Source organism: Psychrobacter pulmonis, assembly GCF_904846465.1.
GTDB lineage: Bacteria > Pseudomonadota > Gammaproteobacteria > Pseudomonadales > Moraxellaceae > Psychrobacter > Psychrobacter faecalis.
In genome coordinates this window covers 1-57,671 of sequence record NZ_CAJHAT010000007.1, presented here as the reverse complement: position 1 = coordinate 57,671, position 57,671 = coordinate 1, and the positions used below count along the sequence as shown (strand labels likewise).

The following is a 57,671-nucleotide window of genomic DNA, read 5'->3' as shown; positions in this document are numbered from 1 at the left end:
GGCACCTCAGACATGAATACCTCTTTAATAATGATGTATCTATAAAGGAATATAGAAGACGATTCGGGAAAAGTTAGTTTCTCTCATATTTGCTCTCGTCTCTTACGACGAGTCTAGTGTCTAGATGTGAGGCTCGCGGTCGCAGATTTCAACGTTAGGATGATATAACCACGATATTAATAATATCAATCGACGCCCACAAAAAAACGCCTACCTCATTAAATGAAATAGGCGCTTTATAAGCTTCTATATATGATTACTGATATCCGCAATACTGTAAAGTGCTCTCAATATATTTATATGTTAAAGGAGAATAATGATAAAAAAGCAAAGTAGGAGACGATAGCTACTTTACCGTCTCCTACTTTTTTCTATTGCTTTTTTACATATGGCACAGGCAATTAGCTTGCTTCATCAACCATATAATCCACTGCGCTTTGTACTTCTTCATCAGGGATATCAGCGCCACCTTTAGCAGGCATAGCGTTAAAGCCGTTGATAGCATGGGTATACAAGGTATCTTTACCTTTGGCGATACGAGGACCCCAAGCGCCAGCATCACCTAGCATAGGCGAGCCAAGTAAGCCTGAGGCGTGACACGTTTGGCAGGTAGCGTTATAAACGGCTTTACCATCACGCGGACCATCACCTGCTGCTGGCCCTGCAGAACGTGCAGTGACGTCGCATACTTCGTCGTCCTCAAAGCAGACTTTAGCAACCGGCTGAATACGAGCAATCAAGTTAGGATACAAAGCGATGAGCTTTTGTACTTGTGGCGTATCTTGCGGAATAGGCTCTTCTTCAGCGGCAGGTGCGGCAGCGGCTGTTGCTTCTTCAGCAGGTGCATCTGCATCGGTCGCGTCTGCTTGTGCAGCTTCATCGGTAGCTGCAGCGCCATCGGTAGTATCAGCAGCAGCTTTGGTATCGTCACCCAATTTTTCAGGCAAGTTATCGACAACCTCTTGCCCTTCTGCGACATCAGATACGGTTACAGGCGTGTCTACAACACTTTCGGCTTGGCTCACAGCGATACTAGCGATTCCTAGAATGGCAGCTGCCGATAACATAACTACTTTTCTCATTCGTCACGTTCTCTTATTGCGTATACAAGGGCCGACACGACTTGGACATTCTGTTTGTCCTCCTTTGATAACCAAGCAGTTATCAATAGCAAACAGCCATCCCGCATACGGGCGCGCTTGTAATCGGTGATTATAAATATGAATTCTCCCTGACATTATAAGGGAAAAGACAGGTGGATTGCCATGCCTGTTTGCCGACTATGGTGTTTTTTCTTAAAAAACGCCAATAGCGGCCTTCATTCATTGGCTTTATGACTTTTATTTGTTAGACTAAGCGGTCTTAATTTTTAGACGCCTTTTCGTTCTAACGACAGCCAATTGCACTTATTTATACACGTCATCGGTTTATTGGATTTTAGTCGATCAATTATGCGCTCGTAGCTCAGTTGGATAGAGTATCGGTTTCCGAAGCCGAGGGTCGTGGGTTCGATTCCCGCCGAGCGCACCAATCATTATAATCAGTCGTTTTTTACCCTTTTCTAGTCCTACCTATTACCTCATAACACTTTAACGGCAACGCTTTGCGCTGTTAACTTCGGCCTATCATTTTGCGCTGTTAACTTCGGCCTATCATTTTGCGCTAACAACGTTAAAATGTTGTATATAAAGTTGTTAAATCTATTTAATTTATAAAAACCTACTCTGCATCTTGCAAATTCGCCATTAGCTGAGCACGGCTGGGGATACGGTGATAATTAATCACGGGTACGTCTCCCAAACGGCGCTGACCCGCGGCAAGCTTTTTATCAATGGTAATCATAGCCACTTTTTTATCTTGCTTGCTAATCAGTAAATGATTGGCTTTTCGGTTGACACGGTAGTCAGGAAAATACTGCTTAACCAATTCTGCAGTTTTTTGTAGCGCATCATTGAGTGGTGTTTTTGCGCGCCCCGACTTTAGGTTGTGCTTATCGGCGGCTTTAGGCGCGCGCGATTTTGCCAATACCCATAGTCCGATGACAACCGCGAGCAATATGACAAGCCACCAAATACCATCTATCATAGAAGTCTATATCCAATCTTAAAAAGGGATGGCTCATGTTAACAGAATTATCACCTGCGTTAATAGCCGAAGTCGAGCGCGCTGCCAAATTGCTGGGCTCAAAACAGTGCATCTGTATTTTAACGGGCGCTGGGATTTCAGCAGAAAGTGGCATTCCAACGTTTCGAGATAAGCAAACGGGCCTTTGGGAAAACTATGTGGCTGAGGACTTGGCAACGCCTGAGGCTTTTGCTCGCGACCCAAAACTGGTGTGGTCATGGTATCAGTGGCGCAGGCAATTGGTCGCTGAGAAAAAACCAAACCCTGCCCATGAAGCTTTAGCGCAGTGGCAATATCATAGCCAATCTACCGAGCAGCAATTGACGCTTATTAGCCAAAATGTCGACGATTTGCATGAACAGGCAGGTAGTAGTGTCACCCATTTACATGGCAATCTTTGGCAAAATCGCTGCAGTCAATGCGATGCGCCCTACCAAGAGCAATCTAGAGGCTCATATAATAGTGCTGATACCATAGATTATAGTGACGCTCTGATTACTTGCTCGCACTGTGAAGGCTATATACGTCCCGATATCGTCTGGTTTGGCGAGGCGTTGCCTGTACAAGCATGGCAGACAGCGGAGGACGCGGCGGCCAATTGTGAAGTGTTTATGAGTCTTGGCACCTCAAGTCTCGTTTATCCTGCGGCAGGTCTCGCACAATTGGCAAAAGATAACGGCGCTAAAATCATCGAGATAAACCCACATCCAACGCCAAATACCATCGTTGATATTACTCTAGCAGAAAAGGCTGGGATTATTATGCCGTTATTAATCCAAAAAATTACGGCCATGTAACTGTCGCCTAAAAAGCACTTTGTAAAAAAGGAAAAGGCTTAACGATTTATATAACCGTTAAGCCTTAATCAATGAAGATATCTTTAATCGCCCCTACCGGAGAGCAAAATCCACTTGCGCTAGGTATTTCTCTTTTAATTCATTATTTATAAATGAAGATCTAAAAGAGTTTTTTACCAAAGTAACGATATCATTTTCTGTCAGCGGTAGATGGTTGCATATATTGATAAAGTTTTGATTCATATACCCTTTAAAATAAGCCGGATCATCAGAGTTGACGCTGACATTTAAGCCATAGTCTAGCAGCTCTTTAATATTGTGCTGTTTGTAACTCTCAAATACCTTGAGCTCAATATTAGAATTGGGGCAAACTGTCAGCGGCATTTGCTCATCTTTTAGGCGTTGCATCAACGCTGCACTTTTTATCGATTGTACGCCATGATCAATGCGATTGATTTGCAATAAATCTAACGCTTCATAAATATAAGAAAAATCTGCTTCCTCGCCAGCATGAGCGACCAGCTTAAAGCCTGCTTCTTTGGCCTTTTTAAACACTTCTTTAAACTTGGCGGGAGGGTTGCCCAATTCTGAAGAATCCAGACCGACGCCGATAATATCATCTTTAAACGCCATTGCTTGCTCTAAAGTCTCAAACGCCTCTTCTTGCGATAAGTGGCGTAAAAAGCACATGATAATACAAGAGGTGATGCCGTATTTTTCTTTGGCATCGGCAAGCGCTTCTTTAATACCAGTAATGACTGTCGCAAACTCAACCCCTCTTGCAGTATGAGTTTGCGGATCAAAAAATATTTCCGTATGGACGACATTATCTTCGACACACTTTAGAATATATTCCCACGTTAAATCATAAAAATCGTCTTTGGTAATCAGAACGTTGGCGCCCGCATAATAGATATCTAAGAAAGTTTGTAGATTGGTAAAATTATAGGCACGGCGGACGTCTTCGATATCCTTATAAGGGATAGCGATATTGTTCTTTTTCGCCAGTCTAAACATCAACTCCGGTTCTAATGAGCCTTCGATATGTAAATGCAGCTCTGCTTTTGGCAATTTTTTTATCAGCTCAATCATGGTATTGGCATGGTCCTGTATCTAAACTTACTTGTTATTTCTTTAAGCGTTATTTTAAAAATGCTGTTAGTTTGAAAAATTGTTAATAAAGAAACTATTATTTTAAAAAATTGCTATTTTAAAAACACCACAGTATCGGACAGCTCATTGCCAGCAGGGTCATGTTCAAGATGATAATACTGACGCAATAACTGACCTACCTCGTCCAACAACTCCATCAGACTTTCTTCAGTTTTTTGATTGGCGATACCTGAGACCGCCTTTTCGCACATGGCGCTCCACACGGTTGGACTGACATGCGTGCTGATACCGCGGTCAGCGACGATTTCTAGCTTGTGCTCGCAAATATTGACATAAATCAAAACGCCGGTGTTTTCTTCGGTATCCCACACGCGATATTCGCTAAATAAATCAATCGCTCGATCGCGGCAGTCAAGATGATAAGCATCTTGGATAGGTAAGTGATTTTCGATAATTAAAAACACCTCGCCGCGATGTCCGCGCTCAGCCAGCGTCACCTGCTCTGTCAGCCGAGCTTTGGCCGCGGGCGTGAGCCACTTGCTATGCAACATAGGGACAAACAGTACTTGACGCCACCAACGCGCAAAACTTGCCTGCGACGAATTGCTTTTTACCATTATATTATATCCTCAAGTACGCCATTGCTGGCAATTTTCTAATGTCTGAGCCTAATTTACCCTTCTTACTCTTATAGAAATCGCCTCTACCAAGAGCCGCCCGCGCCGCCGCCGCCAAAGCCGCCGCCACCGCCGCCGAAGCCGCCACCACCAAAACCTCCGCCGCCGAAACCTCCACTACCACCGCCCATACCGGGCAGGAATACTATACCGCCGCCACCGCCGCGTCCTCCACGACCGCCGCCTGAGCCACGCGAAATTAAAAACAGCCATATAAATATCGCCATAATTAACGTCATAAAGAAACCGCCGCCCAAGGCCAGCGAGCCTACAAAGAAACCGCCAGCGGTCAGGATAGAACCAAAGATGCGCCCAAAGATACTGGTAATAAAGCTACCAAATATCATTGCCATGACAAATAAAAACACTGGCGATGGGTTATCACCAATGTCATTTTGATTTTGACCGCGTTCAGCCGCTTGCGCATCGGCACGCGCCAATACTTCAGGATCAGCGGTCAGGCGCGTTTGCAGCGCGCCAACGCCCGCCAATATCCCAGCGCCATAGTCATTTTGCTTAAATAGCGGTGTGATGTCTTCGCGAATAATACGGTTGACCGCCGAATCTGGCAACACCCCTTCTAGTCCGTAACCCGTTAAAATATAGATATTGCGGTCATTAACGGCAACGACCATTAGCAGGCCATCGTCAATATCTTTATTACCCAGCTGCCATTTTTCGGCAACTTGTAGCGCATAATCAAAGATTGGCATGCCATTGGTGGTCGGTACAATGACCACCGCAGCTTGCGCCAAACCTTGCTGATAAATGCCTCTTAGCTGCGCCTCTAAACGCTGCTTTTCTTGCGGGTTTAAGATATTGGCTTGGTCGATAACTGGCGAGTTTAAGATGAGCTTATCGGCATCGACACCCTGAGCGCTTGATTGTACAGGCGGACGATTAGAAGTTGTTGAGGTGGTCGTATTACTATCGGAATTAGCAGCATTAGGATTGATAGCATCATTGCCAAGAACAGCTTCGTTAATTGCTTCGTTACCTAAGACGGCATCGTTGATGGCTTCATTAGTTTCGGCAGCTTTTGCAATCGCTACCAATTCCTCGACACTACGGTTTTGCATATCTGAGGTGCTATCGCTAGCAACCGCCGTATTATTATTAGCATCGGGTGCTGCATGCAGCAGCGAGCCACTTCCAATGCTTAGAGTAAATAATAATGCGGATAAGAGTGCTGTTGAATGCTTCATCTAATCTATACCACCTCAAATAACATCTGTACTAATAAATGACGGCAAAACCAAGGGCTATAAAAAGCCATCTAACAACGCAAAAACCGAGTTACGATTAAGGCGTTCTATCATTTTTGAGCAAATAAACGGACTGTTAAATAAACGCACTGTCATATAAACAGTAGCATTTATACGCCATCATGGTAGATAGAACGCCTAGACTGAAAACTTTGCTTTACTGCGCCGTCTGCGCATTATCGTCGCCGAAGTTGACACTTGGTGCAGTCGATATTTCTTTTTCATTGGCAACGCTAAAGTTTGGTTTGGCGTCCATGCCAAATACTTTGGCCGTAATATTGGTTGGGAACTGACGCACGGTAGTGTTATAACCTTGAACTTCTTGGATATAACGGTTACGCGCCACCGTAATACGGTTTTCTGTACCTTCCAGCTGCGCCTGCAAATCTTGGAACAAAGCATCAGATTTTAGCTCAGGATAGCGCTCAGAAACCGCCATCAAACGCGATAGCGCGCCAGTCATCTGATCTTGGGCAGCCGCATAGCGCTCCATTGCTTCAGGGTCATTGAGCAGCTCTGGCGTGACTGTAATACCGCCCGCTTGTGAACGCGCTGCCGCGACTTGAGTAAATACTTCTTGCTCTTGCTTAGCGTATTGCTGCACGACTTTGACTAAGTTTGGTACTAAGTCCGAACGACGCTGATATTGGTTGACCACTTCTGACCAAGCCGCGGTAACCTGCTCATCTTGCGCCTGCAAATTGTTATAGCCACAACCGCTCAAACCAACAGTAGAGGTCGCTAATACTGCTGATAGCAACATAGGTTTTAAAAAAGATTTACGCGTCATCGTTGACTCTCCTAATGATAAATAACAAACAAAACGTTTTTTAATCGCTTTTTTAATGTTAACCACTTATATGCACTTATACTTTATCGCCTACTGGATTTTATAACCGATAGTTTCGCAGCTAACCGTTTCATGGCGTGAATATCGCAGCAGCAATATATTGTGCTAATAATGGCGCTATACCGTCACTTTTACAATTCATCGTTACCAAAACACAACCGCAAAGCAGCGTTTATCGTAGGGCTGTGACGCATTTTTAGGCATTTAGCACTGCTGTTAGCGCGACTGTCTTTTAAGCCCCCATTAACGGTTAATTAAAAAGTATTGGCCAATACAAGATAAATAGAAGATTTTTTGACCTTGTATAAGCAATCAAGCAAAGAAAACCATTTATAAATGAACGCCCTTATAAAGAAAATTCTAGTAATTGCCTAAAAAATATGGCAAATTGCAGTTACGTAGCCGTACGGTTTGAATACATTTGGTAGTGGACTTATAAGAATTTTGGTACTAGCAGCTCGTCAATGTCGCATCAAAAAGGATTGATAAACGATTAAAGACTGCTCTATTATCCTACTCTACCATGTAAGTGTAGCCAGCTGATATGACTCATAAAAAGTTAAGTACCATCTTCTCGCTTACTGAGATGATGGTTATTTATATTATAACCGCCTGTTTTATCCACTGGTTTATTTTAAGCGCTTTATTCATAAGCAGCCTTAATAAACTATCAACGCTGATAAGCGGTTGCATACGCTCATTATTGTTCATAAACCAGACGGATAACAGCAGACAACTACAGTCCATCCTTGGTGGCTAAGCGCGTATGAAGCTTAATCTGTAAGGAGAATTTCCACCGCAGTTAAGTGCATGCAGATTATTTGAGTGGTTGGTTTTAATAAGGATATTACAGCTGGTCTACTCTTAGCATCATCATATATAGCCACTTTGAGACAGTACTAGGAATATACATATGGAAGGTTTAGTCGATTTAGTAAACGGAATTATCTGGAGCCCAGCATTGGTTTATCTCTGCTTGGGCGCAGGTTTATTTTATTCCATCATGACGCGCTTCGTACAAGTACGTTTATTCGGGGAAATGATTACCTTACTTTTTACTGGTAAATCAAGTGCACAGGGTATTTCATCATTTCAGGCACTCGCCGTATCCCTAGCGGGGCGTGTGGGTATGGGTAACATCGCTGGGGTCGCTGCCGCTATTGGTTTCGGTGGTCCTGGTGCGGTATTTTGGATGTGGGTTGTGGCTTTCTTAGGCGCATCTACTGCTTATGTCGAAGCAACCCTTGCACAGATTTATAAAGAAAAAGACGTCATCACTGGCGAATACCGCGGCGGTCCAGCTTACTATTTTGAGCGCGCCCTTGGTCAACGCTGGTATGGCATTCTTTTTGCCGTCGCGTCTATCTTAGCTTGCGGTATGTTCTTACCGGGCGTACAAGCAAACGGCGTTATTAGCGCGTTTGCTCAAGTCATGGGTGAAGGCACGCCGATGAATATCATGGGCTTAGAAGTTGGCTCTATGCGCTTGGTCGGTCTTGCTATCATTTTGGTCATCTTAGGTACTATTATCTTTGGTGGTATCAAACGTATCGCAACCTTTACCGAGTATGCTGTTCCTTTTATGGCACTCGGTTATATTGGCCTTGCACTCGTCATTATGTTTACCAATTATCAGATGATTCCAGAAGTTTTCGGCTTGATTATCAGTGATGCGTTTACCGCACAAGCAGGCTTTGGTGCCGCTATCGGTTGGGGTGTCAAACGTGGTATTTACTCTAACGAAGCGGGTCAAGGTACAGGTCCTCACGCTGCGGCTGCTGCGGAAGTTGAGCATCCATCACAGCAAGGTTTGGTACAAGCGTTCTCAGTGTATGTTGATACCTTATTAGTCTGTTCTGCGACTGCGTTTATGATCATTACCATGGGTACTTATAATATCCAAGGTACACTACCAGACGGTCAATTCATCGTACAAAACGTCGCAGCTGGTGTTGAGATCAACTCGCCTGCCTTTACGCAGATGGCAATGGAAACCATGTACGGTCAATTTGGTAATATCTTTATTGCCGTTGCAGTCTTCTTCTTTGCCTTTACCACCATCTTGGCGTACTACTATATCGCTGAAGTAAACGTCGCTTACTTGACACGCTTTATCAGTCGCGGCGCTAATAGAACTGGTCTATTCTTAGTTAAAATCTTAATCATGGTGATGGTTGCCTACGGTGGACTTAACTCTGCAGGCTACATTTGGGATATCGGTGATATCGGCGTAGGCCTAATGGCGTGGTTAAATATCGTTGGTATTTTGGTTATCTTTATTGTCGCGCGTCCAACGCTTACTATGCTTAGAGATTATGAAGCACAGCGTAAAGCAGGCGTGAAGCACTATACCTTTGATCCAGCAAAATTCGGTATCAAAAATGCGCCGTATTGGGAAGAGCGTCATCTAAAGCAGCAACAAAGAATGGCAGCGCAAGACCCACTACATAAAGAACGTCTATAGTTTACTGAGCTATAATGTTATCTAAATAGTATTGATGACACTACAAGCATCGATAAAACAAAAAGCCTGAGGCAATGGTCTCAGGCTTTTTTATTGGTCGATTTATTTCAAAATCGTTACAGAATGAGTGAAAAGTAATATCGATACATCACGCACTGCTGATATCAATTTTTCTTGCTTGCTGGGCCTGCGCAGACAGAGGCTACAAAAAATTGATATCAGCAATACCGTAGCGTTTTTAGAATATCTTGACTATACAGGGTGACTGGGATAAATTTTTTATCAGTCAGCAGACATAAAAAAAGCCTAGCTTTATAACTAGGCTTTTTGCATTTTAAAGTAAGATTGGTGTGAATCGCTGAGCCTTATTTAGGCAATAAAACTGTATCAATTACATGGACCACACCGTTGGTTGCCATCATATCGGTACCAACGATGTTTGCAGTGTTGCCACTGGCATCAGTAATCACATTAGCATCACTGATGGAGATGGTTTGACCGTTTGCCGTGTCGATAGCGGTACCATAAGGGATATCAGCAGCTTTAACCACCATTGGTACGACATGATACGTCAATACGCTAGTTAGCAACTCTTTATCACCGAGCAATTCCTCTTTAGTGACGTTCAGTTTGGTCAACAAAGCAGCAAAGGCATCATCGGTTGGGGCGAATACCGTGTACTGACCTTCTGCCATCATCATGTCATCAAGCTCAGCCGCTTGCAGCGCTTCGGTTAGGATGGTTAGATTCTCATTGCCAGCCGCCATTTCACCGATACTTTGTGTCGCTGCCGCATCTACAGGCATCGCATCATTAGACTCAGCCACTGCTTCAGCTGGCATATCTGTGGTGGTTTCTGGCTCAACGGCTACGTCAGTAGTTGCGGCTGGCTCAACTGGCTCAGTAACGGCTTCTTTATCGTTACAGGCCGCCAGTGACATGGCAGCGGTAACGACGGCGATAGATAATAAATTCTTTTTTAACATAGGTCATTCCTTTGAAATAACGGGTTTATGGGTGGTATTTTTTGATTTTAGAACGGTTTTAGTTTTGGAACTTTTAAATTTAGATACTGATATAAACACGGATAAATAAAAGTTTCTAGATGAAAATGTCGGTAAATGAGTGATAAGTTAGGTAATATCACTCAATATCTACTATCTTAGCTGATTATTTTTTGCTTACTGCTGACTTAGGTAGCAACACTGTATCGATCACGTATAGCGTCCCATTGCTAGGCTAAAAAAGAATATTAATTTATAACCTAGCAATAGTTATATAGCATTTGAATCTGCCTACTACCTAAGCAAATAATTTGTCGCTCTTTTACTGCTTATTTAAGCAACAAGATTATTTAGGCAGTGGGTTATTTAGGCAGCAACACTCTATCAATCACATGTATCACGCCATTACTCGCCGCGATATCTGTTTTTAAAATCTTGGTAGTACGACCATTTTCATCCATTAATCTGCCTTGTGGCGTAATCATCAGCGTGTCATTACTGAGCATGGTGTAATTACCCGGTCTGACATGCTTTTGATAAACAGGCGTATTACCTTTGAGCACATGATAGGTCAAGATTTTAGTCAACAACGGCTTGTTGGCAAACAGCTCAGCTTTCGTCATACCGGTCTCTTGTAACGCCTGCACAAAAGCGGCATTGGTCGGAGCCAGTATTGTGTAGCTTGCCCTGGTATCGGTCAGCGCGCCTGCCAAACCTGCCGCTTGCAAGGCTTCTACTAGTAGTGAGAAATCAGCGTTGCTTTGTGCAATCTGTACCACGTTCATATTAGCAGTTGGCTGGCTGTGCATAGGCGCCTTTGTGGCAGGGGTTTTGGTTGGCATCATATTATTACAAGCGCTAAGGCCTGCAATTGAAAGGGCTAAGGTGCCAAGGGTAGCGATTTTGGTCAGTTTCATAACATTGTCCTTAATGATTGAATGACTACATGGTTTAGTAAATGAATAGCTAACTGATTACAATTTATTGATTTTTATTACGGCTTTACGGTCAGATTGTCTTTCCTTAAAACCCTTGCCTATTCCGTTTTTAATTCTTAATTGCTAACCACTCTCAAATAAAAACCATTAACAGTTACTAATAAGCATTGCTTATGAAACGTCAATCCTTCTGAAATTAAATTAACATATCACAAAGGATTATAAACTTGCATTTAGGCTAATTTTTGTAGCTTACGTGTAAACCAAGGCAGTTTAATAAAACCTGGTATAAATAGCTGCTTTATAAATACAAATCAAAGCTTTAGGTAATCCTCTATTAAAATGATATTCATTTGTTCCAAGCGGCGTTATGCAATAGAATTTGTTATAACTGTATTTTTAATTTGGTACTTTTAATAATGTGCTAACTTTTAATACCATGCTCATTTGGTGCAACGATAATTGGTCATAGTAATCAGTTTTTGTTATTTTTAAATACGATGGCGTCAGTGATAGTGCCAAAATGGAATAAGCGGAATAAGCACAATCCCGCGAGTAATAGCCGTTTCGTGCTAGAATAATCCAGATTTGCTTATCGATTTTTAAGCCACCTTTTTATCAATACTATTGTTTTATATAGCCTATTTTATAAGTAGCTAACTTAGTAAGCTCGCCCTAAAAACCTTGAACACTTTATTTTCTTCCTTTTCTTATCTTGACTCTAATAAGCAGCGCTCCTATGACTCAAACCACCACCCCACCGACCTGTTCTCATAATCATACTGGTGTCATCAATACCAATACAGCCAATGCCACCAATGTATCAAGCACGGCTAGTGACTTTATTTTGACGCCGCCTGCTGTATTTCCTTATAAAGCGCAGCAGTTAACCGCGCGCGCTCGTATTACTGAGCAGCTGGCGGCGCGGATTATGATGTTAGATGGCGCGATGGGCACCCATATTCAGACCTTTAAGTTAGAGGAAGCCGATTATCGCGGCGAGCGTTTTGCCGATATTGAGCAAGATGTACGCGGTAATAACGATTTGTTGGTGCTCACGCAGCCGCAGATGATTAAAGAGATTCATAGCGCGCACCTAAAAGCAGGTGCCGATATCATTGAAACCAATAGCTTTAACGGTACGCGCCTATCGATGGCCGACTACGACATGCAGCACCTCGTGCCTGAGCTCAATAAAACCGCTGCGAGAATTGCCCGCGAAGCTGCTGATGAATACACCGCTAAGGCCCCAGAAAAGCCGCGCTTTGTGGCAGGCGTTATTGGGCCGACGTCGCGCACCTGTTCATTATCCCCTGACGTCAATGACCCCGCCTTTCGGAATATCACCTTTGATGAGTTGGTGCTTAATTACCGTGAGGCGACGCTGGCCTTGATAGAAGGCGGCGTCGATATCCTGTTAATCGAGACCATTTTTGATACGCTAAATGCTAAGGCTGCAATCTTTGCCGTCACGGGCGTGTTCGACGATATTGGTTTTGAATTACCGATTATGATTTCTGGGACAATTACCGATGCGTCTGGTCGGACGCTTTCAGGCCAAACGGCTGAGGCATTTTATAACTCGATTCGCCATGCCAAGCCCTTATCTGTTGGCTTTAACTGTGCGCTTGGTGCTGATGCGCTGCGTCCACATATTCAAACGCTGTCAAATATCGCCGATACTTATGTCTCCGCCCATCCAAATGCGGGTTTGCCCAATGAGTTTGGTGAGTATGACGAAACACCGGAGCAAACGGCTGCCCTGCTCGAAGGCTTTGCCAAAGCTGGCATTCTAAATATCGTCGGCGGCTGCTGCGGTACTACGCCTGAACATATTCGCCTGATTGCGGAGATGGTCGCCAATTACCCACCGCGCGTGATTCCTGAAATCCCTCCTGCTTGCCGCTTATCAGGACTTGAGCCATTTACCATTACCCCTGAAAGCTTATTCGTTAACGTCGGTGAGCGTACCAACGTGACGGGCTCAAAGAAATTCCTACGCTTGATTAAAACTGAAGCTTATACTGAAGCACTCGATGTCGCCCGCGACCAAGTCGAGGGCGGCGCGCAAATCGTCGATATCAATATGGACGAGGGTATGCTCGACTCCAAGCAAGCGATGATTCACTTCGTCAATTTGGTCTCTGGTGAGCCGGATATCAGCCGCGTGCCCTTGATGATTGACTCCTCTAAATGGGACATTATCGAAGAAGGACTTAAACGCATTCAAGGTAAATCCGTCGTCAACTCTATCTCGTTAAAAGAAGGCCATGCTGAGTTCGTCGAACGCGCCAAGCTTTGTATGCGCTTTGGCGCAGCGGTCATCGTCATGGCTTTTGATGAGGACGGTCAGGCCGATACCTATGAGCGCAAAATCGAGATTTGTCAGCGCAGTTATGATGTCTTGGTCAATGAAGTCGGCTTCCCTAGCGAGGATATCATCTTTGACCCAAATATCTTTGCGGTTGCAACCGGTATTACCGAGCATAATAATTACGGCGCTGACTTTATCAATGCCACCAAATGGATTACCGATAACTTACCAAACGCCATGGTATCGGGCGGCGTCTCCAACGTGTCGTTTAGTTTCCGTGGCAACCCGATTCGTGAAGCCATCAATTCAGTCTTTCTATACCATGCGATTCAAAACGGCTTAACCATGGGTATCGTCAATCCAGCTATGCTGGAGGTTTATGATGACATTCCGAAGGAAGCTCGCGACGCCATCGAAGATGTGATGCTCAACCGCAATCAAGGCGAAAGCGGTCAAGAGGCGACCGAACGTTTGATGACCATCGCTGAAAGTTATCAAGACGGCGGTAAGAAAAAAGACAGCACCGTCGATATGTCATGGCGCGAAGGCACGGTCGAGGAGCGTATTGCCCATGCACTAGTGAAAGGTATAACCACCTTTATCGACGCCGATACCAAAGAGGCGTGGGAGAAATATCCTAAGCCGCTAGAAGTCATCGAAGGGCCATTAATGGATGGCATGAATATCGTCGGCGACTTATTTGGCGCCGGTAAAATGTTCTTACCGCAAGTGGTAAAATCTGCCCGCGTGATGAAGCAATCCGTTGCTTGGCTGAACCCGTATATCGAAGCGGAAAAAGTTGAGGGCGAAAAGAAAGGTAAAATCCTCATGGCGACAGTTAAAGGTGACGTCCATGATATCGGAAAAAACATCGTCGGCGTGGTGCTTGGCTGTAACGGCTATGAAATCCTTGATTTGGGCGTGATGGTACCGTGTGAAAAAATCCTCGATACTGCCATCAAAGAGGAAGTCGATATCATCGGTTTGTCAGGTCTGATTACCCCAAGTCTTGATGAGATGGTCTACGTCGCCAAGCAAATGCAAGAACGCGGCATGACTTTGCCATTGATGATTGGCGGTGCAACGACTTCTAAAGCGCATACGGCAGTAAAAGTCGAGCCACAATATCAAAACGATGCGGTTATTTATGTATCAGACGCTTCACGCTCAGTAGGTGTCGTCACCAAGCTGCTGTCAAAAGAGCACCGTCAAGGGCTGATTGATGAGACACGTGAAGAGTACATCAAAGTACGTGAACGTCTTGCTAAGCGTCAGCCGAAAGCAGCAAAAATATCTTATGCTGAGTCGATAGAGCTTGGTTTTCAGTACGATTGGGGCAGCTATGTACCACCAGTGCCAAATAAACTTGGTCAAGTTATACTCGATGATTACCCAATTACCAATATATTGCCTTATATCGACTGGACGCCGTTCTTTATCTCTTGGGGACTCGCGGGTAAATATCCAAAAATCTTGCAAGATGAGGTGGTTGGTGAAGCGGCGCGTGATTTGTTTGATAATGCCAATGACTTGATGCAAAAGATGATTGATGAAAAATTAATCGTTGCCAAAGGCGTCTTTAAACTCATGCCAGCTAAGCGCACGGGTGCGGATACCGTTACTGTCTATGATAAAGCACCAACTGATGGCGGCACAGCAGAATATCAATTTGAGCATTTGCGTCAACAGTCAGATAAAGCCAGCGGCAAGCCAAACTTTAGCTTGGCAGACTTTATCTCGCCATCAGATGCGCACACAGACTATCTTGGCGGCTTTACGGTCTCTATCGTGGGCACAGAGGCGCTTGCTGAACAGTACAAAGCAGCGGGCGACGACTATAATGCTATCATGACCCAAGCCTTATCTGACCGCTTAGCCGAAGCCTTTGCCGAGCATTTGCATGAGCTGATTCGTAAAGAATATTGGGGTTATCAGGCTGACGAAAATCTAACCAATGACGAGATGATTAAAGAAAAATACGTCGGTATCCGCCCTGCGCCTGGCTATCCTGCCTGCCCTGAGCATACTGAAAAAGGCAAATTGTTTGAGTGGATTGGTACGGGCGATGCTATCGGTACTAAGCTCACCGAAAGCTATGCGATGTGGCCTGCGTCATCGGTCAGTGGTTTCTACTACTCGCATCCTAATAGTGAGTACTTTAACGTCGGTAAAATCAGCACCGATCAGTTAGAGAGCTATGCTGAGCGTAAAGGTTGGGATATCAAGACTGCTGAGAAGTGGTTAAATCCGAATTTGTAAGAACATACAACTCAGTTAACGCCTAGATCATTTATCGCTATTTTTTGGCTTATTCATTTAACATGATTAAGCCTTTTTATTGTGTCCTCTTCTGTCTGCTCTCAGCAAACTTATCACTGCACGTATCACAAAATACTTTTATCATTTGCTGCCAATAACCATGTTAAATTATTGTCTATTTTATCCCTTTTATCGTTGTGAGACAGGCTATGAATCAGATTGCATTACTCTCTAGTTGGATTGGCAAAACGTTTGCAATCTGGGCATTGGTCAGTGCTATTTTAGGATTTGTTTTTCCTGAATTTTTTGCCTCGTTGGCATTTTTGATTGTCCCAATTCTTGGCATTATTATGTTTGGCATGGGCATGACGCTCAAGATGGAAGATTTCCTAGAGATTGTTAAACGTCCCAAACCCGTGTTGGTAGGACTATTGGCACAGTTCACGCTGATGCCATTGATTGCCTATTTACTGACGGTCATCTTTAACCTTGATCCTTTAATCGCGGTGGGCGTTATCTTAGTTGGCTGCTGTCCGGGCGGTACGTCGAGTAACGTGATTACGTTCTTAGCCAAAGGAGATGTGGCGTTGAGTGTCGCGATTACGTCTATCTCTACCCTACTCGCACCCTTTTTGACGCCTATTTTATTGAATGTGTTTGCCGGACAGCTAATCGATATTGATTTGGCTAGCATGATGATGACTATCACTAAAATCGTCATCCTGCCTATCTTACTGGGTGTTATCTTTCATAAGTTTTTGGGTAAAAAAATCGAGTTCGTTACCGAGGTATTGCCAATGGTGTCAGTCTTGGGTATCTCTATTATCATCGCAGCCGTAGTCGCGGTGTCTAAAGCGACCATCTTAGATAGTGGTGCCATCGTCTTTGTCGTCGTTGCTCTGCACAATATGCTGGGTTATACTTTGGGATATGCAATCGCGCGCTTGTCTGGATTTACGGAGAGACAGCGCCGTGCCATTATGGTAGAAGTAGGCATGCAAAACTCTGGTCTGGGCGCCGCCCTTGCCGCGACTTATTTTAATCCTGTCGCTGCCTTACCGAGTGCAATATTTAGCGTGTGGCATAACTTTAGTGGTGCGCTGGTTGCGAATATTTTTGCGAAGAGGGATGCTAGGTAGGGGTTTTATTGGTTATAGCTTAGTAGTAAGTGATTTAGAGTTGGTGTAGTCCAGATTTTCGATACTTACTAAGAGCGAGAGCCAAAATATTCGGCTCTCGCTCTTAGTAAGTTAAAAAAGCAAGGTTATATTCTGTTGACGTAGTATATATAAGTATCACTACTGTGCTGCGTACTTGCTATAAAAAGGGTAAAACGAGGAGCAATGACAATCAATACAAGCATGGCTATAATAAATAAAAAATCATACATCTTAAAATAGATTACGATACCTATAAATATGATGATAAAAACAGCTGTCAGTATATCTGCATAATGAGCGGTTTCTTTTCGATGCAGCCAATCACCTTTGTTTATCTTTTCAAAACTATCTGGCAATATGGACTCTATCATTACACCGACACTATACAATATGTATATGTTCTCACTAAAATTGGTTGACTGGTACAAAGAAAACTTAGAACCATCTTTCATCTTTATAATAATTTTTACAACTTCAATTTTGGCTCTGTAATTATTAACTTTATAACATTTGAACTTTTTTATATTTAATACTGATAAATGGTGGATTTTATTGTCTATCTTTAGTTCAATCTGCTGCCCTTCCAATTTGATGTTGCTCTGGCTTAGCCAGTTGACACCTCTAAAAATCATACACGGATTTATCAATAAAGCTACTGATACTATAGCCGTAACAAAAATAGAAAACACTATAAATATTTCATATTTTTCAATAGCACCCATAAGATAACTTGCAATAGGTATACTAAAGAACAGTAGAGAAACAGCTATTGCCTGAGTGAGCCTTAGCAGTCCCAATCGAGCACAAGTAAAGCCTTTTTCTACTACCCAGTCCTTTGTAAACGGTTGACTATGAGAAGCGCTACTAAATATCTGTATTTTACTCTTAGCGCTTTTTTTAGCATATTTTGCAGGGCATTTTTGGCTTTTATTGTGTTTAGCTATATATTTTTTCATTACTTTTGTTAATAATTAAGACAATATCTCGCTATTTTAGCATTAGGAAACTGTATTTACTCTACTTTATTCAGCTAATTTAATAAAAGCATACCGACAATTTTCGGAACAATACACCACATTGTCCCAATCCTTCTCCCACTTCTTGCGCCACGTAAACGGACGCTTGCAGACTGGGCAGATTTTTTGTGGTAGGTTTTGTTTTTTATGTGCCATGATGACCCTTACCGATTACTCATAATCATCAAATATTTTATTAAGCCTGTTGAGGCTATTGACGATCAGCTTACCTGATTGATCGGTGCTGCTGTCAATTGCCAACTTCTCGTCCATGCGCATCGTCAGTGGCGTAAGCGCCTCTTTAAGTGCGTTTGCTATCAGTGCAGTCTGTTGATGAATATCAGGAATATCGGTACCTGCTATTTGATTCTCATCACTCTTAGATAGGGTTTCAGATAATCTATCAGCCATTTTTTGCGGCAGTTGTTCAACGGCATTAACCAGCTGTACCATCAGCTGTTTTTGCACGTCTTGGTTTTGCTTGAGATACTCGCTTTCCGCCTTTCCAATATTATGATCATGCTTATAGATTTTTATCAGCTGATTCATACTTTTTTCAAAGCCATTATCGATGCTGTCGCTGACGACCTTGGCATTGCTGATCACGCTATCGGCAAGTATTTTCTGTGCTTCCAACTGGTTATCGAGTTGCACTTGTTGTTCCGCTTCTCGTAAGCGAGCGATTTGCTCTGGATTATTTTGCGTGAGGTACGTTTCAAACTGGCTGCTAATAGCATTAAAGCCACTCGCCAAGTCGACCAACTGAGCGACAATGCGTGCGCCTGTATCACCGTCTTCGCCGCCCATGGCTTTATTGCGTAAGAAGTCAGCCTTGATTTGCACCCAACGTGCAGCCTCTGCCTCAGTCAATTTGCCGCGTATCTCAGCGAGCTTCAGTAGATTGCTTTCTGCGCCTTGGGTTAATAGCTGCGACTCGCCTAGATAATGATCATCGATTAGCTGATTAAGCTCGTTCTCATTCATGACTGCCGAGAATTTTTCAGTCATCTTATTCATATTACGGTAACTGCCTTGCAGCTTAAATATCGGCTCGACGCGATATTTATCATCCTGCGAGGCGGACGCAATATAGGCTTGGTTGACATCGAGAATAACTTTTTGCACGGTAAACATATGGCGCAAGATGGCGATAATCTCATTAATCTCCGAGGTGCTATAGGGATAAGTCAGCTCGCTGCTTTGTGCTTGGGCAAGATTGGCATCGTTTACCTTTGCCATCTTTATAAGACGATGAACATCGCTCAAATCACGGTTGGCAAGGGGCGCTAATACCGCATTAGAGGTCAGCGAATTTTCAATATAGCTGAGGGCAAATATATCTTCCATGCCGCTCATGATATCGCCTAAATTGTAGATATCGGCGCGGTTGGCAAGCATATCAGGCACTTTAAACGCCTCGCCACTTTCGGTATATGGGTTACCCGCCATGACCACGCAGAACTTTTTACCACGCATATCATAGGTCTTGGTCTTGCCTTGCCAGACGCCATCGATGCGGCGTGTACCATCGCCAAGTGAGATAAACTTCTGCAAAAATTCCGCATGGGTATGCTGAATATCATCGAGATAAAGCATGACGTTATTACCCATCTCAAAAGCTAAGTTAATTTTATTCAGCTCTTCGCGGGCGGTAGCATTGGGCGCTTTTTCGGGATCTAAAGACGTCACATCATGACCGAGTGACGGACAGTTAATCTTCATAAAGATAAGGCCAAGACGGTTCGCAACGTATTCCATCAAGGTGGTTTTACCGTAACCTGGTGGCGATATCATCATCAGGATACCCATCAAATCGGTACGCTTATCCTCGCCAACCGTGCCCATCTGCTTGGCGAGATTATCACCGATAAGTGGCAGATAGCTTTCATTAATCAGACGGTTACGTACAAATGAGGATAACGGACGCGGCATAAATTCATCAAGTCGCAACGTTTCTTTTGATGTATTTAAAATCTCTGAGCGCAGGGCTAGGTAGCGCTTATAAGCAGGAATAACTTGGGTGTCGTGATGATGCAAACGACTTAGGAAATCATCGACGGCAAAGGTTAAGGTTTGCTGATGAATGCGCTCATGCTCACCTAGCAAATTATTGACTTGAATTTCAAGCGATACCTTACCCGTGCTACGCTCAAAGCTTTGTACTTGATTGAGCGGGTTATTAATACTGGTCAGCGAAGGCACTGAAAACGAAGTGCTCGTTGCGCCTTTATTAATACTATCAAAGCTTACCCCTGACTCGATAAGATGCTGTACCAAATCTTCTCTTTGACCATCATTTAGCTGAGTAAGTAAAACAGCAATTGCTTCGGGCACGTAATGACGATCACTTGCCCATTGCTGCTGGCGTAAGATGTTTTCTTCATCGATTTTTGCTTGCTGATCTTCGCTAAGTGCATTGTCACCGCTTGCATCGCTCTGACTGTCAGCTATTTTATCATTGCCATAAGTTTGATCGAGCAGCGCATAAAACCATGTGGCTAGTAATTCATAGGCTGATTTTGGCTGTAAACCAAGCTTGCCAATCGAGGACTGTAGTTGCTCAAAACCCATGTTATTTTGCGCATTGGCTGACGCGCTATTTAGCGTTTTGCTCAATAGCTCACCTAACTGCTGCGCTTGTTGGCTGGTCTGCCACTCGATATTACCATTGGGCGTAGTAACTTGCCCCATAACGCTGACCAAGTATTCACAAGCTTGCTGCACGTAGCCTTGCTGAAAGACAGTCGTGTTACTAACCATAGCGGGTTGATTAATTTGGCTAATCTCTGAATCTGAGCTATCTTCTAAAGCAAATTTATCGGCGTTATAAGCGGCAACAAAGCTCTGCATCACATGCGTCATATCTTCAACCAGCAATGCTTTTGCAGTATCACTGCCCAGGCTTCGATGCAATTGTTCAGCGGTAATGGTTCTATCTTGCCAGTTATGTATCCGCGTCAGTACCAGCTCATTTAACCAAGTATCATAACCAAATTGACGTAGCGCTTCTAAGCCGAGCGCTTTGACTAGACTTAATTGCCAGTAAAACAGTTGCGCCAACGCCCGTACTTGCGGGGTATAAATCAGTAGCCCAGCTTCACGTAGGGTGGGTAATATTTGTAGCAATAACAGCGTCGCATCATGGTCATGAATACCTTTGTCATAACCGAGCTGATAACGCGGCGTGCCATAGGCCCTGACGAGTTTAGGTAGCGGACTGTCCTCATCTATCTCACCCTTGCTATCGAAGGTTAACCGCGTCGCATCATAGGCCTGATATAAACGCGCTTCCGTCAAGCCGTCTTGGCTTTTTTTGGCACTTTCGATAATGCTATATGCCAAATACTCAGCGCGATAAACGCTGTCAGACTCGGAGGCGATATTGATATCCCAATAAGGGCGCAAGGCATTTAATTCAGCATTATTGAGCACTTCATAATAATCGGTGCCTGTTAGATGCAAATTGAGCACACGCTTGCCATCTGACTGCTGACGACTGAGCAACGTTAAATCTAAAGGCTGGGTATTAACCGAAAAGCGGTGTTTGCCCAATTTAATAATCTGACCGCCATCTTCGAACAAGTCAGACTTGTCTTTTAGACTCTTATAACTCTCAACTTGTATGGCTTTTAGGCGCGCCTCTATGTCATCGGCTTTGACACTAAAGCCCATCGCTTGCAAGTTCTTAGCGATAGCGCGTACTTTTTGGACTAAGCCATCTGAGGCAAAATAGGTATTGAGCGCCTCTTCTTCCTTAAAGCCAGTGACACCTGTGCTCTGCGTACGCTTTTTGATACTCTCAAGCATCCGCAGCGCACTATCACCTAAGTTCTGGGCTTTACGATTTCGGGTATCAAGCAGCTGCTGTTTATGATTTTCAAAGGTTTCGTAAATCTCTTCACGCTTGGCTATGATATCTGCTAAAAACTGATCACCACTACCGCTCTCTGGATCAGCGAACTGGCTTTCCAATTCTTCTAGCTGTACCAGTAATTTCGCCATTTGCTCGTCTGATTTCTCAGGCGTATTGGCGATCGACAAGGCATTAGCAATGGACTGACCAAATAGCTTAAACTGCGCGCCAAATTGCGCGACTGCTTCGGCAGAACCTAAGTTTTTACGCTTATGATTAAGCTTGGCTTTGCTTTGATTGAGACTCGAATAAATGGTCGATATGTCATCGATAATTTGGGTACGGACCGTGGCATCGGCAACATCTAATGTGCCTAACAGCTCGGTCAACAAATCTAAGCCTTGTGCTGTCTCATCAATTTTATCTAGTACTGGCTTTAACTCGCTATTGGTTTCGGCCGTGTTTAGGCGCTCACTGACCTCTGCTAATATATCTTCGTAGCTTGATAATGCTTTGTCTCCACTTAAAAATAAGACGGTTTTTTCGGCAAGCTCGCTTTCTGCTGCTTCTAACTGAGTCTGCAACGCTTCTAATTTATCTTTATCCAAATAACGCAAATCTTCCAAGCTGACCAAGCGACCCTTTTGCCGTCTTAACGCCGACAGCTGCTCCACATAATCACTGGCAGACTCAAATGTGGTCACACGTATTTGCCGTAATATCTCATTTTGCTGCGTATCGGCATCGGCTAACGCCGTTTGGGTTTGCTTTTGGATGCTTTGTACTTTAGCAAACTCATCAATGACCAATTCAGCAGTCGCCGTTACGTCCTTAATACTACTGGCAACGTCATTAAGCTCAGGGTCAGACAACCAGTAATAGCTATCAAAGAGGCGGCTGGTATTATCCGATAGCTCCTCATAAAGCTTTTGTGACACGCTTTGATTATCAATTAGGCGGGTGATGCTATAAAGGTCGGAGATACCCCGTACCAATTCTTTATTGCCAATTTTGCCATAAAAACTGCTGCTTTCAGGCAACTCACTGACATACTCAGGGGAGGCATAAGGCGTATGCCATATCTGCATCGGGTGAATGCGTGACGGCTCACTTTGATCATTAAATAGTACCAAACGCCCATTGTCTGCCAATGCCATACCATTGCAGTAAATGGGATTTGCCAATTGTTTTTTAATAAGGTTGTAAGGAAATAACCCTGTGATACCTAAAGCGACATCGTAAAATAAAAACAACACGTCTTCACCATTGGGCGATACGATTTTACGTTTAAACTTTAAGTCTTTAGCACCGACACTATTGGTATCGAACAGCTTATACTCACCGGTTTGCAGATAATAACCACCGGGAAATATAATACCGTGATCTTCAGGCAACTGCACACACGACTGCCCAATTGCATCTAAACGCAATACGGCTTCAGTCAAGGTGTTATAAACAAAATAACGATAACTGTCTTCGCGATACGGCAGTATCTTGAGCAGTATTAAACTGCCAACTTTGGCATAAGCAATTTCAGCGTCAGTCAACGACTGGGTGCGATCATTCACAGGCTCGCTATAAATACCCTGCCCTGATTGAGTATTATCCTCAATCTTAATGGTCAAATCGCCACCAATGGTTTCCACAAAGATGGTATCTAAGATATTCATATGCGGATATTTACCATTGACCATCTGCTCACGCGTGGTATCTACCCAATCAAAATCGTAAGCAGGAGGCAACTCGATATCACGCTCGCCTCGATTGTCTACGTAGGCAATTTGGGCTGACTTTGGTGTGCCTTGGCTAAAATCTAGGGCAAAACGAAAGACACGAATATCGGTGATACGCTCGCCAATTTGAAAGGCCAATAGCAGTTTGCTGTCTTTGACTGTCAGCTGAATCAGGCGCGTGTGCTTGTAATAGCGATATAGTTCATTAAAATCTTGGACAAATGCCTCTTGATCTAAAAAGGTATTTTTTAAATCTACTTCTTCCAGCTGATATTCTTGCTCAGCGCTTTCCTTATCCATGCTATCGTTACTATCGAGACCATTCTGCTGACTTTCATCACCACTATTTTTATTAGTAGGCTCTATCAATCGATATAGCGACAACACATCTTTGATATTACTCGCCCGCTTTAGCCCCATAAAGACGTTGTAGCCAAACAACAGGTAGTCGCCAACTTGTACCATATCTTGCGCCACACAGTTGTATTCGGTACGAATACGGGTGCGGGCGATGACTTGCATCTGCGTGCTGCCAAACTCTTGCAGACGCGCATGATTCAGCTTAGCGGTCTGTTGCTCTAGCCGACTACCCTGCTCAATAAGACGCTTTTTAATAAGTTCATAAGCATTACCTGAAGCGACCGCTTGATCCGTTTGTTCGGATTGATTCTGGCTATTGATATTATTTGAATTGGTTGGGTTTTGCGTATCTGCCATCGTTGCTCGTCCATTTTTAGGCAATCAGATAAATCTAAGGTTTTTCGAACTAAAGAAGCACTTGGCTCATCTAAGAAAACGAGTGGTCACCGCTGGTTTTTTTTAGATGAGCCAACTCATGGTTAATAGTAGTCATTAACTACTGCTATGTTAAAGCGTTTAGATTGAGTTGGTTAAAACAATCCGCCACTTAAGTGACAGATTGCTTATTAATGAAAAGTTATGGGTCAAATCTTGCTGATAATAAATCAGTCATGTCGACTAACGATGATACTAAGCCGTTTCATCATCATTCTGCTTGTTCGCTTTGGTCATTACTTGATTGGCCATCATCGTATTGATAATACCGCTCAAAGTATCTGACTTGCCAGCGAGACCATCAATGGCTTTACCGATAGATAGCGACTTAGCAAAGTTATCAAAGAAGTGCGCTTCACCGCCAACAATATCAATTTTGGCTTTTTGTAGCGCGACCGCCAAGACTTCAGCATTTTCTTTGGCAATCTCTTTACCGGCTTCAATTGATGCCATGGCTTCTTGTAGCGCAGTTTCAAGTCCCATACGGAACTCCTCGTGCTCGCGTGCTTCCTTGCTCATACTACCCATAGCATTGAACTTCTCGACCAAACCATCTGCTTCGGCTTGGAAATGCGCACGGGTAACTTCCGCTTTTGCCAGCCCAACTTCACGTTCCGCCTTGGCATTTGATTCACCACGAGCGGCAATCACTTGCGCGTTTGCCATACCGATGTCACGCTCAGCTTTGGCATTAGACTCACCGCGAGCGGCGATAATCTCAGCATCAGCCATACCTTTTTCACGTTCTGACTGCGCTTCCGCTTGACCAGTCGCTTTGATAATATTAGCCTTGGCAATGCCTTCTTTTTCTAAAGATACAGACTTGGCTTCTTGAATGGCCGCTTCAGCAAAACCATGCGCAGACTCTTCAGCTTTGATACCTTCCGCCATTTTTATTTTAGCCTCCGATTCCTTGGCAGCTGCCTCAAGATTGGCCGTCGCAAGCGTGGTAATCTCAACCGCTTTATGTTTAGCAGACAACTCTTCTGCTTCAGCCTTTTTCACCTGACGTACTTTGATTTCTTCGGCATCGGCTTCTGCAGCTAGGACACGTGTTTGCTTCGAGCGCTCGGCTTCGCTCACTTCCCGAACTTCTTTGATACGCTCTTCTTCTTGCGCAACCGTTTTGTCTACCGCGATACGCTCACGAATGACGTTAGCAATTTCTTTTTTCTCAAGCTCAATGGCGCGTTCAGCTTCAATACGCTGCAAGTCGACTTCCCGCTCACGCGAGACGATTTCGAGATCACGAGCGCGGGTGACTTTTTCTTCTTCAATCACAACGGCACGCAAACGGTTCTGTCCAGCGACTTCAATTTCACGCTGTTGATTTTCACGCTGAATCGCCAAATCTTGCTCAACCATAATAATGGCTGTCTCAGATTTTTTACGCTCTTCTTCTTCAATTTTTCGAGTTTCAGCCGTTTCACGGGCAATCACTGAGGCGATTTCACGGCGCTGTTTGGCTTCAGCATCGGCTTGTTGGCGCTCTAACTCAAGCATCGCCTCTTTGGTCTCGACGTTTTTCTTCTTAACGGCCAGCTCTTCGTCACGCTCAAGCTCATTGGTGATGACGTTTTGGAAGGCCGTTAGCTGGGTAATCTTTTTGATACCTTCAGCATCTAAAATATTGCTTGAATCGAGTGACGCTTTCGGCGTTTGCTCTAAGTAATCAATCGCCACGTCTTCTAAGACATAACCATTAAGATCGTTACCGATTTCTTGCACGATACTGTCACGAAACTCGCTACGATTTTCAAAGAGTTTGACGAAATCAATCTGCTTGCCTACTGTTTTTAACGCTTCTGAGAACTTAGCATTAAACAGCTCATTGACCGCCACTTTGTCTGAAGCTCTTTCAACCCCAACCGATTTGGCAACTTTAAGGACGTCTTCTTCTGTTTCATTAACACGCAAGTAAAACGCCACTGTGATATCCGCACGCATATTATCGGCGCAAATTAACCCTTCTTTACCGCGTCTATCGACTTCTAAGGTGATAAGGGAGATTCTCATCAATTCTTTTTTGTTGATGATCGGCCAAACAAAACCACCATCAAAACGTACGGCGATTTTACTCACGCCATTGATAATCAGCGCTTTGCCCTGCTCTACCTTAAAATAAAAAGCCTTGAGCATTAACAGCGCTGCCATAATAAAAACAAACGCCAGCACCACAACCACGCCGACGATAATGAGTATATCCATATTCATTCCTTTAATGAGAACATTGCAACCAAATTTAAAACAGTTAATACCATACTTAAAAACAAACTATTAGTTATCTCTGTACCGCCAATCTGCCAACTTATAAAGCGAATGGAGAAATGTTATTTATTTCAATTTTAAAATTATTTATAGCGGCGGTTTATACGACTTTTCTTTTATAGGAGAGACTCGGTAGGTGTTGCTATCTTCTAAATATTCTATCAACGTCACTCTATCACCCTGCCTGAGCAAATCATCATTGATGTCTGAACGAATTTTGAGTATCAAGCCTGCACCGCCATCATTTAATTCTGCTTCACCATGTTTGTCAGTCACACTTAGCGTACGTACCACGGCAATTTTGCCGATATTACTAGACGCATTACGCTTGGGGATTTTGGCAATATTTTTGCGAATGGGAGCAATGATCATACCTGTTAGCCACATGGATACGACCAACACAAAGATGAGCGCCCCTGTACCAAAGAGATAATACAAAAGACCAGAGTCAAAATATTGATGTAAAAAGCTCGTATATAAGTAGCTTAACAGCCAACCGATTAGGCTGATTAAGCTTAGTATGATGATGAGTGGCACGCCATAAAGACCAAATTTGAGCATGAGACCAGTGAAAAACCCCGTCGATGACAAGGTAGAAACATCACCATCGGGCTCACCAAAATCTACGCTATCCATATCTGCCATGCCGAGTAATGACACCAGCCAATATAACGTCACAAACATGACAAGCCCCGTAAAAATAAACGTCGGGTACAAACTGATTTTAGTGATAAAAACTAAAAAGGACTCTTGCATGAACCGCTCTCTCCTTTTGCTCGCCTAATCCAACCTTTTGATGTCTTGGTTATACGATTTTTTATATGACTGAAAGTTACTCGACGTTTCTTTAATGAGATTTACTTCATTCAGATTTATTCATTCAGCTTCAACTATTGCCTTAGTGCTCAAGACTTTATTTCAGAAATTTTGCTTGTTGTATTTTGAACAATAAGACAGTACTGCCGTACAATCTTGGGCTATAAGGAATTTAACGTACGGTTATGCCACCTCTAAATCGTAGGGTATTAAATCAACTTATGTTTCTTTGTTAGTGATTATATATACATTCCATTACATAATACATAGGTTTTGCCCTTAACGACCCCAAATCGGTGAGCGCACGACGCCGCCTGTTTTACTGCTAATCGCGTAACTTGAATTGCCAGCTAAAGAATGAATCACCAAACTGCTACCACTTTGACCGCTTACTTGCGAAAGCTTTGTGGGATAGACAGCATACTGTGCAGAAGGCGACAGACGCGCGGGCTCATCAAGTCCTGTCTCTGCTAGATTAACCACTTGCCTTGTAGCCAGTGTCATGACCGCCGCCTTACGACCATTAAGATAGGCTAAATACTGTCCATTCAAGCTCAGTTGCGGGCTGGCTGCATAGCCTGCGGTCGGTATCAATGTCGCCTTACCGGTAGCAAAGTGATAGCGATAAATACTGGGACGACCAGCGCGCACTTTGTCGCTGGTATAGACAAAGCTTTGCCCGTCGCTTGCGTAGCTTGGCTGCACTTCCGTGCTCGCTAAGGTCGTAAGCTGTTTGGTATGACCGTCACTTAAGCGCATCTCATAGATATCAGCATTGCCGCCGACGGTAGAGCTATAAAGCAGTTTTTGCCCGTCAGGCGAAAATGACGCTGATAAACTACTGCCCTCGGCATTGACGATTAGATTTTGGGTGTTGCTGTTGCGATCATAAATATAAATCTTTGGAGACTGGCGCGCGACTTGTTTGCTATAGACGAGCATTTGACCATCGGCAGACCACGCTGGCGCATAAATATAACCATTGAGCTGATCTATCAATTGGCGGTCGCTACCATCAGGACGAATACTATATAGCGTTGATATCTTTGCAGCGCCTGCTCCCTGCTCTTCGACATAAGCAATGTGCCCGTGCCGATCTATCGCTGGCATGCGCGCCGTCAGCGGATTACTCGCACTTGTATCAATAGGTGTTTTGGTTGCATGATTCGCTTTAGGCATCGTACTTGGCAACGTCTGACAGCCCGTTAACAAACTAAAAGCCGTTATCGCCGTGATGCCAGTTATTGTGCGTAGGTTGACAGATGATTTTTCTCCAAATATTTCTAACATAAATGACATCCAATAAAATACTGATAAATACAAAATGAGAGTTTTGATAAGGTTAAAAAGTTGATGGCATAAGAAATATCTTAATGGCTTAAACATTTGACCTTAGCGACTTATGACAGTGTAGCGGAAAGCGTCACGAATTTTAGATAAAAAAATGCCCCACTGTTTAGTGAGGCATTTTTAAATGGTCAGATTTTAAAACGTTTATATTAAACGATTAACTTATTTAGAAACGGCTTTAAAATGAGCCACTTGATTGCTATTAGTAATCGTCAAGATAGGCGTGTTATTGGCATTCTTATTAATGCTATATTTACCTTGTACCGTTGCAAGTGTCGCTGTATCAAAGCTGGCTTGTGGCTCAGGGCACGCCATCATTGTTGATAAAACATTACCGAGTACGACATTGCCATTTACCACACTATAGTTGGCACCCATATTATTGCAGGTATTGATAAAGCTCACGCGGTCATTACCGTTATCTTTAAAAAAATTAAGCGTCAATGGTTTGCTTGGATCAAAGAATAATTGGCTAACTTTGTCGCCATTGGTGCGCTTAGCATCGACAAGCTGCCAGTTATACGCTTGTAGGGCGTCAACAGTAATTGGCTGGGTCACAGGCGCGGTCACGCTAGGTGTGGTTTGGCAGCCGGCAGCAGCAAGTGTACCAACCGCAAGGGTAGCAGCCATCATCATTTTAGTCATGTTTTTCATATAAACTCCTAGAGGTTTCAAATATAAAAATAAAAGTGCAAAGGTAAAAAATATTGTTTTTATCATATTAAGCAGCATTTTCTCAGGTTAATGCGTCCTGATTAATGTGCTTTGCTTAATATTTTTTTATCGTTAGTCTAAACAGTGAGGTTATTATGCCCATTTTTCATAAGCCTGTCATGATAGATTGAGTACCAATTACCGCTATATTTGTTCTACTTTATAGCTTTTTTGCTAACACACCTTGTTACAATACCTATTCCCTGCTAGCACTTTAGCTAATAACACTATTTAGAGTACTGATAATTCAATTTCACCGTTAAATACTTTTTATTTTTACCTAAAAATTAACATCGGATTTAATTGGGAGTTGCCGCCTTTTGTTGTTGCAAAGCGGCATAACCTGCCAAACGTTTGCGTTCCGTCTCATTAAACAATTGCTGCTCTATTTGATTGATTTGGGTTTGCGCTTGCGCCTTATCGGCATTTTGACTTAACAACTGCTGTTTTTGGGCTTGATACTGCTTAAAACGCTGATCAAAATGAGCATCTTGTTGATCGACCTGCGCAAGCCTTGCTGCTGCTGGCGCGCCAACCAACTCACGGCGCATATTGTATAACTCTTCAGCCGTTGCACCCTTGGCTTGTAGCTGCTCTGTACGACTGATTAACTCCTCCAGATTCGCCTGCTGAGCGATGTTGGCTTTGGTCGCATTATCTGGCATACGGCTAATATAATCCTGTCTGGCCGCTTCCTTTTGCGCGTCAGAGAGCTGCTTGTCTTGGTTGATTTTGACCATCGCAAGACTGTAATCATCATACTCATCTTCTGCCCCAAAGAAGGCTTTAATGGTCGCTTTATCAAAATGCTGTTGGCGCAATTTGGCGACGTCTTGTTTTTGCTGTGCTACCACGTTTAAATCCAGCTCGCCAGTTTTCGTCGCTTGTAATTGTAGATTGCCATAACGGTTTTCTATAGCAGGAATCGCTTTAAGATAGGCCACGTATTGCTCAAATATCGTTACCGCTTGGCTTGCCGCTGGTTCTGGCGTGTGACTGCGGATATAGCTTTCCACCCGAGCATAAATAACGGCTTCCTCTTCTTCGCCTAACGCCGATAAGAAATAATCAAATAAGCGACGTAGACCTTCTGTGACAACCAGCTGCTTATTTTCATCAATAATAATCTCACCATCTACATCCGTCCCTTGTAATGAGCGCGGTAGATTCTCAAGACCTGTGGTAAATTGGCTACTGCTTTGCTTGGATAATGTGTCAATGCCATTATTAACATTCGCTTCGTCTGTAAAGCTGGCGCTTGTTTGATTGTCCAGCGCTGTAGACTGCTCTTGAGAATAAGCATTGCTATTATTATTCGGCTTAAACCACCAAATAATTGCTCCTACTAAAACGACTATGACAGCGATGATAACGGGCAAAAATGGTACACGGCGATTATGTGACATAACGACAATATCTTATTTAATCAAGCGGTTTATATAGGGAGTTACTATCCATAAAATGGGATAAAATAAAAGGGTCACTATTGAACTGACCCTTTTATTTAAAAGCGGTTAATTTGCTAACGTATATTTAAACTTTATAAGTTAGTTTTAAAAAATAGCTTTATAAGTTGGCTTTTTTCAGGCGGTTAACCTGATCGCGATATAAAGTTTTAGGACTAGGCTGTCCCCATGCCGTCAAGCCCAATACTTGATTTGATGAATCTAAATGGTTCATTTTATAGTCATCACGAATCACGTAGCCTAAACGGCTAGAGCAAGCAGAAACCAAACCATCATTGCTCTCGCCATCAAAGGTGGTCCCAGTCAATGCTAAGAGATAATCACTGGGATCTAAGCCATTGGTCACTTGACCGATACCGCTAAAAGAGTAGTACTTGATACCGTTGACTTCAGTATTAGTAGGTTGACCACAATAACTGCTAGGCATAGCGGCTGGAAACTTGGCGTTAAACTTCGCCGAAGACGCAGTAGATAGCGCCGTTACCGCCTCCCAGCCATCTTGCTCTTGTATCTCTTTAAAGCTGATACCCGAGCCGACGTCCATGAAGCCACCAACGAACTTAAAGAAGCCTAAAGCAATCTGAGAGCCTACGTTAAATTCACCTTCAGCATAGCCACTATTCGCGCTACCTTCCACGACTTGCTTAATGACCCAGTCGGCCATTTTTGAGCCTTGCTCGGGACTTGAAACAGCGGTCACAGAGGCAACGTAATTAGGCGCCACACCAGCGACATAACGAATATCGATACCGCCCATACTGTGACCAAATAAATTTACTTTGGGTTTACCTGAAATCGCTGTAATGGTTTTGATTTGTTGTAGCAATTGCTCACCGCGCACTTCACTGTTATTAACAGCGGAGGTCTTAGTGCTATAAACCTCACTGCCACCTGCCATCAAGGTTTCAGGAATGCCATAAAAGTAGTCAAGCACGCCAAACAGCTTCGTCCAGCCGCCAAGCCCATGCGCCATTACGACAGGATATTTGGTATCAGTATGTTTTGAGGTGAAAAATTTGCTATCGACCATCTTACAGCCGGTGGCATTGGCGCAATTATAAAATTGTCCCGCTGCTTGAGCAGAAGTGGTTTGTAAGGTCATGAGGAGCACACCGGCAGCAATAGCGCCAAGTGAAGGTAGAAAGGCACTGGGCATTATGGCAGCGCGCAGGCGAGATTTTAGAGTCATAACAACATCCTTGTTATTGTAAAATAAAAGCGTGAAGCCACTTTTATGTGGCTTATCTTTAACGTTTATTTTTTCACGCTTAGCTATTGCATCCTGCAGTAAGCGCTAAAAATCGTTGCCAATTCATTTAGCAAACAAAATTACCATACTTCTATCATCTACAACATTCAACTGTTTTTTGATATATGAGTCATATTTCCATGACTTTATAGTCACGTATCTACATATAGATAAGCTGAAACAGCTAATATCACTATAACGCTAGGGTTGATAAATGTGTACAAAGTTGCTAAGGGTTAGCAGAACAGCGACGCTTGCATTTATGGTATAATTGCCTACCTAAATTCTATAACTATAAGTACGACTATGATGACCAAAAAATCCCTTATCCAATCTCCTGAAGCCATAGAAAAAATGCGCGTGGCTGGTAAACTTGCCAGTGATGTCCTTGTAATGCTCGACGAGCACGTCAAAGTTGGCGTCAGTACCGAAGCATTGAACCAAATCGCTCATGACTATATTGTTAACGTGCAAGACGCGATTCCTGCGCCGCTTAATTATAATGGCTTCCCAAAATCTATCTGTACCTCTGTCAACCATGTGGTTTGTCACGGTATTCCAACCGACAATAAACTGCTCAAAGATGGCGATATCATCAATATTGATGTCACCGTGATTAAAGACGGCTATTACGGCGATACTTCAAAAATGTGGATTGTCGGCAATGGCTCAATCATGGCGCAGCGTATCTGCAAAGTGGCGCAAGAAGCCCTTTATGCCGGTATGAGTGTGGTCAAAAACGGCGCGCGCTTGGGCGATGTCGGCGCCGCTATTCAAGAAGTGGTCGAGCCTGAGCGCTTTAGTATCGTGCGCGAGTTTTGTGGTCACGGTATCAGTAATGAGTTCCATCACGAGCCGCAAGTCATGCACTATGGTAAAAAAGGCACAGGCTTTGAGCTAAAAACGGGCATGACTTTTACCATTGAGCCGATGATTAATCAAGGCACGTGGCAGACCAAGATTTTGCCGGACGAATGGACGGCGATTACTAAAGACCGCAAGCTGTCAGCACAGTGGGAACATACCATGGTGGTGACGGACAATGGCTGTGAAGTCTTTACCACACGCCCCGAAGAAGACTTAAGCTTTTTGACCCAGTAATACGTAAAAAGATCGCCTAGGCGGTCTTTTTTTTGCCTAAAAATTCAGGCATATTGGCGGTGCTATTTTTTGTTTTTCAGCGTGATATTTGCATTCACCCATTTTTTTAGCGCCTCTATTTACAACCTCTTAATCGGATGCCCTTCATGTTTACTTGCGATGTCGCGACCATTGATTTGACACCTATGCCTCTATTATCAGACCATAGCACTACCACTGATAGCGCGACGTCGTTCAGTATTTCCGAACAGAGTATTGCTGAATGGCTGTTTCAAATCAATGACGATATCAGCCGCGAGCTCGAACGCGGCGTCAATATTCGCCAATTGGTAGCAGCTCGTGCTTGCGTCATCGATGAATTACTCATTGCGTTGTTCAAATGGTTTGAGCTTGATAAAACGGACTTAGCCTTATTTGCCACTGGCGGTTATGGGCGCGGTGAGCTGTCGTTATATTCAGATGTCGATATTTTGCTGCTAACGCCAGACGAGATTACGGCTGATAATAAAGAGAAAATCGATAATTTAGTGGCACTATTGTGGGATATTGGACTTGAGCCCGCTCTATCAGTACGCAGCGTCAACGAATGCTTGGAAGCGGCGCTCGACCACACCGTTGCCAGTACTTTACTAGAGGCGCGGTTGTTAGTTGGTAATGAAGCACTGCAAAATGCGCCCCATAAAATCATCAATATCCAGTGGTCGCCACGTGATTTTTATGAGGTAAAAATCGCAGAAGCAAAAGCGCGCTATTTGCAGCACAATGCGACTGAATATAACCTTGAGCCTAATATCAAAACGGCACCCGGTGGTCTGCGTGATATTCATATTATTGGTTGGGTGACCAAGCGCTACTTTCGGGTCAGTAAGCTTTATGACTTGGTGCAACAAAGCTTTTTGACCGAAAAAGAGTTCGATGAGCTTAACTTTGCCGAAGGTTATTTATGGCAAATCCGCCATTATTTGCATGAGCTGACTGGGCGCAATGAAAACAAGCTGCTATTTGATTATCAGCGTGAAATTGCGCAAATGATGGGTTATGAGACGCAGCCTGATGACCAACCAAATGCCGCCGTTGAGCGCTTTATGCGCGATTATTATCGCTGTGCGATGCAGATATCGACGCTGTCTGAGATGCTGACCAATCATTATTATGAGACCATTATCGAGCCGCAACTGCCGGATGAAGAACGACCAAAAAAACATCCGATTAACGCTCGTTTTAACCGAGTCGGCGAACAGATTGCAATATCGCATCATCGCGTCTTTGCTCAGCACCCTGAGGCGATTTTAGAAATGTTTTTGCTGATGGGTCAATACGGTATCAAAAACGTCCGTACCCATACCTTGCGTGCGTTAAAAATAGCGGCGCGCGGCATCGAACAAGCGTATAGAGACAACCCGTCGCATCAAGCGCTGTTTTTAGCCAATTTAAAAGAGCAAAACTATCTATTTCATCGCCTGCGTACTATGAATCGTTACGGCGTTTTGGGCAGCTATATCCCAGCTTTTGCGCAAGTGACTGGGCTCATGCAGTACGATTTATTCCATCGTTATACCGTTGATGCGCATACGTTATTTTTGATTCGTATTTTGCACCGCTTTACCGATCCGCGCTTTTTTGAGGACTTTCCACTGGTCAGCTCTATCTTTCAGCGTATCGAGCGCAAAGAGATTTTGGTGTTGGCGGCGATGTTTCATGATATTGCCAAAGGCCGCGGCGGCAATCATAGCCAGCTTGGCGAAACAGAAGCGATTGAGTTTTGTCTTGCTCATGGCATGAGTGCTGCGGACGCGCATTTGGTCGGCTGGTTGACGCGCTATCATTTGCTGATGTCGATGACAGCGCAGAAAAAGGATATCTCCGACCCAGAAGTGGTGACGCTATTTGCCGATTTAGTCGGCAACGTCACTCATTTAAACCATCTGTATGTGCTAACGGTTGCCGATATGAATGCCACCAATCCCCAGCTTTGGAACAGCTGGCGCGCGACTTTGATGAAGCAGCTGTATTCACAAACACGGCGTATCCTGCGCGCTGATATTGACGCCCCAACCAACCGCCAAGATATGATTAAAGCCACGCGCAAACAGGCGCTGGCGATGCTTGATAATGTCGATAATCAGCATATGAATCGCGATGAAGTTTTAAGGCTGTGGGATGACTTGGGCGATGAGTATTTTTTGCGCGAGATCGCAGAAGATATCTTGTGGCATACTGAAGCCATCTTAAACCATCCGCCGATAGGCCGCGCCTCCGATGCCAATAGTCAGCCCTTGGTCGTGTTACGTGAGCATCGCGAGCTGGCACTTGATGCGGTGCAAGTGTTTGTTTATACGCAAGATCAGGTCAATTTATTTGCCGTTACCATGGCGGTGTTTGATCAGATGAATCTCGATGTTTTGGATGCGCGTATCATTACCGCGACGCGAGATTTTGCCTTAGATTCCTACGTGCTGCTCGACCGCAGCGGTACGCTATTGGTTGATACAGACAGCCAACAAGAGCTTAAACAGCGCTTAATCGACGCCTTTAAAAATCCGACGGTGCCCAAGCTTACCAATAGAAAAATGCCGCGCCAGTTGCGACATTTCGATGTTGCTACGACGATTCACTTTGAGTTTAATGAAGCCTCAAATCAGCATATCATGAGCTTAGAGACGCTTGATCAACCAGGCTTACTTGCCCGCGTTGGTCAGGTGTTTTTACAACAACAAATTGAAGTGCATGCCGCTCGTATTACCACGTTAGGCGAGCGCGCAGAAGATATGTTTTACATCAGCGATCAAAACGATCAGGCATTATCGGCGGATAAACTTGAGACATTAAAGGCAGCATTGATAGCAAGCCTGAGCATTCGTAACGATGGTTAATTGCTATATAGCTGCTTATGTTAGAAGTTAATCGTTAGAAGCTAAATTATAAATACGAAAAATGCTTTATCGTTAACCTTCAACGATAAAGCGTTTTTTAAGACAAAATATCAACGATAGCTTTTGACCAAATATTTATAAGCTACTTATATTAAACGCATACTTTATAAGACGCTTTTATAAACCATCTCGCCTGCCATCTCTTTAAGCTCCTCATCGGCAAGCTCCAACGGCAAAATCTCTGCTTCTACCTGCTGCTGCCCAAGCATCAAGCGCCCAGCGTCTACCTCTCTTTGTAGCAGACGATGCAAACTGGCCAAATGAAATTCGCCGTCGTAGTACTCAAAGATTTGCTGTAAGGAAATCGGGGCTTTGGCATGCACATCATTGTAAAGCGTATCAGCGGCCAAAATGGTCATCTCGTTAAGCGCTTCTTCACGCAAGACATCGACTTGATTGATCTTATTTTGTAAATGCGTGGCCATACGGCCCTTAAAACCCAACATGACGATAAAAATCAGCGTCTGTACCGCAAATAAACCCATATACTGCCATAAAGGCAATGAGATGTTTGACAGTTTGCTCAGGAGCATAAGCACCATCGCCACCACCACATAGCTGACCAATTGCCAGAGCAGCCACATCATAAAGCTGTTATCGCCAAACCAAAACATCTGCCGCTCTTTTAACAGCGTCAACTGCTGCCGCGCCTGCCACCAATTGTGCTCGCGCTGTTTTAGTTGCTCGTATAGCTCAACACGCTGGCTACCCTCAAATTGTTGCACATTGATATCTTTAGCGCCACGCTCATCGGTTTTTAAAACACTAGACATATCAAGTTTCCTTAAATAATCTGTCGTTTTTGCGGACAGTTATTTCTTGCTTGGTTAATAAATGACGCTATTTTAATTTTATCTATACTTAATCACATGATTAAAATTGGCCAATCTCAATACGGGTTACCGTCTAAAAAACAAGCGCTATGCAAGGTTATTCACCGTATAAATTGCGCAAAACGCTGGTTTTACATTGACAATAAACCGTCTGAGAAGAAAAAAGACAAAAAATAAGAGAAGTGATACACTGCTCAAATGTAATTTTTCTTTATCACTTTATTATTAATTGTCTATTATAGTTAGCCTACCTATGAATCACAACTTGACGACTCTGCACCCTTATCCGTTCGCTAAGATGGCGATTTTACTCGCGGACAGTACGCCAGCCTATAACTATAGTGAAATTAAGCTCGGTATTGGAGAGCCAAAACACGAGCCGCCAGCATTTGTGTTGGACGTCCTACGCGAAAACTTGGACAAAATAAGCCAATATCCAACCACCAACGGGCTGTTTGAGCTGCGTCAAACCATCGCTCACTGGTTAGAAAAGCGCTTCTTTCTCAATCATCTCGACCCGCATAGCCAAGTATTACCAGTCATGGGTACGCGCGAGGCGATTTTTAGCTTGGTGCAAGCGGTTATTGACCATCCAAAAACCGTGTTGTCCGAAGACGAAGCCAATCAACTGCCAGCTCATAATCAACCAAGCGCGCAGCCATTGCAAAAAGCAGATGAAGCACCAACGATTGTGATGCCCAATCCGTTTTATCAGATATACGAGGGTGCTGCCATACTCGCGCAAGCGACGCCGTACTTTATGCCTTGCAGCATCGATAATGATTTTAAAGGTGACTATCGCGCGGTACCGAGGGACGTTTGGACGCGCACGCAGCTATTGTTTGTCTGTAGCCCAAACAATCCAACTGGCTCCGTCATGACCATGGATGATTGGGAACACTTACTGCGTTTGTCCGACCAGTACGGCTTTATCATTGCCAGCGACGAGTGCTATAGCGAGCTGTATTTTGATCGCGCGCCGATTGGCCTACTGCAAGCTTGCGCGGCACTTGGTCGCCATGACTTTAAAAACTGCGTGGTATTTCACTCTTTATCCAAGCGTTCAAACTTGCCCGGCCTGCGTTCAGGCTTTGTCGCCGGTGACGCCGATATTTTGCAGCCTTATTTGCAATATCGCACTTATCAAGGCTGCGCGATGCCGATACCGCATCAGCTGGCTTCCATCGCTGCTTGGGAAGATGAAAAGCACGTGGCGCAAAATCGAGCGCTTTATCAAGAAAAATTCGCCTTATGGATGTCAGAGCTTGGCGAATTGCTTGATTTACGCATGCCAGAGGCGGGTTTTTACTTTTGGGTAAAAGTCCCTGAGCAATTTAATGGCGACGACGAAATCTTTGTCAAAGCTTTGTATGAGCAAGCAAATATTCACGCGCTGGCGGGGCGTTATCTGTCACGCGAGGTCAATGGTAAAAATCCTGGGCAAGGTTATGTGCGTATTGCCTTGGTTGCTAGCGTTGAGGAAAGCCGCGAAGCCATTAGTCGCATTCGTAAACTGCTTGGCGCTTAAAAACTCACTCAAAAACTGAGCTTAAAATTTAGTCAAAGAACCTCAGCATTAAACGATAGATACGACCTCAAGACTTAGTATAGTATCAGAGATACCACATATACCCACAATATCATAATGGTTATATGTGGTTCTCTACTATCTCGGTTGCGAAGAGTGCTATAGTAGAAATAACGCGACGCTATTTTTATATTTCTTTAGCAGTCGTAAAATTTCTTTTTCCAAAATTTTACTAAATATGCCATCAAGGATGATGCCATGCCCCATCTTGATTTTACCCAGCCGCCCTTTGACGTATTAAGCGCAGCTGAACGTCAAAGTATTAGAAAAAATACCCAAATTCGTTATCTTGCTAAAGATGAGCGTTTATCTGCTGATGATTTAAGCTATTTTTATGTGGTCATTAAAGGACAAATTGAGCAACTGCTTGCTGGCGAATTTGTGGCGACTTATTTAGGTAGCAATCATACCGACCATCTAAATAGTAATGATTGGTTTGACAGTCGGCGGTTGCCAAAATCGTTTACAGAAGAGGATAACGAAGCAGCCACTTTCATACCTATAAAAAGTACCGTACCTATAAACAATGGCAAACCCAAAAATGAAAGTGACATATCGCCCTACGAATTTCGTGCAATTGAAGACACCCTGCTGCTGCAAGTAAACGGCGCCACCGTTGACAAAATCAGTGCCCAGAATCATTTAGTGCGCCAATTACTCTCAGAAGATTTACCTGAACGATTAAAGGCATTACAGCAGCGGCGCAGCGGGCAAAGCTTAGATGCTAGCTATCATGGCTATAATGAACAGCAAGAAGTCCAGCAAATCATGATGCAGCCGGTAATTGATGTCAGCTTATTACCCGTGCATATCATTGATGCCACCAGCAGCCTCTATGAGGCGGCACATATCATGACCAAAGCTGGGCTTAAGCATGTGTTGGTGCGGCCGCTCGACCAATCACACCCTGCTGACAAGCAAACACTAGATAATGATTTAAAAACAGATTTAGACCGAAACTTAGACCGAAATTTAGGCAACAACCTAGATAGCAGCTTAGTTACTGATAGCGCCAATACGCAAACTCTCAATAACTATTCTGGTCGTACATTAGGTATTTTAACCGATACCGATATCTGCCGCGCGGTAAGCGACCAGCAAAACCCTGCGACGACGCCTTGCCAGCGTTATGCGAGTTTCAATCTGCGCACCATTGATGCGGACGATGAGATTGGCGATGCGCTATTGACCATGACGCGCTACCGTATTCATAGGCTACCGGTGATTGATGCCAACGGCGAGGTTGCAGGCGTGCTTGGGCAAAGTGATATGCTCGCTCATATTGGTCATCATTCGCAGCTGATTAGTCTGCAGATTGAGCAAGCAAAAGATTTGCCGAGCTTGGCTACTGCGGTTGAGCTCATTGGGCGCTATATTCGCGCGCAGCACCAAAATGGTATCAAAATTGGTAATGTCAGCCGTATGGTACAAACCCTTAACGCGCAAGTTTTTACCAAACTGTGGCAACTTATCGTACCTGATGAAGTGATGGAAAATACTTGCGTCATCGTCATGGGCTCAGAGGGTCGCGGCGAGCAAATCATGCGTACCGACCAAGACAATGCGCTGATTATTCGTGATGGTTATAGCCATCCTGACTTAGCTCAGTTCGCTGAAACCTTTAACCATCATTTAGCAACTTTGGGTTATCCGCTGTGCGATGGCAATATCATGATGACCAATCCGATGTGGCGGCAGCCGCTCAAACAGTTTAAAGCGCAGATTAGCTTATGGTTTAGAAATACCGACCCGATACATAGTATTTATTTGTCGGCCATATTTGATGGCGAATATGTCTGCGGCGATGAATCGCTACTGACGAGTGTGCGCGAACATTTAAAAATTGCCCATCGCCAGTCAGATTTGATGTTTGTCCGCCAGTTCGCTCGTGCCGCTTTACAGTTTGGCGATGTCGGTCAATGGTGGCAAAAGTTTGTGCCGCTCCTTGGCGGTAAAAAAAGCGCCTACGATATCGATCTTAAAAAAGCTGGTATTTTTCCGCTGGTGCATGGCATTCGTACTTTAGCCTTAGAAAACGATATTTTTGATGCGCCGAGTAGTAAAGGGCGCCTTAAAGCCTTGGTGCAAGTGCGCGCCTTAAACCAACAGCGCGCTGACACTTTGCTTGAAGCATTAGAGTTTTTTATGGCGCAGCGTTTGTCAGTGGCGCTATCAACAGATGATAAGCATGCGCGGCAAGTTGATCCGACCACTTTATCGGCACTCGAGCGAGACTTATTAAATGAGTGCTTGGCCGTGGTCAAAAGCTTTAAGGGTCAATTAAGTCGCCATTATCAGCTAGAGTTTAATTAAAATAAATAAGTCAGTTGATAAGAACGCTGCGCGCAAAAATAAAGGGGAGCAAAATAAGATGCGTTGGCTAAAACAGTTATCGTCTCATTGGCAAAAAAACCATTTGCAGCGCCCTGAGCTGGCATCGATGTTTAATACACCTTTGGCTGATAAATGGGTCGCGATTGACTGTGAGATGACAGGACTCAATCCAAAAAAGCATCACCTGCTATCTATCGCTGCCATTCATATCAACGGCGATAGCATTGATACGGGTAACGGTCTGCATTTGGTTTGTCGGCCGCCAGTGATGCCTGATCGTGATACCATTGTGATTCATGGGCTGCGTACTGCCGATGTTGAGCATGGTATGAGCTACGATGAAATGCTGGCTTTAGTACTGCCTTTTATAGACAATCGACCGCTAGTTGGGTTTTGCCCGCAGATAGATATAGGGTTTTTGAATCCTTTGGTCAAGCGCTATATGGGCACCACGCTACCGAATAAGGTCATTGATATACGGCAATTATACATTCGGCGTATGGGCGATCGTACGCAGGGTATTCCTAATCAATCACAGCATTTGACCAATATTTTAGCGCATTATGAGATCCCAGAGCTCGGCACACACGATGCTTATAACGATGCCATCATGACAGCCATGGCATTTTTGCACCTACGCCAACGCTGATACTACGTGAAAATAGCAACTCATGTTACCATAGGCTGTTTTTGCCACCTGATGATAGACCGCTCATGCTACCCACTTCTAAAACTGATCACCGCCCTACCGTCTTTGCTAAATTAGCGCCTTTTTCTAAGCAACCATATACGCTCAATAAGCCTGCTCACTACCTAGTATCGCTGACCTTATTTGCGAGTGTTTTGCTAACGCCGCTATGTGCGCAAGCGGTTTTACCAGAAGCGATTCAGACAGCGCTTACGCGTGCAAACTTAAATGCGACCGATATTAGTATTGTCATCACCCCAGTCGGTGATAAAACTGCGAGCCGCTTACCTGCGCCTATGCAGGTGATTGATAGCCCTAAAGCCGCTAATCAGCCTGAATCGCTAACTACATATAGTGCTGCCGCAGAGCCTAACGGCATCCAAAAACAAACGACTCAAAATAGTAATACTAATGCTAAAGAAATAACGGTACATCAAAGCACTTTAGTGACGATTGAAAAACAGACGATTAAGCAACATGCAAGACAGCTGCATGCTTATACCGATGATCCTTATACCTATCAAAGTATAGAGAGCGTGCCACCGCTACTGCCCGATGACGCTTTAAAACCCGCTAAAAGTAGTAATGAAAATGAAAGCAGCAAAAACAATAACGACAAATCGACTGCTCATAATCCCGCTATCAAAATTTCGTTTTCACCGCTATTAAGCCATCAAGCCGATATTGCGCGCACGCCTGCCAGCACCATGAAACTGGTGCCAAGTTTTATCGCCTTAGATACGTTGGGCGCTGACTTTGTCTGGCACACCCGCGTTTATCATACGGGTATTATTATTGGCGATACGCTCTATGGCGACTTGATTATTCAAGGCAGTGGCGACCCAAAAATGACCCACGAACGCTTACAGCAACTGCTTTATAAAGTGCAAACGGCTGGTATCCGTCATATCAACGGCGATATTATCGTCGATAGTAGTGTGTTTAAAAACGTCACCAAAGACCCTGCCGCCTTTGACAACTCGCCGCTACGTCCTTACAACGCCAGCCCTGATGGTTTTTTGGTCAATTTTAGCAGCATCGGTATTAAAAGCTATCCGCTAGACAATACACGAGCCCAGCTAACTTACACACCGCAATTAGCAAATTATCAAATGCCAAGCATGATAAATATGCGCTCGGCTGCTTGCGGGCAAGCGCGTTATAGTATTGCGCCGCAGTGGCAAGCAGCACAATTAACGCTCAATAGCAATTTACCAGACAGCTGCGGCGAACATGCTTTTTATATCGCCTACCCTGATGCCAAAGATTTTGCCGCCCGCGTCATTGCCTCTAAATGGCAAACGCTTGGCAATACCTTAAGCGGCAAAGTCATCGCGCAAGAAACGCCTTATCATGCCGATAACCCTGCCAATAAACAGACAAAATCACCACATGGTTTGGCAGCTATTGCCATGTCGCCCTTGCCCATTGTCAGCTATCCTTCTTTAAACCTTACTCAGCAGATTTATGATATCAACCACTTCTCTAATAACGTGATGACCGAACAAGTAGCGCTTTCTATCGGCGCTTATAAAACAGATGTGAATAAAAACGACACGCATCAAGAAAGCGTTAATAAGCAAGGCACTGATACCGATAAAACAATTAACAATCAAGCAATCAGCTTATATCAATTTGGTCAGCCAACAGCGACCGACTATCCGCAAGCGCTGCAATCAATCAATCAGTGGTGGCAAACCAACTTGACTAGCCCACCGCCGCATTTGACCAATGGCTCAGGACTCTGCCGCGATTGCAGCATCAGTGCCGCGAACTTAAGCGAGCTGTTGACCTACGCATACAACCAACCAAGCTTTGATGCTTATGTGAGCTCGCTAGGCATTGCTGGCGTCAGTGGCACCATCAGCGCCCATAGTGACCGTTTACCCAAGTCGCAAGCCATCGGTCGCGCTTGGATAAAAACGGGTACCTTAAATAATGTCACCTCAATGGCAGGCTATGTCAAAGGTTTGTCTGGGCAAGACTATGTGGTAGTCGGACTGATTAATACAGATCATACGCTTAATGCCTATACTGCCCGTACCGTATTAGATAGCATGTTAGATTGGACAGCACAGCATTGATAACATTACTAATATCGACCACATTGATAGAAAGCATTAATAAAAATCAGCGTTCATGCTTAATATGTTTTAACACTCTATGCTTTACCCTTTATAAAGGTTATTTTTATGGCACGCAAACCAATGCAGCTTAGCAAGCGTCTTAGTCCAGCAAAAGATGGTCAAACAGCGGGCAATACTTCTAGCAACCTAAACGTAATGCCGCCTAAAATGGCGCCATATATCGGATTCTTTGCGGTGGGTTATGTTTTGGCCAGCGCCATATTTATGATGGTGCAAACCAAATTTGCCCTAAACTCACAGCTGGTGACTGTCGTATCCATCATCGTCGGCGCTTATATCGCGGTGCATAAATTTATTAAGCATCAGCAGCGTGCGCTAGATAAAAAAGAAATCAATCGCTTGATGTTTGGCGGCGTTGCGGTGGTTTGGCTACTAACGGTGATTTATTTCTTGGGTATTTGGTTTTTCTTGTTTGATGCCGTGAGCCGTGAGGTATTGACTGAAATGGCTATACAGCGACCGCTACCGCTGCTTTCGGCGTTGGTGATGATATTGGTGCTGAGCTTAGTCAGCGCGCGTCTTAGTATCTTGTTGATCAACCGTCTTCTTAATCCTAAGCATAGCCGCTAATTGTCAAGCGCCTTGAGCGCTCGCCATTATTGAGTACCTATAGAGACAAGCCAATACAAATTTTTTGCACTATTAATGATAAAATTCCGTTACGCTGTTTGTAGCCAAACCCTATTTGCTAGCGATAAAACAGCGGACAGTATTTTATGATTAATAGGAGTTCAAATCATGGACATGCTGCTTTTTGACAATATAGAAAAACTTGGGCGCATTATCTTAACAGCGGTCATGGTTTATACGTTAATTGTGTTAATTACCAAATTATCCGGCAAACGCTCGACCTCGCAGCTCAATAACTTCGACTGGATTGTGACGGTGATGATTGGCTCTTTGAGCGCCAGTACGATTTTACTCGAAGAAATCCCGTTTATCGAGGGCAGCGCCGCTATCGTGACCTTGTATTGTTTACAGTTTTTAGTGACTAAATATGCTTCTGTCTCAGCCAGTTTTAGTCATCTTATTTTATCGGAGCCGCGGATTGTTTTTTATCAAGGGCAATTCTTACCAGATGCCATGCGTGCTGAGCGCCTAACGCGTCAAGAGCTAGAAAGCGCGATGCGTTCTGAAGGGATGAATAGTTTTGATGATATCGAAGCCATTGTTTTTGAGTCAGATGCGACATTGACGATTATTCCAAAACCTACGCCCTCGGATAGTAAAAACGACGAGCAACAGAGTGATGACGGCGTATCAGAAACCATCAAACCGCTGATGTCAAACGATGATTAGGAAAGATGCTCTAAGCGCTTTAAGGTGATAGCGTTTTAAAATAAAAGCATTGAGTTAAAATCTAAAATTTAAAACATGAAAAAAGGACAGCACATATCAATCTGCTATCCTTTTTGTTTTACAAGCTTGCTTTATAAATTTTCTTTTATAAGAGCACTGGCAAAAACTACTTAATGCGTTGCCACGTTTGCGAGCGACCAAAGACAGGTGTACCGACATAACCGCGCAGTTTTAAGCTTTGGCCATTATCACTCAAGGTTAGCTTACCAGAGTAAGTTTTTCCTGATTCAGGGTCGACCAGCTTACCGTCACTCCACTGGTTATTACCATCGGCCTTTAAGCCTGACAATATTTGTAGGCCTTCAACCGGTTTGTTTTTTAAGCTGCCAGGGCATTTGGTACAAAGCGCGTCTGCCTTTTCTTTATTCAATACTTTGATGATTTTTCCTGAAACTTTACCACCGCTTTCGGTCAATTGAATAACGGCTTTTTTCTCGCCAGTTTTATCATCAATGGTTTGCCACTGCGTGCCGTTTAAAGAAGCAGCAAACACAGAGGTTGAGAGTAGCGCACCTGCGCTAAGTGCTAATAGGCTTGATATAGTACGGTTCATGAACGACTCCTTTCGTTTAAATAATATTGCAAACTATCTTATGCTCTATCAAAAAGACGGTACAGGGTTGCTTACGCTTTCTTTACCATTCAACGATAAGACTATTTAAAAAAGAACAACTGTTGGTCAAATGCTAGTAAAGCATAAAAAAATACTTTGTAAAAGGTCTGTTTGTTACAATAACTTAAGTGCAGAATCTTTTTGTTACATTTAACCCATTAAAAAAGTGGTCTATATTATGAAAGTAAGAATATTGAGTGTTGGAAATAAAATGCCCAAATGGGTACAAACCGGTTTTGATGAATATTTTAAGCGTATCCAGCCCATGCTTAATACTGAAATCGTAGAAATTGCCGCCGCTAAACGCGCCAAAAACCCCTCAGACGCCAATTTGGCGCAGTACCGTGAGCAAGAAGGTCAAGCGATATTGGCCGCTCATGCTGCGGCTGGACGCGAGCAATTATGGGTGCTCGACGTAAAAGGTAAAATGCTCTCAACCGAACAGCTGGCTGAAAAACTGGCTGATGGCATGCAGCAAGGCGATGATATTGCGTTGGTCATTGGCGGCGCTGACGGCGTATCGCCAGAGGTATTGGCAAAAGCAGATGTGAAATGGTCGTTATCGGCGCTGACGCTGCCGCATCCTTTAGTGCGCGTGGTATTAATGGAACAGCTGTATCGCGCCATGAGTATCAATCACAACCATCCTTATCATCGCGGTAATTAAAACCTTTATAAAAACAGTCATTTGCTATAAAAATCAACTATGCCCTATCAAAAATAATGGCGACGCGTCATGGTAAAACGGATTGAAATATAGGCGCGCGCCCTAATAAATGCACCATGAAACATCCTAAACCTGCGACACCTAAAGCCATGACCCCTGCCTCGCAACATAAGAGCGAGCGTCAAAATACAACAACATCCAAGCCCGCGCCCATTACCTCAGCGGCTGCTTGGACAGGCACGCCTGCGCTAGCAAGTGCTATAACGCCATCAAAACAGGCTAAACTGCCCGCATTATTTATTTCGCATGGCGCTCCGACGCTCGCCATCGAACAATCGGCAACCACCAGTGCGCTGGCACGTATCGGTCAAAACTTGCCCAAACCGCGCGCCATCATCATTATGTCAGCGCATTGGCAGTCGGCTAAGCTTGAAATCAGCAGCAATCCGCGACCAAAGACGTGGCATGATTTTTCTGGCTTTGCGCCCGAACTCTATGAGTTGCAGTATCCAGCAGTCGGCCAGCCAGCGCTTGCGGAGACATTGGCGCAGCAGCTAACGGCGCGTGGTATTACCTGCCGTGTAAACCCTTTACGCGTCAGTGACCACGGGGTTTGGGCGCCGCTTTTACACCTGTATCCTGAGGCTGATATACCCATCGTGCAAATATCCTTGCCACGCCATTATGACAGCATCGCTTGCTATCAGTTGGGTGCGCAGTTGGCGCAATTGCGCGCCGAGCAAATCCTTTTGATTGGCTCGGGCAATATCACCCACAATTTACAGGCATTACGTTGGCAAGCTGAAAGTATCGATGAGACCGCCAAAGACTTTAAAGTTTGGCTATTGCAGCAACTAAAAACGGATATTCCAAGCGCTTTAGATTGGCAGCAATATCCTAATTATCAAAATGTACATCCAAGCGATGAGCACCTATTGCCATTATTTTTTGCTTTAGGTGCCGGTCAACGCGTCTCTGTGGTGCATCAAAGCATGGCGCATCACAGTTTGGGTATGGATATTTATCGCTTTGATTAGTGCTTATCTACTACAGCCCCTAAACTTTTAATCAAAGCGTTTTTGCTAATCTCTACTTTTTAATATAGAAGTTATCAAAACTCTTTCATCATATAAAACTATTTCTCAAAAGCCGGTTTGGTAAACATGCCAGCACGCTCCATCTCGCCTGCGATACTAAATAGCGTCGTTTCATCATTCATGCGCCCGATCAGCTGCATCCCAATCGGCAGACCTTTTTTACTCATACCAACAGGTAACGACATTGCTGGTAAGCCGGTGACATTACCCAAGATAGTAAAGCCCATTTTACCAAGTACTGGGGCGCTGAGCTTTTCAATCATACCTGAGCTAAAAGCAAATCTGCCCATGTTAATGCCTTTATTGAGCAGGCCTGCGCTGCGCATCAGTGTTTCATCCATACGGCTTGGCGGTAGTACGCCATGCTTGACCGCAGGCGTTGGAACGGTCGGGCATAAAATCATATCGTAGGTCTCAAGCAGCAAACCTGTTTGGTATTGGCTATCGTGCCAGCCATGCTTAGCGTGGGCTAAATTAACGGCGGATAATGAGCGCCCAAGCATCGCCATATTATAAGTCTGCGGCTCAAGGTTTTGGATATGCTGCGCGCCGTAACAACGCTCGATATTATCAATGGTAAAAGCGGTATGGGCACAGACCACCACTAAAAAATCATGCCAAAATTGCTCAATATTAATATTTGGCTCAGCTGGGACCACACGATGACCCATGGCTTCTAGTTGCTTCGCGGTTTTTTCTAATACGGCAAGTACTTCTTTATCGACCTCTGTATTGGCAACCAATGGCTGTTGATGCAGGGCGATGGTTAATTGCCTTGGCGCGCGCATGGCTGCTTGCAAAAAAGTCCCATCAGGCGGTGCAATGACATAAGGTGCACCGATTTCCGCGCCGCTTGTCGCATCAAGCATCGCCGCACTATCGCGCACACTACGCGTAATCACATGGTCAGCGACAGCCCCTTCCCAGCCCTCGCCAATTTTTGGGCCCATAGGATTACGGCCTCGACTAGGCTTAAAGCCAAACACGCCGCACCATGCCGCTGGAAAGCGTATCGAACCACCGCCGTCACCTGCGCCTGCCATTGGCACGATACCACTTGATACCGCTGCGGCACTACCGCCCGATGAACCACCAGAGCTATAGCCTTTTTTAAAGGGATTGTGTGTGACGCCATGAGCTTTGGGCTCAGTAGTGATAATCAAACCAAATTCTGGGGTATTGGTTTTACCAAAGGTATTGACGCCTGTGGCTTTCATTCGCTTAACAATTTCGCTATCACTTTCTGACATAATATTGACGCTACGACTGCCCATCGTAATTGGCTCACCCTCAAAATGAAACGATAAATCTTTTAAGAGATAAGGCACACCGTTAAATGCACCTGCTGGTAAGCCTTTTTGCGCTGCGGCATAGGCACGCTCATCAAAGCGATGAATAATAGCGTTTAATTTTGGATTGAGCTGATTGGCTTGATTGATAGCTGCATCGAGCAATTCCTTAGCGCTCACTTCGCCTGCATTGACCAGTGCTGCCAAAGCCATGGCATCGTATTGGGTATACTCTTTAAACATAACTAACCTTCCTTGGATAACAATTGAATTCAGATTATTCTTAAATTTTATGCTTATTTATCTTATAATCAATCATCAGTTTAGTATAAAAAACTGCTGTTTAGCATTGATAAATAAACTCAATAGTCATTTGGCTGCAACTGCCATATTATTTTCCCATAAAAAAAACGAGCTACATTGGTAACTCGTTTTTTTGTTCTTCAATCAAATTTAAGTGCTACATCAACAGCTCGCGCTTACCACTTTTGCCCATAGAGCTGACCAAGCCAGCCTCTTCCATCGAGTCAACGATACGCGCCGCGCGGTTATAGCCGATGCTAAATTTCCGCTGGATACTAGATGCTGATACTTTACGCGTTTCCATTATAAAAGCCACGGCATCATTATATAAATCGTCATCTTCGCCAGAGGCATTTGCGGCACTACCGCCGCCACTGGGACTCGATAGCTCAAAGTTGCCGGCCATATTATCAATATAATCGGGTGCGCCGCGTTCACGCCATGCATCACAGACACGGTTGACCTCTTCGTCACTGACATAAGCACCATGGACGCGGTCGGGCTCAATTTGCCCAGGGCCTAAGAACAGCATATCGCCGTTACCAAGCATGTCTTCTGCGCCCCCGCTATCCAAAATCGTCCGCGAATCCACTTTTGAGTTTACTCGGAGCGCAGCACGCACTGGGATATTGGCTTTAATCAAACCCGTGATAACGTCAACTGACGGACGCTGAGTGGCAAGCATCAAGTGGATACCCGCAGCCCGTGATTTTTGCGCTAATCGTGTAATAAGTTCTTCGGCTTGCTTACCGACCTGCATAATCATATCGGCAAACTCATCGGCGACAATAACAATCATCGGTAAGGTTTTAAGCTTAGGCGCTTGGCTAATACTGACGCTGTCATTCGGACGCCATAAAGGATCAAGCATTGGATTCCCAGATTTTTCAGCTGCGATTACTTTTTTATTAAACTCGTTAAGTTTACGCACTTTTAATAAACTCATCAGCTGATAACGGCGCTCCATCTCTGCCACGCACCATGACAAGGCGCTGGCCGCTTCGGTCATATCAGTGACGACAGGTGTGAGAAGATGCGGAATATCATTATAGTTGGCAAGCTCGAGCTGCTTTGGATCAATCAAAATCATACGCAGCTCATTTGGCGTATATTTGAGCAGCATCGACAGTAGCATCGAGTTGACCAAGACCGATTTACCAGAGCCTGTGGTACCAGCAACGAGCATATGCGGCGCGCGCGCAAGGTCGGTGATAATCGGCTTGCCGCCAATATCTTTACCCATCGCCATACTAATTTGCGCCTTAGGATCTTTAAATTTTTCCGTATTTAGTAGCTCAATCAAACGCACCATTTCGCGCTTTTTATTGGGCACCTCGATACCGATATACGGCTTACCCGGAATGACCTCGACCACCCGCAACGACGCCATCGATAGCGAACGTGCCAAATCGCGTGAAATACCCGTCACCTTGCTGGCTTTAACGCCAGGCGCAAGCTCTACTTCAAAGCGCGTTACGACAGGGCCTGGAATGGCATTGACCACGTTTGCTTTGACGTTGAATTCTTGCAGCTTAATCTCTAACAACTCTGACAATTGCTCGAGCTCAGCGATGGTATAGCTTGGCTTACGGTCAGGGTCTGGCTTATCTAAAATCGACAGCTCTGGAATCGGTGTCAGGCTACTACGATAAGCGGCGGTTTGCATCGAGCGTGATTTTTGACTAAAAGCGGCATCATCACTGATATGCGGCATCACTGGCAGATCAGTGTCGTCAGCTCTGCTGTCATCTTCTGGCACCATGTCGGTAATATGATTGCTGCTATCACCCTCTGGCACTGCAAAGCTTACGGTCGGTTTAGCGGCCGCCGGAGCAATATTGGTCACCGAAGTACCAGTGTCCACCGTCGGTGCTAATTTTGGATTGGCAGGCGGGGTATTGGTCGGCGTCATGTCAACGGTTTCACTGATTTCATCGGCTGGAGCAGCGTTATCTGTTTGCCAGTCTTTCGTCACTTCATGTTGAGTTGACAGCACTTCATGTTGAGTTAAAGGCTCAGAGTTATCGGTAAACTCAGAGTCTTCGATAGACCAAGCTTCAGAGAAGTCATCCATTGAATCATCAATGTCATTACCGTTTAAATCCTCTGCTACCTTTTGCTCCTTGGCGAAAGAGGTCTGCATTACTGGCGCTTCAATGACGGTTTGTTTCTGTTCTACCTTAGACGCTACTGGCACTGCGGCGTGTTCTGCTAACCACGCATCTGCTAAGTTATTAACTTCTAAGCTATCAACTCCTAAATCAACGCTTTCTGTCATTTCATCTTCATCAGCAATATCATTAATGTCATCAAAAGCAACAGACGTAGCAGCAGAATCGTAACCAAACGTCTCTTGCTCAGCCATTGCTTCACGCGCCAACAAGTCCTCAACCGTATCAGCATCGTTCCAAGCAAAACTTGGTTCAACTTTACGTGCAGGAGCGGTAATAGAATTTACAGTAGCTATTTTTATAGTAGCTGTTGACGCTTGCGGCTGATGGACGTGTTTGAAACTACTTGTATTCGCAGAAGCTGGTTGCAATTGACCATCTTGCGCTGCGCTATTCGTTGCCGTTTGTGCTACTGCTGCCGCCGCTGACATAGACGCTTTAACGCTAGCACCAAGACCTGACGTCGCCAAAAACTCTTTTAATACGTTGTTAAAACGACCATTTTTATCTGCTGTTTGGTTGTCATGAGCGTGATTAGCCGCTGGCAAATCCAGTGGTAACTGCTCAAAACCTTGCGCCGCTTTTTCATCGCTCGCACTTTCATCATTTTGCTGTTGCTCAGACGCTGTTGGTGCAGCTTGTCTATTTGCTCGCTTACTCTCATTCCCTTGAGCCGCATTGTCTTGAACCGCAGTATCACGCCATGACCACGTCTTAATTTTCTGATAAATCGCTAACCAATGAATATTAAAAGCAAATGTGGCAGTAATCACCACAAATACCGTCAAGAATATTACACTACCCCACTGCGATAATAATTGTGCCAAACGTGCTTGCAGCTCAAGCCCAATAATACCGCCAGCAACCCCTTTTAGCCCTGATGTCATCGGGTCTGCCACTTGCTGTACTAGCGCTACCAATTGCGCAAATAAGGCGCTGGCACTTAACAGCAGAAATACATAAGCCACGACACGTAATAACCAAAACGTTGGTTTATTATCCCACCAAATCAGCACCGACTCATAAACCAAAAACGCCAGCAACCACCAAGCACCAAACCCAAAGAAGCTATAGAGCAAATCTGACAGCCAAGCGCCCATCTCGCCGCCCATGTTATTCACGGTCGTCATGTCACTGCTGATATGCGACCAGCTCGGATCGTTACCCGTATACGTCATCAAAATGACGAACAAATAAACCGCCAGTATTAACCCAAGCAGGGTAAATATGCCCTTTTTTAAATACTCAATAAGTGGTGCTGATATCACGTAAGATCTGCCTTGTTGTCAATACTCGTTGCTAATGCTCGTTCGTGCTGGTTATTAATATAAATGGTTGCTAGCTTATGATTGGAATTTTTCATGTTGAAATGATTTTCTACTATTAAGTGGCACTATATAAATACCATTATAATTTGATGCGCTATTCACTGACCACTACGCTTGCATAACTTCTTATAATAACAAATACATAGGCGTAGTGGCGACAGTGTTATCAAGAAAGCGCAGAAGAAAATCAATTATTAAGCGGTTGAGCAAAAAATGCAGTCATTAACCGAACATTCGCCACACCTTTCAGTAATAAACCAGTATGCAATGAAAAAGTATGCTTTCATTTTAAGAGCAGTTTTTAAGCGCTCCGTGCTTTGATTCTAATGATACCCATATTCATTTTAGCAAACTTGCACTTTTTGCCCTCAGCCCTTATGTTATTATCACACAGCAATAAGAAAAACCATATTCATCGCGATTTTAGCGACTATTTTTTATAACATTTATCATTTGTACCACGTATTTTAATTTTTATATTTCTTATTTAGATAGCAAGCAAGGAAATTTTATGGCAACTGATATCACGGCTCCGCGCCACGAAAAACTCATTATTTTAGGCTCAGGCCCTGCCGGTTACGCCGCTGCCGTTTATGCAGCACGCGCCAACCTAAAGCCTGTTATGGTCACGGGCTTAGAGGTTGGCGGGCAGCTAACCACGACTACTGAAGTCGATAACTGGCCAGGCGATGCCCATGATTTGACCGGTCCTGCGCTTATGGATCGTATGAAAGCCCATGCCGAGCGCTTTGGTACCGAACTGGTCTACGACCATATCAATGAAGTCAATTTGAATGAGCGTCCTTTTACGCTAATCGGTAATAACGGTAGCTATACTTGTGATGCCTTGATTATCTCAACGGGTGCTTCTGCGCAGTATTTAGGCTTAGAGTCAGAAAACAAATTCCGTGGCCTTGGCGTATCAGCTTGTGCCACCTGCGATGGTTTCTTTTATAAAAACCAAAAAGTAGCAGTTATTGGTGGTGGTAATACCGCCGTTGAAGAGGCTTTATACTTATCAAACATCGCCTCTGAAGTGACGCTAGTCCATCGCCGCGACAGCTTGCGCTCTGAGAAAATCCTACAAGATAAGCTATTTGAAAAGGTTAAAAACGGTAACATCAAAATCGAATGGAACCATAAAGTTCGCGAAGTCGTCGGCGATGATATGGGTGTCAATGGGTTGGTCATCGAATCGATGCTTGATGGCAGCACCAAGCAATTAGACGTATTTGGCATGTTTGTCGCCATTGGTCATAAGCCAAATACAGACTTGTTCAAAGGCCAGTTAGAAATGAAAGATGGCTACTTAATCGTTAATAGCGGTCTAAATGGCAATGCCACCCAAACCAGTATCGAGGGCGTATTTGCCGCGGGTGACGTCGCCGACCACGTTTATCGTCAAGCCATTACTTCGGCGGGTACTGGCTGTATGGCAGCGCTTGATGCCGAAAAATATTTGGACGCTATGGGTGAGACAGTCGCTCGTGACCACACTTATGCTTCCACATTGACTGAAGATAAAGAAGCATAAATGAGCGATTTTGCTAAAGATAACGACCGCATTGATATTAATGCGGCTGCTATAGCGCCTAAAAACTTTCGTCAATACATAAAAAGTCTTGGGCGTTATAATTTTCCTGATCCTGCGATGGTGGACCCTGATGGCATCGGTATCGTTGCTGTCGGTGGAGATTTATCACCGGAAACGCTAATTTCAGCTTATGCGCAAGGATTATTTCCATGGTTTAATGAAGATGACCCTATCGCTTGGTGGTGCCCTGAGCCGCGCTGCGTCATGGTGCCAACGGATTATAAGCCGAGTAAATCACTACGTAAACAAGCGGGTCGCGAACGTTGGCAGTTGACCCTCAATCAAGCGTTCGATGATGTTATCCATGCTTGTAGCTTACCGCGTAGCGATGGTTTCAATGCCGCGCTACCCGAGGGTGAACATACTTGGATTCATAGTGAAATGATTGACGCCTATACTGAGCTACACGCGCAAGGCTTTGCGCATAGCATTGAGGTTTGGGACGATAAACAGCATCTAATTGGCGGTTTATATGGCTTAAAAATAGGCGGTATTTATTTTGGCGAATCGATGTTTCATGTTGCTTCAAATGCTTCAAAACTCGCTTTTTGGGGCTTAATGCGTTTATGTGAGCAAAGCCATGTCGAATTGGTAGACTGTCAGCTACCAAACGACCATTTATTAAGTTTGGGAGCTGAAATCTTGCCACGCGCTAAATTTTTGCTAGAGCTAGATACTTTAATTGGCAGCCGTTCAGTCAAATGGCAAAAGGACTCTCATCAATCTTTAGCGGTCTCACTTCTCGATAAACCTCAGCCTTGGCAATTGAAAGTATAAAGTAAACTTAAATAAATCTATTTATAGTTAAACATAGTAACGAATAATGCTTGCTATCATTTTTTACACAATTAGTAATTTAGGTCTTTTACTTACGAGGTCAGCATGGCACCCGACACAGCGTTTTTATTGATTGGCACACTAGCGGCGCAGGCCAATACCACCAAAGATACCATTCGTCATTACGACCAATTGGGGTTACTAAAATCTCGCAAACGCCAAGCAGGCTCCCGGCTTTATACCGAATTTCATCCCGAATGCGTCGAGCGTATCGAGCTCATCAAAAGTGCTCAAGCCATTGGTTTTACATTAACTGAAATCAAAGACAGCTTAAATGATTATTACGATGGTCAACTTGATATTGATTTGCAGCTAAGCCTTACGGAGCAGAAATTGGCGCAAGTTAAAAAACAGCAAACGACAATTAATCTGATGATAGAAATGTTGGCTGAACGCATCGAGGTGCTTGAACGCATGAAAACCGATAAAAATTATCTCTCTAATATCGAGATATGCAAAAAGAAAATACCGCCGCAAGCATAATTTAACTATTCTCTAAACAACCCATTGTTAATCGTAAAATCGCTGCATAATCAAGGCATCGATAGCGGGCCGATGCGGCAGTTGATAATAACTCTTTCGCTTATGAATGACGACAAAACCTTGCCGCTCATATAAAGCAAGCGCTGGTGCATTATCTGCGCGCACTTCTAATAATAAGCTCTCTACCTTATTATTTATTAACTCATTATTCAATGTAGCAAAAAGCTGCGAGGCAATACCTTGACGCTGATAATCAGGATGGGTGCCGATACGTAATATCTCTGCTTGCTCAAAAACCACTTGATATAAACAATAACCAACGATCTTATAGCCTGCTTCCTCTTCTGGTTTATACACTATCATTATATGCGTACTATCTTGCGCGAGCATCTCAGCCAATGTCTGCTCAGTCCATGCGTCGTGCGGCTGTACGAGCGTTTCAATATTTGCGACTGCTTGAAGCGCTTGTTGTCGCTCTGAGGTATTGGTTGCTAATTTCTTTATAATAAACACCGCTTTTCCTTTTATTTTTCTTATGCCTTAACGGCTATGTTAGCGTAATTTTTAAACTTATTCATAAATGATCTTCTATATATGTCATAAATACATACGTAAGCTGCCTATATTCAAAGATATCTTAGACGTTTAGTTTAATACATCCAAAAATCTTTATAGAAGCCATAAAAAAACTGCTTAGCCCTTATATTTAAGGATTAAGCAGTTCGACAGTATTTAAGCTTCAGTATTCAAGTATTTATCGACGCCTGATGATACCCATCAAACGTCAATGTACTTAAGGATTGTGATTAAGCATTACTTTTCAGATATTCTAACATGGTATCTGCATCTGATACTTCAAATGGGTCTGTTGGACAGTTGTCATCAAAACCCGCTTCTTTAAACACTTTTTTGATTTCTTTATTATCGACATACATCGAATACCGCCATGAGCGCATACCAAAGCCAAGATTGCTCTTATCAACCAGCATGCCCATTTTACGAGTGAACTCACCATTGCCGTCAGGAAGCAAGAAAACGTTTTCACGGTTTTGCTTTAGGCCCCATTGGTACATGACAAAGGCATCATTAACAGAAATGCAAACGATTTCATCTACGCCTAACGCCTTAAATTCATCGTAAAGCGCTTCATAACGAGGTAGATGGCTGGTCGAACACGTTGGCGTAAAAGCACCTGGTAGAGAGAAAACCACCACTTTTTTATTGGCAAATAACTCATCTGTGGTTAGGTCATACCATTTAAATGGGTTGTCTCCGCCGATAGACTCATCACGAACACGAGTTTTGAAAGTCACATCAGGTACATGGGTAATCATTATTTACTCCAATTTAGGTTATTGTGTTTTTATTTTTAAAATGCTACCGCTATATAATAAAGGTTATAGTTATCTATAAGCAAATCTTTAATCTACTATATATGAAGCAGTCCTTATAATTTATAGCTTTGGAATTTATTTTTTAAAATTAAGAACAGACCCTATTATTTAACCCCTTATCCTCATTCACACCTCACAAAAAAAGCCACCCTTAATCAAGGATGGCTTTTTTCTTACTGCTTAACGCTTAGATAACTCTATAGCGTTAGGGTTTTGATGCTTAGCTAAGGACGTTAGCAACAACACCAGCACCTACGGTACGGCCACCTTCACGAATTGCGAAGCGAAGACCTTTGTCCATAGCGATTGGGTGGATAAGCTCTACGCCCATCTCAACGTTGTCACCAGGCATTACCATTTCAGTACCGTCTTGTAATTGGATTGCGCCAGTTACGTCAGTGGTACGGAAGTAGAACTGTGGACGATAGCCGTTTAGGAATGGTGTGTGACGACCACCCTCTTCTTTTGACAGTACGTATACTTCGGCGTCAAATTTAGTATGAGGGGTGATTGAACCTGGCTTGGCTAGTACTTGGCCACGTTGTACGTCTTCACGCTTAGTACCACGTAGTAATACGCCACAGTTTTCGCCTGCACGACCTTCGTCTAGCAGTTTACGGAACATCTCTACACCAGTACAGGTGGTTTTTTGGGTGTCACGGATACCGACGATTTCGATTTCGTCAC

The 57,671-nt window shown here is 44.0% G+C and carries 42 protein-coding genes and 1 tRNA gene (1 of these 43 running past the window's edge); 18 read left to right on the top strand and 25 right to left on the bottom strand.

Annotated elements, in window-relative coordinates:
• Both JMX70_RS11310 and JMX70_RS11305 read right to left on the bottom strand, forming a co-directional pair.
• On the bottom strand, nt 1-14 hold the beginning of the coding sequence (locus JMX70_RS11310; RefSeq protein ID WP_068408527.1) for an ABC transporter ATP-binding protein. It extends 934 nt beyond the left edge of the window; only the first 14 of its 948 coding nucleotides appear in the window; it begins with the start codon at nt 12-14; its stop codon lies beyond the left edge, outside the window.
• A 387-nt stretch (nt 15-401) separates the two neighbouring features.
• Nucleotides 402-1,067, bottom strand: a complete 666-nt coding sequence (locus JMX70_RS11305; protein ID WP_225211659.1) for a c-type cytochrome — start codon at nt 1,065-1,067, stop codon at nt 402-404.
• Nucleotides 1,068-1,453: 386 nt separating this feature from the next.
• Between JMX70_RS11305 and JMX70_RS11300 the strand changes: the two genes are divergently transcribed.
• A tRNA-Arg gene (locus JMX70_RS11300) sits at nt 1,454-1,530 on the top strand.
• A gap of 189 nt (nt 1,531-1,719) precedes the next feature.
• Here the strand turns inward: JMX70_RS11300 and JMX70_RS11295 are convergent.
• Complete coding sequence (locus JMX70_RS11295) at nt 1,720-2,085, bottom strand: hypothetical protein (protein ID WP_201592177.1); 366 nt, start codon at nt 2,083-2,085, stop codon at nt 1,720-1,722.
• 35 nt (nt 2,086-2,120) lie between these two features.
• Here JMX70_RS11295 and JMX70_RS11290 point away from each other — a divergent pair, with 35 nt between their 5' ends.
• Nucleotides 2,121-2,921 (top strand): SIR2 family NAD-dependent protein deacylase, encoded by an 801-nt coding sequence (locus JMX70_RS11290; RefSeq protein ID WP_201592174.1) that lies wholly within the window; start codon nt 2,121-2,123, stop codon nt 2,919-2,921.
• Nucleotides 2,922-3,014: 93 nt separating this feature from the next.
• Here JMX70_RS11290 and JMX70_RS11285 read toward each other — a convergent pair whose 3' ends face one another.
• The 4 genes from JMX70_RS11285 to JMX70_RS11270 all read right to left on the bottom strand — a co-directional run bounded on the left by JMX70_RS11285 (nt 3,015) and on the right by JMX70_RS11270 (nt 6,766).
• Entirely contained in the window at nt 3,015-4,013 is a 999-nt protein-coding gene (locus tag JMX70_RS11285; protein ID WP_201592171.1) for an adenosine deaminase, read from the bottom strand.
• 113 nt (nt 4,014-4,126) lie between these two features.
• Entirely contained in the window at nt 4,127-4,651 is a 525-nt protein-coding gene (locus tag JMX70_RS11280; protein WP_068408537.1) for a TPM domain-containing protein, read from the bottom strand.
• An 86-nt stretch (nt 4,652-4,737) separates the two neighbouring features.
• Nucleotides 4,738-5,916: a TPM domain-containing protein gene (locus JMX70_RS11275; RefSeq protein WP_201592170.1), complete on the bottom strand. Its 1,179-nt coding sequence runs from the start codon at nt 5,914-5,916 to the stop codon at nt 4,738-4,740.
• 217 nt (nt 5,917-6,133) lie between these two features.
• Nucleotides 6,134-6,766, bottom strand: a complete 633-nt coding sequence (locus JMX70_RS11270; protein ID WP_144296370.1) for a LemA family protein — start codon at nt 6,764-6,766, stop codon at nt 6,134-6,136.
• 973 nt (nt 6,767-7,739) lie between these two features.
• Between JMX70_RS11270 and JMX70_RS11265 the strand changes: the two genes are divergently transcribed.
• Entirely contained in the window at nt 7,740-9,290 is a 1,551-nt protein-coding gene (locus JMX70_RS11265) for an alanine/glycine:cation symporter family protein (RefSeq protein WP_068408544.1), read from the top strand.
• A 365-nt stretch (nt 9,291-9,655) separates the two neighbouring features.
• Here the strand turns inward: JMX70_RS11265 and JMX70_RS11260 are convergent, their stop codons facing one another.
• Both JMX70_RS11260 and JMX70_RS11255 read right to left on the bottom strand, forming a co-directional pair.
• Nucleotides 9,656-10,276, bottom strand: a complete 621-nt coding sequence (locus tag JMX70_RS11260) for a fasciclin domain-containing protein (RefSeq protein ID WP_201592169.1) — start codon at nt 10,274-10,276, stop codon at nt 9,656-9,658.
• Nucleotides 10,277-10,656: 380 nt separating this feature from the next.
• The gene (locus tag JMX70_RS11255) at nt 10,657-11,211 is read right to left on the bottom strand and encodes a fasciclin domain-containing protein (RefSeq protein WP_201592168.1); all 555 of its coding nucleotides are present in this window, start codon (nt 11,209-11,211) and stop codon (nt 10,657-10,659) included.
• 952 nt (nt 11,212-12,163) lie between these two features.
• On the opposite strand from JMX70_RS11255, the gene metH reads away from it, so the two are divergent.
• Nucleotides 12,164-15,805, top strand: coding sequence for a methionine synthase (gene metH, locus JMX70_RS11250; protein WP_406947878.1), 3,642 nt, complete (start codon nt 12,164-12,166; stop codon nt 15,803-15,805).
• A gap of 209 nt (nt 15,806-16,014) precedes the next feature.
• Nucleotides 16,015-16,944: a bile acid:sodium symporter family protein gene (locus JMX70_RS11245; RefSeq protein WP_201592167.1), complete on the top strand. Its 930-nt coding sequence runs from the start codon at nt 16,015-16,017 to the stop codon at nt 16,942-16,944.
• Nucleotides 16,945-17,069: 125 nt separating this feature from the next.
• On the opposite strand, the gene JMX70_RS11240 is transcribed toward JMX70_RS11245, so the two are convergent.
• From JMX70_RS11240 to JMX70_RS11200, 9 genes are all read right to left on the bottom strand, one after another.
• A complete protein-coding gene (locus tag JMX70_RS11240) occupies nt 17,070-17,921 on the bottom strand; it encodes a hypothetical protein (RefSeq protein ID WP_201592166.1) in 852 nt (283 codons plus the stop codon).
• A gap of 66 nt (nt 17,922-17,987) precedes the next feature.
• Nucleotides 17,988-18,137, bottom strand: a complete 150-nt coding sequence (locus tag JMX70_RS11235) for a DUF2256 domain-containing protein (protein WP_201592163.1) — start codon at nt 18,135-18,137, stop codon at nt 17,988-17,990.
• 15 nt (nt 18,138-18,152) lie between these two features.
• A complete protein-coding gene (locus JMX70_RS11230; RefSeq protein ID WP_201592160.1) occupies nt 18,153-24,284 on the bottom strand; it encodes a DNA repair ATPase in 6,132 nt (2,043 codons plus the stop codon).
• A gap of 273 nt (nt 24,285-24,557) precedes the next feature.
• The gene (locus JMX70_RS11225; RefSeq protein WP_201592158.1) at nt 24,558-26,570 is read right to left on the bottom strand and encodes a flotillin family protein; all 2,013 of its coding nucleotides are present in this window, start codon (nt 26,568-26,570) and stop codon (nt 24,558-24,560) included.
• A 147-nt stretch (nt 26,571-26,717) separates the two neighbouring features.
• A complete protein-coding gene (locus JMX70_RS11220) occupies nt 26,718-27,386 on the bottom strand; it encodes a hypothetical protein (RefSeq protein ID WP_201592156.1) in 669 nt (222 codons plus the stop codon).
• A 339-nt stretch (nt 27,387-27,725) separates the two neighbouring features.
• Entirely contained in the window at nt 27,726-28,736 is a 1,011-nt protein-coding gene (locus JMX70_RS11215) for a PD40 domain-containing protein (protein ID WP_201592154.1), read from the bottom strand.
• Between the two features lie 222 nt (nt 28,737-28,958).
• The gene (locus tag JMX70_RS11210; protein WP_068408557.1) at nt 28,959-29,450 is read right to left on the bottom strand and encodes an META domain-containing protein; all 492 of its coding nucleotides are present in this window, start codon (nt 29,448-29,450) and stop codon (nt 28,959-28,961) included.
• Between the two features lie 359 nt (nt 29,451-29,809).
• On the bottom strand, nt 29,810-30,916 hold the full coding sequence (locus tag JMX70_RS11205) for a lipase secretion chaperone (protein WP_201592152.1): 1,107 nt from the start codon (nt 30,914-30,916) through the stop codon (nt 29,810-29,812).
• 160 nt (nt 30,917-31,076) lie between these two features.
• Nucleotides 31,077-32,165, bottom strand: coding sequence for an esterase/lipase family protein (locus JMX70_RS11200; RefSeq protein WP_201592150.1), 1,089 nt, complete (start codon nt 32,163-32,165; stop codon nt 31,077-31,079).
• A 369-nt stretch (nt 32,166-32,534) separates the two neighbouring features.
• Between JMX70_RS11200 and map the strand changes: the two genes are divergently transcribed.
• Nucleotides 32,535-33,326, top strand: coding sequence for a type I methionyl aminopeptidase (map, locus tag JMX70_RS11195; RefSeq protein ID WP_406947877.1), 792 nt, complete (start codon nt 32,535-32,537; stop codon nt 33,324-33,326).
• A 146-nt stretch (nt 33,327-33,472) separates the two neighbouring features.
• Nucleotides 33,473-36,199 (top strand): [protein-PII] uridylyltransferase, encoded by a 2,727-nt coding sequence (gene glnD, locus JMX70_RS11190; protein WP_201592144.1) that lies wholly within the window; start codon nt 33,473-33,475, stop codon nt 36,197-36,199.
• A gap of 164 nt (nt 36,200-36,363) precedes the next feature.
• Here glnD and JMX70_RS11185 read toward each other — a convergent pair whose 3' ends face one another.
• Nucleotides 36,364-37,032 (bottom strand): hypothetical protein, encoded by a 669-nt coding sequence (locus JMX70_RS11185; RefSeq protein ID WP_201592142.1) that lies wholly within the window; start codon nt 37,030-37,032, stop codon nt 36,364-36,366.
• Between the two features lie 313 nt (nt 37,033-37,345).
• On the opposite strand from JMX70_RS11185, the gene dapC reads away from it, so the two are divergent.
• The 6 genes from dapC to JMX70_RS11155 all read left to right on the top strand — a co-directional run bounded on the left by dapC (nt 37,346) and on the right by JMX70_RS11155 (nt 45,148).
• Nucleotides 37,346-38,620, top strand: a complete 1,275-nt coding sequence (dapC, locus tag JMX70_RS11180; protein ID WP_201592139.1) for a succinyldiaminopimelate transaminase — start codon at nt 37,346-37,348, stop codon at nt 38,618-38,620.
• Between the two features lie 258 nt (nt 38,621-38,878).
• On the top strand, nt 38,879-40,993 hold the full coding sequence (locus tag JMX70_RS11175) for a DUF294 nucleotidyltransferase-like domain-containing protein (protein ID WP_201592137.1): 2,115 nt from the start codon (nt 38,879-38,881) through the stop codon (nt 40,991-40,993).
• 58 nt (nt 40,994-41,051) lie between these two features.
• Nucleotides 41,052-41,663 carry a 3'-5' exonuclease gene (locus JMX70_RS11170; protein ID WP_201592135.1) on the top strand — a complete coding sequence of 204 codons (612 nt, stop codon included), beginning with the start codon at nt 41,052-41,054 and terminating at the stop codon, nt 41,661-41,663.
• A 65-nt stretch (nt 41,664-41,728) separates the two neighbouring features.
• Complete coding sequence (locus JMX70_RS11165) at nt 41,729-43,786, top strand: D-alanyl-D-alanine carboxypeptidase/D-alanyl-D-alanine-endopeptidase (RefSeq protein WP_201592133.1); 2,058 nt, start codon at nt 41,729-41,731, stop codon at nt 43,784-43,786.
• Between the two features lie 108 nt (nt 43,787-43,894).
• On the top strand, nt 43,895-44,419 hold the full coding sequence (locus tag JMX70_RS11160; RefSeq protein WP_201592131.1) for an ABZJ_00895 family protein: 525 nt from the start codon (nt 43,895-43,897) through the stop codon (nt 44,417-44,419).
• A 168-nt stretch (nt 44,420-44,587) separates the two neighbouring features.
• The gene (locus JMX70_RS11155) at nt 44,588-45,148 is read left to right on the top strand and encodes a DUF421 domain-containing protein (RefSeq protein WP_201592129.1); all 561 of its coding nucleotides are present in this window, start codon (nt 44,588-44,590) and stop codon (nt 45,146-45,148) included.
• A gap of 166 nt (nt 45,149-45,314) precedes the next feature.
• Here the strand turns inward: JMX70_RS11155 and JMX70_RS11150 are convergent, their stop codons facing one another.
• Nucleotides 45,315-45,761 carry a DUF2147 domain-containing protein gene (locus JMX70_RS11150; protein ID WP_144296396.1) on the bottom strand — a complete coding sequence of 149 codons (447 nt, stop codon included), beginning with the start codon at nt 45,759-45,761 and terminating at the stop codon, nt 45,315-45,317.
• A gap of 238 nt (nt 45,762-45,999) precedes the next feature.
• Between JMX70_RS11150 and rlmH the strand changes: the two genes are divergently transcribed.
• A complete protein-coding gene (gene rlmH / locus JMX70_RS11145; RefSeq protein ID WP_068406749.1) occupies nt 46,000-46,488 on the top strand; it encodes a 23S rRNA (pseudouridine(1915)-N(3))-methyltransferase RlmH in 489 nt (162 codons plus the stop codon).
• A 116-nt stretch (nt 46,489-46,604) separates the two neighbouring features.
• Entirely contained in the window at nt 46,605-47,525 is a 921-nt protein-coding gene (locus JMX70_RS11140) for a DODA-type extradiol aromatic ring-opening family dioxygenase (protein ID WP_201592127.1), read from the top strand.
• Between the two features lie 98 nt (nt 47,526-47,623).
• Here JMX70_RS11140 and JMX70_RS11135 read toward each other — a convergent pair whose 3' ends face one another.
• Both JMX70_RS11135 and JMX70_RS11130 read right to left on the bottom strand, forming a co-directional pair.
• On the bottom strand, nt 47,624-49,117 hold the full coding sequence (locus JMX70_RS11135) for an amidase (protein ID WP_201592125.1): 1,494 nt from the start codon (nt 49,115-49,117) through the stop codon (nt 47,624-47,626).
• Nucleotides 49,118-49,334: 217 nt separating this feature from the next.
• Nucleotides 49,335-52,616: a DNA translocase FtsK gene (locus JMX70_RS11130; RefSeq protein WP_201592122.1), complete on the bottom strand. Its 3,282-nt coding sequence runs from the start codon at nt 52,614-52,616 to the stop codon at nt 49,335-49,337.
• A gap of 571 nt (nt 52,617-53,187) precedes the next feature.
• Here JMX70_RS11130 and trxB point away from each other — a divergent pair.
• The 3 genes from trxB (at nt 53,188) to JMX70_RS11115 (ending at nt 55,590) form a co-directional block, all read left to right on the top strand.
• Nucleotides 53,188-54,210 carry a thioredoxin-disulfide reductase gene (gene trxB, locus JMX70_RS11125; RefSeq protein ID WP_144298152.1) on the top strand — a complete coding sequence of 341 codons (1,023 nt, stop codon included), beginning with the start codon at nt 53,188-53,190 and terminating at the stop codon, nt 54,208-54,210.
• The gene (gene aat / locus JMX70_RS11120; RefSeq protein ID WP_201592119.1) at nt 54,211-55,047 is read left to right on the top strand and encodes a leucyl/phenylalanyl-tRNA--protein transferase; all 837 of its coding nucleotides are present in this window, start codon (nt 54,211-54,213) and stop codon (nt 55,045-55,047) included.
• A 105-nt stretch (nt 55,048-55,152) separates the two neighbouring features.
• Entirely contained in the window at nt 55,153-55,590 is a 438-nt protein-coding gene (locus JMX70_RS11115) for a MerR family transcriptional regulator (protein ID WP_144298154.1), read from the top strand.
• A 27-nt stretch (nt 55,591-55,617) separates the two neighbouring features.
• Here JMX70_RS11115 and rimI read toward each other — a convergent pair whose 3' ends face one another.
• From rimI to JMX70_RS11100, 3 genes are all read right to left on the bottom strand, one after another.
• Nucleotides 55,618-56,103, bottom strand: coding sequence for a ribosomal protein S18-alanine N-acetyltransferase (rimI, locus tag JMX70_RS11110; protein WP_201592116.1), 486 nt, complete (start codon nt 56,101-56,103; stop codon nt 55,618-55,620).
• Nucleotides 56,104-56,396: 293 nt separating this feature from the next.
• A complete protein-coding gene (locus tag JMX70_RS11105) occupies nt 56,397-56,924 on the bottom strand; it encodes a peroxiredoxin (RefSeq protein WP_068404024.1) in 528 nt (175 codons plus the stop codon).
• 280 nt (nt 56,925-57,204) lie between these two features.
• Nucleotides 57,205-57,671 (bottom strand): EF-Tu C-terminal domain-related protein (locus JMX70_RS11100; RefSeq protein WP_265088595.1); only part of this gene is annotated, 467 nt, incomplete at its 5' end.

What these genes read in the sequence shown, in the direction of transcription:
- JMX70_RS11305 (WP_225211659.1), bottom strand. Translation starts at nt 1,067, where the DNA reads ATGTTATCGGCAGCTGCCATTCTAGGAATCGCTAGTATCGCTGTGAGC.
- JMX70_RS11295 (WP_201592177.1), bottom strand. Translation starts at nt 2,085, where the DNA reads ATGATAGATGGTATTTGGTGGCTTGTCATATTGCTCGCGGTTGTCATC.
- JMX70_RS11290 (WP_201592174.1), top strand. Translation starts at nt 2,121, where the DNA reads ATGTTAACAGAATTATCACCTGCGTTAATAGCCGAAGTCGAGCGCGCT.
- JMX70_RS11285 (WP_201592171.1), bottom strand. Translation starts at nt 4,013, where the DNA reads ATGATTGAGCTGATAAAAAAATTGCCAAAAGCAGAGCTGCATTTACAT.
- JMX70_RS11280 (WP_068408537.1), bottom strand. Translation starts at nt 4,651, where the DNA reads ATGGTAAAAAGCAATTCGTCGCAGGCAAGTTTTGCGCGTTGGTGGCGT.
- JMX70_RS11275 (WP_201592170.1), bottom strand. Translation starts at nt 5,916, where the DNA reads ATGAAGCATTCAACAGCACTCTTATCCGCATTATTATTTACTCTAAGC.
- JMX70_RS11270 (WP_144296370.1), bottom strand. Translation starts at nt 6,766, where the DNA reads ATGACGCGTAAATCTTTTTTAAAACCTATGTTGCTATCAGCAGTATTA.
- JMX70_RS11265 (WP_068408544.1), top strand. Translation starts at nt 7,740, where the DNA reads ATGGAAGGTTTAGTCGATTTAGTAAACGGAATTATCTGGAGCCCAGCA.
- JMX70_RS11260 (WP_201592169.1), bottom strand. Translation starts at nt 10,276, where the DNA reads ATGTTAAAAAAGAATTTATTATCTATCGCCGTCGTTACCGCTGCCATG.
- JMX70_RS11255 (WP_201592168.1), bottom strand. Translation starts at nt 11,211, where the DNA reads ATGAAACTGACCAAAATCGCTACCCTTGGCACCTTAGCCCTTTCAATT.
- metH (WP_406947878.1), top strand. Translation starts at nt 12,164, where the DNA reads ATGATGTTAGATGGCGCGATGGGCACCCATATTCAGACCTTTAAGTTA.
- JMX70_RS11245 (WP_201592167.1), top strand. Translation starts at nt 16,015, where the DNA reads ATGAATCAGATTGCATTACTCTCTAGTTGGATTGGCAAAACGTTTGCA.
- JMX70_RS11240 (WP_201592166.1), bottom strand. Translation starts at nt 17,921, where the DNA reads ATGAAAAAATATATAGCTAAACACAATAAAAGCCAAAAATGCCCTGCA.
- JMX70_RS11235 (WP_201592163.1), bottom strand. Translation starts at nt 18,137, where the DNA reads ATGGCACATAAAAAACAAAACCTACCACAAAAAATCTGCCCAGTCTGC.
- JMX70_RS11230 (WP_201592160.1), bottom strand. Translation starts at nt 24,284, where the DNA reads ATGGCAGATACGCAAAACCCAACCAATTCAAATAATATCAATAGCCAG.
- JMX70_RS11225 (WP_201592158.1), bottom strand. Translation starts at nt 26,570, where the DNA reads ATGGATATACTCATTATCGTCGGCGTGGTTGTGGTGCTGGCGTTTGTT.
- JMX70_RS11220 (WP_201592156.1), bottom strand. Translation starts at nt 27,386, where the DNA reads ATGCAAGAGTCCTTTTTAGTTTTTATCACTAAAATCAGTTTGTACCCG.
- JMX70_RS11215 (WP_201592154.1), bottom strand. Translation starts at nt 28,736, where the DNA reads ATGTTAGAAATATTTGGAGAAAAATCATCTGTCAACCTACGCACAATA.
- JMX70_RS11210 (WP_068408557.1), bottom strand. Translation starts at nt 29,450, where the DNA reads ATGAAAAACATGACTAAAATGATGATGGCTGCTACCCTTGCGGTTGGT.
- JMX70_RS11205 (WP_201592152.1), bottom strand. Translation starts at nt 30,916, where the DNA reads ATGTCACATAATCGCCGTGTACCATTTTTGCCCGTTATCATCGCTGTC.
- JMX70_RS11200 (WP_201592150.1), bottom strand. Translation starts at nt 32,165, where the DNA reads ATGACTCTAAAATCTCGCCTGCGCGCTGCCATAATGCCCAGTGCCTTT.
- map (WP_406947877.1), top strand. Translation starts at nt 32,535, where the DNA reads ATGACCAAAAAATCCCTTATCCAATCTCCTGAAGCCATAGAAAAAATG.
- glnD (WP_201592144.1), top strand. Translation starts at nt 33,473, where the DNA reads ATGTTTACTTGCGATGTCGCGACCATTGATTTGACACCTATGCCTCTA.
- JMX70_RS11185 (WP_201592142.1), bottom strand. Translation starts at nt 37,032, where the DNA reads ATGTCTAGTGTTTTAAAAACCGATGAGCGTGGCGCTAAAGATATCAAT.
- dapC (WP_201592139.1), top strand. Translation starts at nt 37,346, where the DNA reads ATGAATCACAACTTGACGACTCTGCACCCTTATCCGTTCGCTAAGATG.
- JMX70_RS11175 (WP_201592137.1), top strand. Translation starts at nt 38,879, where the DNA reads ATGCCCCATCTTGATTTTACCCAGCCGCCCTTTGACGTATTAAGCGCA.
- JMX70_RS11170 (WP_201592135.1), top strand. Translation starts at nt 41,052, where the DNA reads ATGCGTTGGCTAAAACAGTTATCGTCTCATTGGCAAAAAAACCATTTG.
- JMX70_RS11165 (WP_201592133.1), top strand. Translation starts at nt 41,729, where the DNA reads ATGCTACCCACTTCTAAAACTGATCACCGCCCTACCGTCTTTGCTAAA.
- JMX70_RS11160 (WP_201592131.1), top strand. Translation starts at nt 43,895, where the DNA reads ATGGCACGCAAACCAATGCAGCTTAGCAAGCGTCTTAGTCCAGCAAAA.
- JMX70_RS11155 (WP_201592129.1), top strand. Translation starts at nt 44,588, where the DNA reads ATGGACATGCTGCTTTTTGACAATATAGAAAAACTTGGGCGCATTATC.
- JMX70_RS11150 (WP_144296396.1), bottom strand. Translation starts at nt 45,761, where the DNA reads ATGAACCGTACTATATCAAGCCTATTAGCACTTAGCGCAGGTGCGCTA.
- rlmH (WP_068406749.1), top strand. Translation starts at nt 46,000, where the DNA reads ATGAAAGTAAGAATATTGAGTGTTGGAAATAAAATGCCCAAATGGGTA.
- JMX70_RS11140 (WP_201592127.1), top strand. Translation starts at nt 46,605, where the DNA reads ATGAAACATCCTAAACCTGCGACACCTAAAGCCATGACCCCTGCCTCG.
- JMX70_RS11135 (WP_201592125.1), bottom strand. Translation starts at nt 49,117, where the DNA reads ATGTTTAAAGAGTATACCCAATACGATGCCATGGCTTTGGCAGCACTG.
- trxB (WP_144298152.1), top strand. Translation starts at nt 53,188, where the DNA reads ATGGCAACTGATATCACGGCTCCGCGCCACGAAAAACTCATTATTTTA.
- aat (WP_201592119.1), top strand. Translation starts at nt 54,211, where the DNA reads ATGAGCGATTTTGCTAAAGATAACGACCGCATTGATATTAATGCGGCT.
- JMX70_RS11115 (WP_144298154.1), top strand. Translation starts at nt 55,153, where the DNA reads ATGGCACCCGACACAGCGTTTTTATTGATTGGCACACTAGCGGCGCAG.
- JMX70_RS11105 (WP_068404024.1), bottom strand. Translation starts at nt 56,924, where the DNA reads ATGATTACCCATGTACCTGATGTGACTTTCAAAACTCGTGTTCGTGAT.